The 57,671-nt window shown below is 28.2% G+C and carries 63 protein-coding genes, 1 tRNA gene, 2 riboswitches and 1 other annotated feature (2 of these 67 cut by a window edge); of the genes, 10 read left to right on the forward strand and 54 right to left on the reverse strand.

All coding sequences use genetic code 11. From position 1 onward, the window contains the following. Together pflA and J2Z25_RS10485 are read right to left on the reverse strand one after the other, a co-directional pair. A protein-coding gene (pflA, locus tag J2Z25_RS10480; protein ID WP_008677401.1) for a pyruvate formate-lyase-activating protein crosses the window boundary here: on the reverse strand, positions 1–662 show its 5' portion. Its footprint begins 52 nt before the window's first position; 662 of the gene's 714 nt are visible here — the first part of the coding sequence; it begins with the start codon at positions 660–662; its stop codon lies off the left edge, out of view. Positions 663–974: 312 nt separating this feature from the next. Next, a complete protein-coding gene (locus tag J2Z25_RS10485; RefSeq protein WP_209740353.1) occupies positions 975–2,045 on the reverse strand; it encodes a GNAT family N-acetyltransferase in 1,071 nt (356 codons plus the stop codon). Between the two features lie 454 nt (positions 2,046–2,499). Here J2Z25_RS10485 and J2Z25_RS10490 point away from each other — a divergent pair, with 454 nt between their 5' ends. The 5 genes from J2Z25_RS10490 to J2Z25_RS10510 are packed head-to-tail and all read left to right on the forward strand — an operon-like array spanning position 2,500 to position 6,819. Next, the gene (locus tag J2Z25_RS10490; RefSeq protein ID WP_008677398.1) at positions 2,500–3,039 is read left to right on the forward strand and encodes a helix-turn-helix domain-containing protein; all 540 of its coding nucleotides are present in this window, start codon (positions 2,500–2,502) and stop codon (positions 3,037–3,039) included. A 14-nt stretch (positions 3,040–3,053) separates the two neighbouring features. Further along, positions 3,054–4,112 (forward strand): spermidine/putrescine ABC transporter ATP-binding protein, encoded by a 1,059-nt coding sequence (potA, locus tag J2Z25_RS10495; RefSeq protein ID WP_271834114.1) that lies wholly within the window; start codon positions 3,054–3,056, stop codon positions 4,110–4,112. Further along, a complete protein-coding gene (locus J2Z25_RS10500) occupies positions 4,105–4,959 on the forward strand; it encodes an ABC transporter permease (protein ID WP_209740354.1) in 855 nt (284 codons plus the stop codon). Before potA ends, J2Z25_RS10500 begins: the two co-directional genes overlap by 8 nt. Further along, positions 4,953–5,765 carry an ABC transporter permease gene (locus J2Z25_RS10505; protein WP_035285020.1) on the forward strand — a complete coding sequence of 271 codons (813 nt, stop codon included), beginning with the start codon at positions 4,953–4,955 and terminating at the stop codon, positions 5,763–5,765. Before J2Z25_RS10500 ends, J2Z25_RS10505 begins: the two co-directional genes overlap by 7 nt. Next, positions 5,752–6,819 carry an ABC transporter substrate-binding protein gene (locus J2Z25_RS10510; RefSeq protein ID WP_209740356.1) on the forward strand — a complete coding sequence of 356 codons (1,068 nt, stop codon included), beginning with the start codon at positions 5,752–5,754 and terminating at the stop codon, positions 6,817–6,819. The genes J2Z25_RS10505 and J2Z25_RS10510 overlap by 14 nt, the downstream gene beginning before the upstream one ends. Positions 6,820–6,931: 112 nt before the next feature. Here J2Z25_RS10510 and ndk read toward each other — a convergent pair whose 3' ends face one another. Continuing rightward, positions 6,932–7,342: a nucleoside-diphosphate kinase gene (ndk, locus tag J2Z25_RS10515; protein ID WP_008677394.1), complete on the reverse strand. Its 411-nt coding sequence runs from the start codon at positions 7,340–7,342 to the stop codon at positions 6,932–6,934. Between the two features lie 130 nt (positions 7,343–7,472). On the opposite strand from ndk, the gene J2Z25_RS10520 reads away from it, so the two are divergent. Further along, positions 7,473–7,742 (forward strand): acylphosphatase, encoded by a 270-nt coding sequence (locus tag J2Z25_RS10520; RefSeq protein ID WP_209740358.1) that lies wholly within the window; start codon positions 7,473–7,475, stop codon positions 7,740–7,742. A 173-nt stretch (positions 7,743–7,915) separates the two neighbouring features. Here the strand turns inward: J2Z25_RS10520 and J2Z25_RS10525 are convergent, their stop codons facing one another. Then, positions 7,916–8,881, reverse strand: coding sequence for a glycoside hydrolase family 73 protein (locus J2Z25_RS10525; RefSeq protein ID WP_142691278.1), 966 nt, complete (start codon positions 8,879–8,881; stop codon positions 7,916–7,918). Between the two features lie 271 nt (positions 8,882–9,152). Then, the gene (locus J2Z25_RS10530) at positions 9,153–10,547 is read right to left on the reverse strand and encodes an alanine/glycine:cation symporter family protein (protein WP_008677391.1); all 1,395 of its coding nucleotides are present in this window, start codon (positions 10,545–10,547) and stop codon (positions 9,153–9,155) included. 91 nt (positions 10,548–10,638) lie between these two features. Continuing rightward, a riboswitch (glycine riboswitch) is annotated at positions 10,639–10,725 on the reverse strand. Positions 10,726–10,727: 2 nt separating this feature from the next. Next, a riboswitch (glycine riboswitch) is annotated at positions 10,728–10,807 on the reverse strand. Positions 10,808–11,097: 290 nt separating this feature from the next. Between J2Z25_RS10530 and aspD the strand changes: the two genes are divergently transcribed. Then, the gene (gene aspD, locus J2Z25_RS10535; RefSeq protein WP_209740360.1) at positions 11,098–12,750 is read left to right on the forward strand and encodes an aspartate 4-decarboxylase; all 1,653 of its coding nucleotides are present in this window, start codon (positions 11,098–11,100) and stop codon (positions 12,748–12,750) included. Between the two features lie 662 nt (positions 12,751–13,412). On the opposite strand, the gene leuA is transcribed toward aspD, so the two are convergent. From leuA to J2Z25_RS10605, 14 genes are all read right to left on the reverse strand, one after another. Further along, entirely contained in the window at positions 13,413–15,083 is a 1,671-nt protein-coding gene (gene leuA / locus J2Z25_RS10540; protein ID WP_209740362.1) for a 2-isopropylmalate synthase, read from the reverse strand. Between the two features lie 53 nt (positions 15,084–15,136). Next, positions 15,137–15,334 (reverse strand) — a binding site (T-box leader). A 70-nt stretch (positions 15,335–15,404) separates the two neighbouring features. Next, the gene (locus J2Z25_RS10545) at positions 15,405–16,364 is read right to left on the reverse strand and encodes a D-2-hydroxyacid dehydrogenase (protein ID WP_209740365.1); all 960 of its coding nucleotides are present in this window, start codon (positions 16,362–16,364) and stop codon (positions 15,405–15,407) included. Positions 16,365–16,377: 13 nt separating this feature from the next. After that, on the reverse strand, positions 16,378–17,010 hold the full coding sequence (ppaX, locus tag J2Z25_RS10550; RefSeq protein ID WP_209740368.1) for a pyrophosphatase PpaX: 633 nt from the start codon (positions 17,008–17,010) through the stop codon (positions 16,378–16,380). Between the two features lie 271 nt (positions 17,011–17,281). Then, the gene (locus tag J2Z25_RS10555; RefSeq protein WP_209740370.1) at positions 17,282–18,172 is read right to left on the reverse strand and encodes an SPL family radical SAM protein; all 891 of its coding nucleotides are present in this window, start codon (positions 18,170–18,172) and stop codon (positions 17,282–17,284) included. 11 nt (positions 18,173–18,183) lie between these two features. Continuing rightward, entirely contained in the window at positions 18,184–18,948 is a 765-nt protein-coding gene (locus J2Z25_RS10560) for an N-acetyltransferase (protein WP_209740372.1), read from the reverse strand. Beyond that, on the reverse strand, positions 18,948–19,601 hold the full coding sequence (locus J2Z25_RS10565) for a GyrI-like domain-containing protein (protein WP_209740374.1): 654 nt from the start codon (positions 19,599–19,601) through the stop codon (positions 18,948–18,950). Before J2Z25_RS10565 ends, J2Z25_RS10560 begins: the two co-directional genes overlap by 1 nt. Before the next feature lie 56 nt (positions 19,602–19,657). Continuing rightward, the gene (locus J2Z25_RS10570) at positions 19,658–19,795 is read right to left on the reverse strand and encodes a hypothetical protein (RefSeq protein WP_209740375.1); all 138 of its coding nucleotides are present in this window, start codon (positions 19,793–19,795) and stop codon (positions 19,658–19,660) included. Positions 19,796–19,908: 113 nt separating this feature from the next. Then, a complete protein-coding gene (locus tag J2Z25_RS10575; protein WP_209740377.1) occupies positions 19,909–20,805 on the reverse strand; it encodes a helix-turn-helix transcriptional regulator in 897 nt (298 codons plus the stop codon). A 173-nt stretch (positions 20,806–20,978) separates the two neighbouring features. Further along, complete coding sequence (locus tag J2Z25_RS10580) at positions 20,979–21,860, reverse strand: AraC family transcriptional regulator (RefSeq protein WP_209740379.1); 882 nt, start codon at positions 21,858–21,860, stop codon at positions 20,979–20,981. Between the two features lie 99 nt (positions 21,861–21,959). Beyond that, positions 21,960–22,045, reverse strand: a tRNA-Leu gene (locus tag J2Z25_RS10585). A gap of 211 nt (positions 22,046–22,256) precedes the next feature. Further along, a complete protein-coding gene (locus J2Z25_RS10590) occupies positions 22,257–24,410 on the reverse strand; it encodes a YhgE/Pip domain-containing protein (RefSeq protein WP_209740381.1) in 2,154 nt (717 codons plus the stop codon). Between the two features lie 202 nt (positions 24,411–24,612). Beyond that, on the reverse strand, positions 24,613–25,752 hold the full coding sequence (locus tag J2Z25_RS10595; RefSeq protein ID WP_209740383.1) for a glycosyl hydrolase family 8: 1,140 nt from the start codon (positions 25,750–25,752) through the stop codon (positions 24,613–24,615). A 32-nt stretch (positions 25,753–25,784) separates the two neighbouring features. After that, the gene (locus J2Z25_RS10600) at positions 25,785–26,567 is read right to left on the reverse strand and encodes a potassium channel family protein (RefSeq protein ID WP_209740384.1); all 783 of its coding nucleotides are present in this window, start codon (positions 26,565–26,567) and stop codon (positions 25,785–25,787) included. Positions 26,568–26,756: 189 nt separating this feature from the next. Next, positions 26,757–27,800, reverse strand: coding sequence for an aldose epimerase family protein (locus J2Z25_RS10605; RefSeq protein WP_142418475.1), 1,044 nt, complete (start codon positions 27,798–27,800; stop codon positions 26,757–26,759). A gap of 594 nt (positions 27,801–28,394) precedes the next feature. On the opposite strand from J2Z25_RS10605, the gene J2Z25_RS10610 reads away from it, so the two are divergent. Further along, complete coding sequence (locus J2Z25_RS10610) at positions 28,395–28,796, forward strand: bacteriohemerythrin (protein ID WP_008677371.1); 402 nt, start codon at positions 28,395–28,397, stop codon at positions 28,794–28,796. Between the two features lie 47 nt (positions 28,797–28,843). Here the strand turns inward: J2Z25_RS10610 and J2Z25_RS10615 are convergent, their stop codons facing one another. The 7 genes from J2Z25_RS10615 to J2Z25_RS10645 all read right to left on the reverse strand — a co-directional run bounded on the left by J2Z25_RS10615 (position 28,844) and on the right by J2Z25_RS10645 (position 33,236). Beyond that, complete coding sequence (locus J2Z25_RS10615; RefSeq protein ID WP_111928024.1) at positions 28,844–29,182, reverse strand: DUF1653 domain-containing protein; 339 nt, start codon at positions 29,180–29,182, stop codon at positions 28,844–28,846. A 10-nt stretch (positions 29,183–29,192) separates the two neighbouring features. Beyond that, on the reverse strand, positions 29,193–30,236 hold the full coding sequence (locus J2Z25_RS10620) for an NADH:flavin oxidoreductase/NADH oxidase (protein WP_097033843.1): 1,044 nt from the start codon (positions 30,234–30,236) through the stop codon (positions 29,193–29,195). A gap of 155 nt (positions 30,237–30,391) precedes the next feature. Next, positions 30,392–30,760 (reverse strand): phage holin family protein, encoded by a 369-nt coding sequence (locus tag J2Z25_RS10625; RefSeq protein ID WP_111928026.1) that lies wholly within the window; start codon positions 30,758–30,760, stop codon positions 30,392–30,394. A gap of 134 nt (positions 30,761–30,894) precedes the next feature. After that, the gene (locus tag J2Z25_RS10630; protein ID WP_111928027.1) at positions 30,895–31,185 is read right to left on the reverse strand and encodes a hypothetical protein; all 291 of its coding nucleotides are present in this window, start codon (positions 31,183–31,185) and stop codon (positions 30,895–30,897) included. 359 nt (positions 31,186–31,544) lie between these two features. Next, positions 31,545–31,751, reverse strand: coding sequence for a hypothetical protein (locus tag J2Z25_RS10635; RefSeq protein WP_111928028.1), 207 nt, complete (start codon positions 31,749–31,751; stop codon positions 31,545–31,547). 249 nt (positions 31,752–32,000) lie between these two features. Continuing rightward, positions 32,001–32,402, reverse strand: coding sequence for a DUF1259 domain-containing protein (locus J2Z25_RS10640; RefSeq protein WP_111928029.1), 402 nt, complete (start codon positions 32,400–32,402; stop codon positions 32,001–32,003). A gap of 579 nt (positions 32,403–32,981) precedes the next feature. After that, a complete protein-coding gene (locus tag J2Z25_RS10645) occupies positions 32,982–33,236 on the reverse strand; it encodes a MerR family transcriptional regulator (protein ID WP_209740385.1) in 255 nt (84 codons plus the stop codon). A 93-nt stretch (positions 33,237–33,329) separates the two neighbouring features. On the opposite strand from J2Z25_RS10645, the gene J2Z25_RS10650 reads away from it, so the two are divergent. Beyond that, on the forward strand, positions 33,330–33,650 hold the full coding sequence (locus tag J2Z25_RS10650; protein ID WP_209740386.1) for a helix-turn-helix domain-containing protein: 321 nt from the start codon (positions 33,330–33,332) through the stop codon (positions 33,648–33,650). Positions 33,651–33,817: 167 nt separating this feature from the next. Here the strand turns inward: J2Z25_RS10650 and J2Z25_RS10655 are convergent, their stop codons facing one another. From J2Z25_RS10655 to J2Z25_RS10790, 28 genes are all read right to left on the reverse strand, one after another. Then, complete coding sequence (locus J2Z25_RS10655) at positions 33,818–34,021, reverse strand: DUF6290 family protein (protein WP_209740387.1); 204 nt, start codon at positions 34,019–34,021, stop codon at positions 33,818–33,820. A gap of 80 nt (positions 34,022–34,101) precedes the next feature. After that, positions 34,102–34,278: a hypothetical protein gene (locus J2Z25_RS10660; RefSeq protein ID WP_209740388.1), complete on the reverse strand. Its 177-nt coding sequence runs from the start codon at positions 34,276–34,278 to the stop codon at positions 34,102–34,104. A 159-nt stretch (positions 34,279–34,437) separates the two neighbouring features. Continuing rightward, on the reverse strand, positions 34,438–35,445 hold the full coding sequence (locus J2Z25_RS10665) for a hypothetical protein (RefSeq protein WP_209740390.1): 1,008 nt from the start codon (positions 35,443–35,445) through the stop codon (positions 34,438–34,440). A 2-nt stretch (positions 35,446–35,447) separates the two neighbouring features. Beyond that, positions 35,448–35,930, reverse strand: a complete 483-nt coding sequence (locus J2Z25_RS10670; RefSeq protein ID WP_342451345.1) for a Panacea domain-containing protein — start codon at positions 35,928–35,930, stop codon at positions 35,448–35,450. 226 nt (positions 35,931–36,156) lie between these two features. Continuing rightward, the gene (locus tag J2Z25_RS10675; protein WP_245173239.1) at positions 36,157–36,984 is read right to left on the reverse strand and encodes an N-acetylmuramoyl-L-alanine amidase; all 828 of its coding nucleotides are present in this window, start codon (positions 36,982–36,984) and stop codon (positions 36,157–36,159) included. A 31-nt stretch (positions 36,985–37,015) separates the two neighbouring features. Continuing rightward, positions 37,016–37,222 (reverse strand): hypothetical protein, encoded by a 207-nt coding sequence (locus J2Z25_RS10680; protein ID WP_008679525.1) that lies wholly within the window; start codon positions 37,220–37,222, stop codon positions 37,016–37,018. Continuing rightward, the gene (locus J2Z25_RS10685) at positions 37,219–37,461 is read right to left on the reverse strand and encodes a hypothetical protein (protein ID WP_008679528.1); all 243 of its coding nucleotides are present in this window, start codon (positions 37,459–37,461) and stop codon (positions 37,219–37,221) included. Before J2Z25_RS10685 ends, J2Z25_RS10680 begins: the two co-directional genes overlap by 4 nt. A 36-nt stretch (positions 37,462–37,497) precedes the next feature. Next, entirely contained in the window at positions 37,498–41,322 is a 3,825-nt protein-coding gene (locus J2Z25_RS10690; RefSeq protein ID WP_209740392.1) for a hypothetical protein, read from the reverse strand. A 183-nt stretch (positions 41,323–41,505) separates the two neighbouring features. Continuing rightward, entirely contained in the window at positions 41,506–41,880 is a 375-nt protein-coding gene (locus J2Z25_RS10695) for a hypothetical protein (protein ID WP_209740393.1), read from the reverse strand. Positions 41,881–41,892: 12 nt separating this feature from the next. Next, complete coding sequence (locus J2Z25_RS10700) at positions 41,893–42,237, reverse strand: DUF6711 family protein (protein WP_209740395.1); 345 nt, start codon at positions 42,235–42,237, stop codon at positions 41,893–41,895. A gap of 15 nt (positions 42,238–42,252) precedes the next feature. Next, positions 42,253–44,937: a phage tail family protein gene (locus J2Z25_RS10705; RefSeq protein ID WP_209740397.1), complete on the reverse strand. Its 2,685-nt coding sequence runs from the start codon at positions 44,935–44,937 to the stop codon at positions 42,253–42,255. 3 nt (positions 44,938–44,940) lie between these two features. After that, a complete protein-coding gene (locus tag J2Z25_RS10710; RefSeq protein ID WP_195959960.1) occupies positions 44,941–45,276 on the reverse strand; it encodes a hypothetical protein in 336 nt (111 codons plus the stop codon). 53 nt (positions 45,277–45,329) lie between these two features. Next, positions 45,330–45,725 carry a DUF6096 family protein gene (locus J2Z25_RS10715; RefSeq protein ID WP_207748296.1) on the reverse strand — a complete coding sequence of 132 codons (396 nt, stop codon included), beginning with the start codon at positions 45,723–45,725 and terminating at the stop codon, positions 45,330–45,332. Between the two features lie 28 nt (positions 45,726–45,753). Beyond that, positions 45,754–46,398 (reverse strand): hypothetical protein, encoded by a 645-nt coding sequence (locus J2Z25_RS10720; RefSeq protein WP_209740401.1) that lies wholly within the window; start codon positions 46,396–46,398, stop codon positions 45,754–45,756. A 73-nt stretch (positions 46,399–46,471) separates the two neighbouring features. Next, positions 46,472–46,888 carry a phage tail tube protein gene (locus tag J2Z25_RS10725; RefSeq protein ID WP_209740403.1) on the reverse strand — a complete coding sequence of 139 codons (417 nt, stop codon included), beginning with the start codon at positions 46,886–46,888 and terminating at the stop codon, positions 46,472–46,474. Positions 46,889–46,901: 13 nt separating this feature from the next. Then, positions 46,902–47,255 carry a hypothetical protein gene (locus J2Z25_RS10730; protein ID WP_209740405.1) on the reverse strand — a complete coding sequence of 118 codons (354 nt, stop codon included), beginning with the start codon at positions 47,253–47,255 and terminating at the stop codon, positions 46,902–46,904. Beyond that, positions 47,252–47,725 carry an HK97-gp10 family putative phage morphogenesis protein gene (locus J2Z25_RS10735; protein WP_209740408.1) on the reverse strand — a complete coding sequence of 158 codons (474 nt, stop codon included), beginning with the start codon at positions 47,723–47,725 and terminating at the stop codon, positions 47,252–47,254. Before J2Z25_RS10735 ends, J2Z25_RS10730 begins: the two co-directional genes overlap by 4 nt. A gap of 2 nt (positions 47,726–47,727) precedes the next feature. Next, a complete protein-coding gene (locus J2Z25_RS10740; protein WP_142418492.1) occupies positions 47,728–48,042 on the reverse strand; it encodes a hypothetical protein in 315 nt (104 codons plus the stop codon). Further along, positions 48,026–48,349, reverse strand: a complete 324-nt coding sequence (locus J2Z25_RS10745) for a phage head-tail connector protein (protein ID WP_099346048.1) — start codon at positions 48,347–48,349, stop codon at positions 48,026–48,028. Before J2Z25_RS10745 ends, J2Z25_RS10740 begins: the two co-directional genes overlap by 17 nt. Before the next feature lie 40 nt (positions 48,350–48,389). Then, positions 48,390–49,502 (reverse strand): major capsid protein, encoded by a 1,113-nt coding sequence (locus J2Z25_RS10750; protein ID WP_195954743.1) that lies wholly within the window; start codon positions 49,500–49,502, stop codon positions 48,390–48,392. A gap of 16 nt (positions 49,503–49,518) precedes the next feature. Beyond that, a complete protein-coding gene (locus J2Z25_RS10755; protein WP_245173241.1) occupies positions 49,519–50,187 on the reverse strand; it encodes a DUF4355 domain-containing protein in 669 nt (222 codons plus the stop codon). A gap of 172 nt (positions 50,188–50,359) precedes the next feature. Further along, complete coding sequence (locus J2Z25_RS10760) at positions 50,360–50,530, reverse strand: DUF4926 domain-containing protein (RefSeq protein WP_099346050.1); 171 nt, start codon at positions 50,528–50,530, stop codon at positions 50,360–50,362. Further along, a complete protein-coding gene (locus tag J2Z25_RS10765) occupies positions 50,523–52,130 on the reverse strand; it encodes a minor capsid protein (RefSeq protein ID WP_209740410.1) in 1,608 nt (535 codons plus the stop codon). The genes J2Z25_RS10760 and J2Z25_RS10765 overlap by 8 nt, the downstream gene beginning before the upstream one ends. Beyond that, complete coding sequence (locus J2Z25_RS10770; RefSeq protein WP_209740411.1) at positions 52,120–53,511, reverse strand: phage portal protein; 1,392 nt, start codon at positions 53,509–53,511, stop codon at positions 52,120–52,122. The genes J2Z25_RS10765 and J2Z25_RS10770 overlap by 11 nt, the downstream gene beginning before the upstream one ends. A 122-nt stretch (positions 53,512–53,633) precedes the next feature. Next, a complete protein-coding gene (gene terL, locus J2Z25_RS10775; RefSeq protein WP_209740455.1) occupies positions 53,634–55,061 on the reverse strand; it encodes a phage terminase large subunit in 1,428 nt (475 codons plus the stop codon). Further along, positions 55,054–55,515 carry a transposase gene (locus tag J2Z25_RS10780; RefSeq protein ID WP_209740413.1) on the reverse strand — a complete coding sequence of 154 codons (462 nt, stop codon included), beginning with the start codon at positions 55,513–55,515 and terminating at the stop codon, positions 55,054–55,056. Before J2Z25_RS10780 ends, terL begins: the two co-directional genes overlap by 8 nt. Before the next feature lie 172 nt (positions 55,516–55,687). Then, positions 55,688–56,497 carry a hypothetical protein gene (locus J2Z25_RS10785; RefSeq protein ID WP_209740415.1) on the reverse strand — a complete coding sequence of 270 codons (810 nt, stop codon included), beginning with the start codon at positions 56,495–56,497 and terminating at the stop codon, positions 55,688–55,690. Between the two features lie 379 nt (positions 56,498–56,876). Further along, positions 56,877–57,413, reverse strand: coding sequence for an RNA polymerase sigma factor sigma-70 region 4 domain-containing protein (locus J2Z25_RS10790; protein WP_209740417.1), 537 nt, complete (start codon positions 57,411–57,413; stop codon positions 56,877–56,879). A gap of 78 nt (positions 57,414–57,491) precedes the next feature. Here J2Z25_RS10790 and J2Z25_RS10795 point away from each other — a divergent pair, with 78 nt between their 5' ends. Continuing rightward, on the forward strand, positions 57,492–57,671 hold the 5' portion of the coding sequence (locus J2Z25_RS10795) for a hypothetical protein (protein WP_209740420.1). Its footprint extends 135 nt past the window's final position; only the first 180 of its 315 coding nucleotides appear in the window; the start codon lies at positions 57,492–57,494; its stop codon lies beyond the right edge, outside the window.

Raw genomic sequence — 57,671 nt, forward strand, 5'->3', positions numbered from 1 at the left:
ATAGCTGGAGTTCCATCTAACCTATATTTTAATCCTAATGTTTCATATTTATTTACACCTAATAAATGATATGGCAATAATTCTACCTTTTCAACATTTTCTAAAGAATTAATAAACTCTTTAAGTTCTTGCATGTACTCTTCACTATCTGTCTTTCCTGGTACAACTACTTGTCTTATCCAAAGCTTAGTACCTGACTTTTTGCATGCATCTAAAAATTTATTTGTTTCATCTATTTTAAAACCTGTCATATCCTTATATCCAGCTTCTGATAAATGCTTGACATCATATAATACTAAATCAGTATATTTTAAAATTTCATCATATTCTCCAAATCCAACACCTGATGTATCTAAACACGTATGTATTCCTTCAGCTTTACATTCCTTAAGAACTTCCAATAAAAACTCTGGTTGTCTTAATGGATCTCCACCTGAAAAAGTAACTCCACCACCTGAAGTAGCAAAATAACTTTTATATCTTTTTATTTTTTTAACCAATTCTTCTGAAGTATATTCATTACCTTCATTTTCACTCCATGTATCTGGGTTATGACAATAAAGACATCTTAATTTGCAACCTTGAAAAAATACTACTACTCTAATACCTGGTCCATCAACTAGTCCCATACTTTCAATTGAATGAATTCTACCTTTTAGCATATCTATCTTCTCCTCTTTTGGGAAATTAACAATAAAATTATATTCTCTTATTCATTATAAGTTCTATATAAGAAATTGTCTATTATTTAAAGAGCTGTATAAGACACCCCCTTAGTTAGAATATAAAATATTAGGTTTCAGTAGTGTTCTATAATGAAATGCATAAATTTATATTTTTTTAGCCTATTTTTATTACTCTATACCTCACTCTTTAATTCTCAAACATCTACTAGCAAAAAGATATACCTACATAAATAGGTATATCTCATATGATTCTATATATTTTTTAGATTTCATAAATAACGCTATATATTATATAAACCCAAGTTCCTTATATAACTCTTTGCTTATATCTTCACCAACTAATTTCTTAATAATTTCTACACAAAGCTCTATAATCCCAATCATATTTGAAGCAAACATTAATTTCCCGTTATCAACAAATGACCTCTTAATTTCAATTGCCCCCTCTATTTTCCATTTAGATTCAGGAATTGCAACTCCGTTTATATCATTAAACTTATCGAGAAAATAAATTCCATTAGAAAATGTAGTTATATAATCACACTCATTATATCTTTTTCTTATATAATTCATCAGAATATTATCATTGGTAGCTATAGCTGCCCCTACTCCTCCTGGGATTATAACTATGTTTGGATTAAATATATCAGTACCTACTATTTTATCAACTGTTATGTCTATATTATTTGATTTAATTTTTGCCTTACTTGATACCGAATGTATTTTAAAGTAATCATCTTCCAAAAGTTCATTTATCTTTGCGAATATATTAAATACAATCGAATATTCCATTATATCCATATCATCATACGCTAAAACAGCAATTTTTTTCTTATTACTTATTTTACAATTTAAAAAGTTATTCTTAGTTAATTTATATGTGTATTGCTTTCTAAAATTATTTATTTCTTCAAATCCGACTTTCTTTAATAAAGATTTAGCCTCTTTTGTTCTTACAGTATCTATTATAGCTTCTCCCCCGAAGTCTAAAAAATAATACTCTAAAAGTAATCTTAAGGCCTCTTCTCCATATCCCATTCTTCTATATTCATGATGTATTTTTATATTTATTCTCGCTACCTTAGTTGCAGAATTGTATCCATGAAAACTCACTTCTCCAATAGCCTTATCATCAGTTGTATATACCAAGCAATAAAAGTTTTTCCCATCAGTAGGTTGTATCATTTTCTTATAAAACATTTCCCATTTTTCTCTTGGAAATGAATATGCCTCCCCAACCTCACCCATATTCTCCTTATTTCCCCATAAATCTTTAACAAAAGATAGCTCTTCAAAGCTAGGTTTCCTTATATAAGCTATCTTTCCATTTCTTCTATATAAACTTAACTTTTCATTCATTATCTCACCTATAAATATTACTTTATTCTTCCAGTCAACATATAGTTTACTATCTCATAAAATCGATGTTTTATCAAGCTATATAGACTTAATATAAGAAATAAGCAATTTAAATTTAATATTTTTTTAATAATACTAATTAATCTTATTATAGGTAATAAATTGAAAATGTAGATTTCTTCTATATTTTAAAGCTATAATAATTTTCAGTAATTTCAGACAGTCTTTTTTTACTTAGTATTTCTAAACTTTTAGTGTTGTTTTATTAAACTAATTTTTAAAGAAATCCAATGCACTTTAATAGAATCAACACTTTCAGAAAAAATTTTTTATATGTTTTTTCACAAAAAATATTGATTTATATATAATTAAAATATATAATATCTATTGTTTGTTTAGTAATTTTAAACCTAAGGTTTAGTATTATAAAATTTATTGAAGTAGAGGTGTAGTTGTGGAAATCGGAGAAAAGATACGTAGATTACGTATCGAAAAGCAATTAACTCAAGAAGAACTTGCTAATAGATGCGAACTGTCTAAAGGATTCATATCTCAAGTAGAAAATGATTTAACTTCTCCATCAATAGCAACGTTAATAGATATCCTGGAGATACTTGGAACTAATCTTACAGAGTTCTTTAGTGAGGCTAGTGAGGAAAAGGTTACATATACATATGAAGATATGTTTGAAACTGAAAATGAAGATTTAAAATATAAGCTAATGTGGCTTATACCAAATGCTCAAAAAAATGAAATGGAACCAATTATGATAACTTTAGAACCAGGTGGGCAATATATAGAAGAAGAACCTCATGAAGGTGAAGAATTTGGTTTTGTTTTATCTGGAACTATACTATTACATTTAGGAAAAAAGAAGTTCAAAGTTAAAAAGGGCGAAAGCTTCTATTTTAAGCCTAGATCTAATCACTATATTTCAAACGGAGGAAAAACACAAGCCAAAGTTATTTGGATAAGTACTCCACCATCATTTTAAATCAACAGAAAGAGGTGTTTATTTTGAAACAAAATATAATTGAAATAAAAGGTGTTTCTAAAACCTTTAAAGATAATTGTGTTTTAGACAACCTTTCATTAAATATTAAAAAGAATGAATTTTTAACATTACTTGGCCCTAGTGGATGTGGAAAAACAACAACATTAAAAATAATTGCTGGATTTGAAGATGCAGATAAAGGTGAAGTTTTATTTAATGGAACTGATATCTCAACTTTACCTCCCTATAAAAGGCAAGTAAACACCGTATTCCAAAAATATGCTTTGTTTCCTCATATGAATGTATATGAAAATGTTGCATTTGGATTAAAAATTAAAAAGACTCCTAAAAATGAAATAGATTCAAAGGTTAAAGAAATGCTTAAATTAGTTTCTTTAGAAGGATTTGAAAAAAGAAGTGTTGATTCCTTAAGTGGTGGACAACAGCAAAGAGTTGCAATTGCAAGAGCTTTAATTAATGAACCTGAAGTTCTTCTTTTAGATGAACCTCTTGGGGCACTTGATTTAAAACTTAGAAAAGAAATGCAAATTGAACTTAAAAGAATACAACAAAGACTTGGAATTACATTTATATTTGTAACTCATGACCAAGAAGAAGCTTTAACTATGTCTGATACTATCATAGTTATGAACAAAGGTAAAATTCAGCAAATGGGTTCTCCCGAAGACATATATAATGAACCAGCTAATGCTTTTGTTGCTGACTTTATAGGTGAAAGCAACATTTTAGATGGTACTATGTTAGAAGATTTTAAAGTAGAATTCTGTAATAAAACTTTCGAATGTGTTGACAAGGGATTTAAGCAAAACGAATTAATTGATGTAGTTATAAGACCAGAAGATATAAAAATTGTATCTCCTGATAAAGGAATGATAAAAGGAACTGTTAAATCAATAATTTTTAAAGGTGTTCATTATGAAATAGAAGTTGAAGAAGGAAGTAATACATGGATAATCCATAATACTAAATTTGCAGAAGTAAATTCTGTTATAGGATTAGATATTTATCCAGAAGATATTCATATTATGAGAAAGGTTTCAAATAATGAGTAAGGCAAATAAAGCTAATAGAAACATTGCTGCATCTCCTTTCATAATCTGGAGTGCCCTATTTATTGTAATTCCTTTATTAATAGTTCTATTCTTCGGCTTTACTGTAACAACACCTGAAGGAGACTATGTATTCTCCTTAGAAAACTTTACAAGACTGCTTCAACCTCAATATATAAAGGTTTTTGGACGAAGCTTATGGCTTGCTTTATTATCTACAATATGGTGCTTAGTTTTAGGATATCCTGTTGCATATATTATATCCAAAATGAAACCTTCTAAAGGTAACATTTTAATAATGCTTTTTATAGTACCTATGTGGATGAACTTCTTGCTTAGAACCTATGCTTGGTTACCTATATTAGGTAAAAACGGATTTATAAATAATATTCTTGGATATTTCGGAGTTGGTCCTTTTACTTTCTTATATAATGATGGTGCTGTAATACTTGGTATGATTTATAACTTTTTACCATTCATGGTACTGCCAATCTATACTGTATTAACAAAAATGGATAAAGACTTATTAAATGCCGCTGCTGATTTAGGTGCAAATAGAAGTGAAATATTTAGAAAAATAGTACTTCCATTAAGTATGCCAGGAGTAGTTTCAGGAATAACTATGGTATTTATGCCTGCTGTTTCTACATTTGTAATATCTAGATTACTTGGTGGCGGACAATATATGCTTTTAGGTAACTTAATTGAACAACAATTTACTATGATGGGTGATTGGAACTTTGGTTCATCTATCTCAATATTTATGATGATAATAATATTAATTTCTATGGCTATAATGAGTAAATTTGATAATTCTGATGCTAAAGAAGGAGGTGGTCAATTATGGTAAAGAAACTAGAAAATTTTATTAAAAAGTTTTATTTATTATTAGTATTTATCTTTTTATATACACCTATAGTTGCCTTAATAGTATTCTCCTTCAATGATTCTAAGACTATGGGAAAATGGTCAGGCTTCACATTTAAATGGTATGGTGAGCTTTTTAAGAACGAAAGAATTATGCAAGCTTTATTCTTTACAGTTGTTATAGCTGTTATTTCTTCTATAGTAGCTACAATAATTGGTACTTTAGCAGCAATTGGAATAAATAAAATGAAAGGTCCTAAAAAAGCCCTTTTATTAAATATAAATTATCTGCCTGTATTAAATCCTGATATAGTAACTGGTATTGCCTTAATGAGTTTATTTATATTCATTAGACCACTTACAAAATTAGATTTTGGATTTACTACAATGTTACTAGCTCATATTACATTTAATATTCCTTATGTGATATTAGCAGTTTTACCAAAGCTTAGACAATTACCTGAAAATATTGAAGAAGCTGCATTAGATTTAGGAGCTACACCGTCTTATACATTAAGAAAAATAATATTGCCTCAAATTAAACCTGGTATCTTTGCTGGTATGCTAATGGCATTTACAATGTCTATTGATGATTTTGTTATTAGTTTCTTCACAGCTGGCCCAGGAGTTACAAACCTTTCTATAGAAATTTTTGCTATGGCAAGAAGAGGTATTAAACCTGAAATTAATGCCCTTTCTACTTTAATGTTTGTAACTGTTCTAACTCTTCTATTAATTGCTAATAGAAAAGAATTTACATCAAGAGGTGATAAAATTGAAGAAGCTTAAGAAGTCTATTGCTATTTTATCTTCATTATTTTTAATATCCTCATCTTTTGTAGGATGTTCTAAAAATGAAGATAGCTCTAAAAGTACAAGGACCCTCAATGTATTTAACTATGGGGATTATATAAATGAGGATTTAATTTCAAAGTTCGAAGAAGAAACAGGTATAGATGTAATCTATGATACCTATGAATCTAATGAAATTATGTATCAAAAAGTTAAAAATAGTCCCGGTACATATGATTTAATTTTTCCTTCTGATTATATGGTGGAAAAAATGATTAACGAAGATATGTTAGAAAAAATAGATTTTAATAACATCCCAAATTATAAGAATATTGGTGAAGACTTCAAAAATCTTCCTTATGATCCTAATAATGAATATTCTGTTCCTTATATGTGGGGAACAATAGGTATAATATATGATGCTGATAAAGTTGATGATCCTGTTGACAGCTGGGATATTTTATGGAATTCTAAATATAAAGGTGAAATATTTATGTTTGATTCAATAAGAGATACCCTTGCAATTTCCTTAGTTAAACTTGGCTATTCATTAAATTCAGTTGACAAAAATGAATTAGATGAAGCTGCTAAAGAATTAATAAGACAAAAACCATTAGTTCAATCATACGTTATGGACGAAGTTAAAGATAAGATGATTAATGGTGAAGCTACATTTGCTACTGTTTATTCTGGAGATGCTATATTTATTCAAGAAGAAGCTCCTGATTTAAACCTTCAATATGTAGTTCCAAAGGAAGGTTCTAATAAATGGTTTGACGTTATGGTTATACCAAAGGGTGCTAAACATAAATCTGAAGCTGAAGAATTTATAAACTTCTTATCAGAACCTGAAAATGCTAAAGAAAATGTTGAATATATAGGCTATGCAACACCTAATACAGCAGCTTATGAATTATTAGATGAAGAAACTCAAGAAAATGAAACTGTTTATCCTCCTGAAGAAGTTCTTGATAAATGCGATATATTTAAAGATCTAGGGAACAAGATAAAATTATATGATGATGCATGGTTAAAAGTAAAAATAGACTAAAAAATATTCCATAATACAATTAGAAATATGGTAGCCTTTCGGTATGAAATGCTACCATATTTTTTTAATTTTATATACTAAATTAAGTGTTCTTTACAATATATTTTTTAGTTTATAAGTTTGAATCTCCAAACCATAATTTAATTTCTCTTTTAGCACTTTCTATGCTATCAGATGCATGAACACAGTTTTCCCTATTATTTGTTGCATATAATTTTCTTATAGTTCCTTCTTTAGCTTCTTCTGGATTTGTACTACCATTAATTTCTCTTATCTTCTCAATTGCATTTTCTCCTTCTAAAATTAATGCACATAAGGGACCTTTAGTTATAAAAATTATTAATGGTTCAAAAAAACTTTTCCCAATATGTTCTTCATAATGCCTACATGCAAATTCCTTAGATATCGTTTCCATTTTTAGTGCAACTACTTTAAGCCCATTTTCTTCATATTTATTAATTATCTTTCCTATTAAATTTTTTTCTACAGCATCTGGCTTTATAAGTACTAATGACTTTTCCATAATATTCCCCCTCCTTTAAAATCCTCATCTAAATTATACCATTTTTTATATAAAATATTAATCCTTTCTTCATAATAATCTTGTACTTATGATATAATTTTTATAATTATTCTATTAAAGGAGTGATATTATGGTAAGATATTATATTATTGTTGAAGGCAGAGTTCAAGATGTTGGTTTCAGATATTTTTGTCAAATGAATGCAACTAACCTAAACTTAACAGGATGGGTTCGTAATATGGATAATAGTATGGTTGAAATGGAAGTTCAAGGTGATGAGAAAATATTATTAAAATTTATTAGTATAATAAGTAAAGGAAATTATTTTATAAGAATAGATTCCGTATCAAAAAAAGAAATTAATTTAGTTCCATCAGAAACTAAATTTAAAATAAAATAGAGGCTGTCGTACAATTAAAAATGTAAAATTTAGAATGTAGAATGAAGGTAAAAACTACTGAAAGTAGTTTTTTAATAATATAAATTTAAGTATTTCAGTATGAAATATCACCTCAATTTTAAGTTTTACATTCTACATTTTACCTTAAATAGCTTTATGCGATAGTCTCTATTTTATTTTCTTTGTACCTTAGTATCATATAACATTAAATTATTTTCTTGAATAACTCTTATTAACTTATCTCCATAAATTAGATTTCCTTCTTCATCTTTTGCAGTGCTATAACCTGCATTTTCTAAAGCTTGTGCTTGCTCTTTATAACTTTTAGCTTCAAATAATCCATTTGCAGAATACCTTTCATTTTCCCATAGAAATTTACCATGATCTTTTATTGATGATTTTAAATCTTTATATGATCTAAACGCTCCAACAATAACATCATCATAATTTTCTTTAGTTTGAAGATCAACACTATCTCCACTCCATCTTTCATCAGCCTTTATACCAAAAAGATTATTATATTGTGATGACAATGTAGACTCACCCCATCCCGACTCCAAAATAGCTTGAGCAATAGTTATTGAAGGTAATATCCCATAACTTTTATAATTATCAAAAGCAATCTCCGATATATTATCTATAAACTCAAGCTTAGAGCTATCTTTTGCTAACTCTCTATGAATATAATTATTTTTTAATCCTTCAAGATATTTATTAGCTGTTTCTTCTTCTTCATTATTTAATTTTAAAGATTTAACTGCTGATTTAAAGCTATTTAATTCAATAATATTTCCACTACTATCTTTTTTGTAAAATGAATTTACTATTTTATTTATAACATTATTATCTATCTCAAAATTTCCATTATTTATAGTTCCACTTATTGCAGCAATTTCTTGCCAATTTAATTGAAATCCTCCACTACTTGCATCATCACATGTATTTATATATTTATTTATATCATCATTTGAAAGTAAAGTTTCTTCACTAACACTCTTAATAAATTTAGAAGTCATAAATACTAATGTGCTTATAAATGTAATAATAAAAATTATTGTTAATAGTATCTTCTTTATGCCACCCTTAATATAATTTTCTTTATAATCACTGATACCTTTGTACGTACCTTTATACTCCAAAAACTCACCTCCAAAATTGTTTTCTTTATAAATATATATATTCATTATAAATAATATTTTATTTATATAAAGTTTATTATGAAAATTTAATTAATATTTAAGAAATAAATATTATACATTCTTTGATTTGTAATATTTTACTTAACTAAGTATATTAACTTTTTAAAATACTACTAATTTTATTTATGTAGATTATTAATTTAAAAATATATATTTAACTATATACAGTACTAATTCTTTTATTTATATAAAAAAGGTGGACTTCTCCACCTTAAACTGTCATTTTCTCTTCAACTGCTGAATCACCTTTTACTCTTAAATCATTAAAGAATATTTCTGTCTCTGAAACTATCACATGTCTCAGCCCTATCAATCCAATTAGATTTGGAAATGCCATAAGTCCATTAACTATATCTGCTATAATAAATATCATCTCTAATGGTAAGAAAGGCCCTATTGCTACTAAGACTATAAATATAATTTTATAAGGTTTTATTCCTCTTACTCCAAATAAGTATGCTATACATCTTTCACCATAATAATTCCATCCTAATATAGTTGTAAATGCAAAGAATATTAATCCCATATTAACTATATACTTCCCTAATATGGCTATTGGTAAACCATTTTCAAAGGCTGCTGTAGTTAAAGCAGCACCTTCTAAATTACCACTAAAACTTCCCGTAACAACTATAACTATCCCAGTCATTGTACAAATTATAATGGTATCAATAAATGTCCCTGTCATAGAAATTAATCCTTGTTTAACAGGAGAATTTGTTTTTGCTGCTGCAGCTGCTATAGGAGCACTACCAAGTCCTGCTTCATTTGAAAATACTCCTCTTCCAATCCCTCTTTGCATAGCAATAGAAATTGTTATTCCTACTGCTCCACCTAAAGCAGCTTCAGGATTAAATGCACTTCTTATTATTAAACTAATAGCTGAAGGTATTTTCGTAAAGTTAAATATTAGTACCAATATAACTCCTACTATATATAGTATAGCCATAAAAGGAACAACTTTTTCTGATACACTTGAAATTCTTTTTATTCCTCCTAATGTAACTAAAGCAACTAGTATTGTTACTACTACAGCTGTAGCTACTAATGGAATATTAAACCCTATTTGTGCAGCATCTGCAATAGACTTCACTTGCCCAAATGTCCCTATTCCAAGTAGAGCAACACCTACTCCGAATATTGCAAATAATTTAGCTAACCAATTTAGTCCCAGTCCATTTTTTATATAATACATCGGTCCACCAGACATTTGACCATTTTCATCTACTTCTCTATATTTTATAGCAAGTAATCCTTCAGCATATTTAGTAGCCATACCAAAAAAAGCTGCTATCCACATCCAAAATAGCGCCCCTGGCCCTCCTGCTTTAATTGCAGTGGCTACTCCCACTATATTACCTGTTCCTATAGTTGCAGACAAAGCGGTACATAATGCTCCATAACTAGTAACATCACCCTTTGCATCTTCATCATTGTCTTCATCTTTTGAAAATATATATTTTAGTGCTAATGGTAATTTAAATATTTGCAGAAGTTTTAGCCTCCATGTCAAATATATTCCTGTCCCTACTAATAGTATTAACAATGGTGGTCCCCATATTATACTATCAATAGTGCTTAAAATTGATTGAATTTGATTTAACATAAAAAAATCCCCCTTAAATTTAAATTTACGGAGGAGAATAGATAGGTAAACAAGCCTAATAAAATAATAAAACTTTACAGACCTATCTTATCCCCTGTCCTTTTACCTGAGAGTTTCAATAATTTAAAATTTAAATTATCTTGCTCCTTCGGTGCTCATCTCTGAGTCTCTCCAGAGGTTCGTCCAATAGCGGTCCTAATACCTGAAAGATTTACTTCTTCGGTGGATTTATCTAAAAATCTCTCTCCCACTATCTTCAACCGAACATTATTAACTTATGCTATAATTATATACGTTTATATTAAAAACTTCAACCATTCATTATATTAATTATAAAATATCTACTTAATAATTTTTAATTTTATAATTATAAACATTTAACATATTAATAATTTTATATCTTTTATGACTTATATATTTTAATGAATTAACATTTTTTGAATCTTTTATTTCACTAATTATATTTTTTGCAAGAATTCCTTGATTTTTTGTAGTGGGGTTATATACTATTAATAGGAATTAATAGTATATTTGAAAAGGAGTACCCATAATGGATATAACATTAACAAAGGAACACTTATCAAACCTTTATGGTAAAATAAGTCCTTTCGAATTTAAAGATAAATTAATAGAATTAGCTAATCTTAATAAGGAAAAATTTAATGGAAATATTTTAGATGCTGGCAGAGGTAACCCTAACTGGACTTCCTCAACTCCTAGACAAGCATTTTTCACTCTTGGACAATTTGCAGTTTTAGAATGCCAAAGAAATTTATGCATAGATGATTTAGCTGGTATGGTAAGCAAAAGTAGAATTTATGAAAGATTTTTAGAGTATTATAATAAAAATACTAATTTGCTTGGAATTAATTTATTGAAAGAAATAATAGATTATTGTATAAAAGAATTTAATTTTAATCCAGATGATTTTCTATTTGAAATTACTGATGGAATTATTGGTGATAACTATCCAGTTCCAGATAGAATGCTTATACATATAGAAAAGATAGTTAATAAATATTTACTAAAAGAATTATGTTGCGATACTAAATTTAATAACAAATTTGACGTTTTTGCTGTAGAAGGCGGAACTGCTGCAATGTGTTATATATTTGATTCTTTAACATCAAACAAGCTATTAAATAAAGGTGATAAAATTGCTTTAATGACACCTATTTTTACACCTTATCTAGAAATTCCTCACTTACCTAACTATGATTTTGAAGTTGTAAGAATTCATGCCAATGAATTAGATGAAAATAATAATCCAACTTGGCAATATCCAATTGAGGAACTAGAAAAACTTAAAGATACTGACATAAAAGCACTATTTATTGTTAATCCAAACAATCCTGCTTCAATAGCATTAAGTGATAAATGTAAAAATGATTTAATTAATATAGTTAAAAACTACAATCCGAATTTAATGATAATAACTGATGATGTTTATTGTACATTTGTAGATAATTTTAAATCTATAATTGCTCACTTACCATATAACACTATAGGTGTATACTCTTTATCAAAATACTTTGGTGTTACAGGCTGGAGACTTGGTGCAATCTTTCTAAACGAAAATAATATATTTAATAATCTTTTATTAAATCTTTCACCTGATGATAAAGTTGAGATAAATAAAAGATATAAACATATGTCATCTAACCCTAGTGATATAAAATTTATTGATAGATTGGTAGCAGATAGTAGACAAGTTGCTCTTAATCATACTGCTGGTTTATCAACTCCACAGCAAGTTCAAATGGCTTTATTCTGTGGATTTGCTCTTGTTGATAGTAGTAATAAATATAAAAATCTTACTATTGAAATATGTAAAAGACGTAAAGCTCTATTATTCGAAGGCATGCAATTAGATATTATAGAAAACCATAATGATGCTTCTTATTATACTGAATTAAATATAATTGATTGGGCAAGAAATAAATTTAACGAAGACTTTTCTAACTATATACTTTCAAATTATACTCCTTTTGACATATTGTATGATTTAGCTAAAAATTACTCTGTAATTTTGCTGAATGGAGATGGATTTGCTTCTTCTGAATGGTCTTTAAGAGTTTCACTAGCTAATCTTAATGATAATTGCTACTACATCATTGGTAAAGTTTTAAGAAAAATTCTTGATGATTTACTTAGAGAATGGCAAGAAAATAAATGGTCAGAAGTAAAGGCTGAGAATCTATAAAGCTATTTAATACTTTCATATTCAAAAACCACACAAAAAAAGGTCGAGTTTATGCTCGATCTTTTCTAGTTTGTAATATATTAAAGTTGTTTATTATCATAGCTTTCGATAAAAATATTATCTTAATCTTACTTTTATGATACATATTTTATTGGAAATCAAAAAAAAATATTTATAGACAGTTGTAGTAGCTAATAAAATTGATGAGATAGTTAAGAACACATTAGAAATAACAGTTATTTCTCTATATGTGCAAAGAATTATTATTTGTATTACAAAAAAATTATCGCTAACTTATATCCTAATTTTTCTATTTTCTTTTTAGTTACCATATAACTCCTCCCATTTAAATATAAATAGAGAATAATTTAATACTCTTGAGAAATGCTTATTTAATATTATAACAACACAATTTTCAAATATATTCAATTTGATTTTTCTGATTTATTCACATAAAAAATCACATTAAAGTTCACAACATTAATAAATTTATTAACGCTGCGAACTTGTTTTTAATTTACATGTGTTTCTTATAAAAAATAGCATTAAAACTAGTTAAATATTTGCTTTAGAACTATTTGAATTTTAATGCTAAATTTAATGTGATTTTAAGTTTTCAACCCAAAATTTGAGCTCGCTAAAATACTCTAATATCTAATTTTCTAATTTCTATAAAGTCTATTTATAGCACTAAATACTGCTTTTATTGATGCTATAGTTATATTGCTATCTACCCCTACTCCAAAAGTAACCTTTGAATTATCTAACCTTTTCATCTCAACATAAGCAGCTGCTTTAGCCTCTGATCCTTCTCCTAAAGAATGTTCTCCATAGTCCAATATTGTAGTTTCTACTAAATTACTTTTAATTAATGCTTTCTTTAATGAATCTATTGGTCCATTTCCTTCTGCTATAAGGCTTTTTTCTTCTCCATTAAATAAGAAAGTAACACTTATTTTAGTATTTTGACATTCAATGTTTATACTATCACTATCTTCTATCTTAAGCTTTAATAATTTAAATGGTCCTACAACATCTAAATACTCTTCTTTAAATTTCTCCATAATCACCATTGGTGATATTTCTCCACACTTTTCTGTTAACTTTTGTATTATAGCTCCAAACTCTTTATGCATATTCTTAGGCATCTTATACCCAAAATGGCTTTCTAAAACGAAGGCTACCCCACCTTTTCCTGATTGACTATTTATTCTTACTAAGGCTTCATATTCTCTTCCTAAATCACTAGGATCTATAGGTAAATATGGAACTTCCCAAATATCATTATTTCTCTCTAGATACTTTTTCATGCCTTTATTTATTGCATCTTGATGAGAACCTGAAAACGCAGTAAATACTAGTTCTCCTGCATAAGGATGCCTTATATGAACAGGTATTTTGCAACACTTCTCATATACATCTATTATTTTATTTATATTATCCAATTGAAGCTTAGGATCTATTCCATGAGAAAACATATTATATGCTAAATTTAATATATCTACATTTCCTGTTCTTTCTCCATTTCCAAACAAAGTTCCTTCAATTCTATCTGCTCCTGCTAACATTGCAAGCTCTGCAGTAGCAACGCCAGTCCCCCTATCATTATGTGGGTGCACACTCAAAATTATTCTATTTCTATTTCTAAAATTTTTAACCATCCATTCTATTTGATCTGCAAATACATTAGGTGTATCTATTTCTACTGTAGATGGTAAATTTATTATTACTTTATTTTCATTAGTAGCTTCCCATGCATCTAATACAGCTTCACATACTTCAAGAGCATAATCAACTTCTGTACCTGTAAAGCTCTCTGGTGAATATTCCAAATATAATTTCCCATTAAAAAACTTAGCGTGCTCCTTAACTAATTTTGTTCCATCTACTGCTATAGATTTTATTTCATCCTTACTCATATTAAATACAACATCTCTTTGTAATATAGATGTTGAATTATATATATGAACTATGGCCTCTTTTACTCCTTCTAACGCTTCAAATGTCTTTTGTATTAAATGTGGCCTAGCTTGTGTTAAAACTTGAATCTTTACCCCTACAGGAATCAAGTTATTTTCTACTAATGTTCTTAAAAAGTCAAACTCTATTTGAGATGCTGATGGAAAACCAACTTCTATTTCTTTAAATCCTAATTCTATTAAAAGATTAAACATCTTTAGTTTTTCTTCTACTGTCATTGGATTAATCAATGCTTGGTTTCCATCTCTTAAATCAACACTACACCATATCGGTGCTTTTTTAATTTCATTATCTGGCCATGTTCTTTCCTTTAGCTTAATTGTTTGAAATCTTTTATACTTCTTATAATTCATTTAAATGCCCCCTTATATATATGGAAAGTTAAAAACCGCATAAACCTACTCCTAATTGGAGCGATTTACGCGGTACCATCCAAGTTTTAACTTAATTGAAATAACGGCATAACTTTACCGACAAAACCTACTTCCCCATTCAGTTTTGTAGCTCCTGAGCGAGTTCAAAAGCGATAATATGCGGGCTCTCACCATATCCCTACTCTCTTTAACATCTCTTACTTTCTACTACTCTCATTCTAAGCTTTTCAATATTGAGTTAATTAGTAATATACTATAACCAAAACCTTTTGTCAAATATTTCTAAATAATTTATTAATCTTATAATTCAACTCTTCCTCTTATTTCACCATTATAAAAGGCTTTAATATTATTAATTACTTCTTCAAATAATCTCACTCTTGCTTCTACACTTGCCCAAGCAATATGTGGTGTTACAACTAAATTTTCTTTATTTCTTATAGATATTAATGGGTTATCTTCTTTAATAGGCTCTACTTCAAATACATCTAAAGCAGCACCAGCAATAAGTTCTTCATCTAATGCTTTTGCTAAATCTGCTTCAACTACTATTGGCCCTCTCCCCATATTAACTAATATAGATGACTTTTTCATATTCTTAAGTGCATCATAGTTAATTAAACCTTGCGTATCTTTGTTTAAAGGAGCATGAATAGAAATTATATCTGATTGATCTAATAATGCCTTAAAATCTACTCTCTTATATTCACTATTTGAATTTTTTCCTGAAGTAGAATAATAAATTACATTAACTCCAAATACTTCTGCTATTTTAGCCACTTTTTTTCCTATTGCTCCAAAGCCTATAATTCCCCATGTTTTACCCTCGAGTTCATAAAAAGGCTTACTTACATTAGTGAAAAGACCTGACTTAGCATAATCTCCAGATTTAACATAATTATCATAATAAGATAATTTATCATATAAAGATAATACTGTTGCAAATGTATGTTGAGCTACTGTATTTGTTGAATATCCTGCAACATTTGTAACTGCAATATTATTGTTCTTTGCATATACTATATCAATATTATTAAAACCTGTAGCAGTTTCACATATAAGTTCTAAATTTTTAGCTTCTTTTAAATTATTTTCATTTAATACTACTTTATTAGTTAAAACTATATTAGCATCTTTTATTCTTTCTACTACCTCTTCTGGTTTTGTAGTATCATAATAAGCTAATTCCCCAAATTCTCTTAATTTAGTAAAATCTAGTTCCCCTAATGTTTTTCCGTCTAAAATTACTATTTTTTTCATTTTACCCTCCTAGTTATAATAAATTTAAAATATCCATTGGCTTATCTATAAAATAATCTGGCTCAGATTCTTTTAATTTATCCATTCCTATAAAAGTATAACTCACTGCACAAGTCTTACATCCTGCTGATTTTCCACAATATATATCATAATGACTATCTCCAACCATAATAGCTTCATTTGGTTCTATTCCTAATTCACTACATGCTTTAAGTGCTGGATCTGGATTTGGCTTATGAAGTTCTGTTGATTCTGGAGTTATAATTATATCCATAAAATCATATATTCCTGCTATCTTCATTCCTCTTATAGCAAGCTCAGCTCTTTTTGATGTTACTATACCTATCTTAATTTTCTTATCTTTAAGGCTAGTTAAAAGCTCTTTAACTCCATCAAAAGCAAAGCACATAGTATCATGTATTGCCTCATTATATTCTCTATAATAGGCTACTAAATCTGCAACATCTTCTTCTTTAGCATGCTTTTTAAATGGATCTCCTAATGGTCTTCCAAAAAAGTCTACTATTTCTTCTCTTTTTAATTTCATTCCTAGTTTATCTTTAAAAGTTTTATCAAATGAATTATAAATTAATTCGTTTGTATCTAATAATGTTCCATCTAAATCAAATAATACTGCCTTAATCATATTTCTCCTCCTGAAAGTGAAGTTTTTCATCATATGCTAATAAACTTTATACTAATAATAACATATAAAAGATGCTTGTACAAAATTAACTCCATGAAATTAAACACAAATAGATAATATGTAAATTCTCTTATTTTCCCATTTCTATACACATTTATATAAGCCTTCATATTCCCAGTTGAAATAGAAAACTATAAAAGACTAACCTTTTTACAGTTTACTAAGAAATAAATAAAAGATACCCAAATTAAGGTATCTCTATACTTTATAATTATATATTAAATAATCTTAGTTGCTCATTACTATATCCATTTTTGTAACCATCAATTATATCATTCATTTTATAAAGCAACCCAAATCTTTCACATTCATTCTTAAATATTTTATATAAAGTTCTAGCATTAGGACTATTACACATATAATCATTACCAAAACTTTTCATATATTTTTCTTTTATCTTAGGAAAAGATTTGTCTATCATATCAAAAAAGTGGTCTCTTTGATTAGATCTTAAAGTAACACCAAATGCAGGATATATAAATTTAGCCCCATTTTCTTTTGCTAGTCTTATAATACTAACTATATTTTCTTCTGTATCATTAATAAATGGCAAAATAGGCATTAGTAAAATTCCCGTATAAATATCATTCTCCGATAATCTTTTTACTGCTTCAAACCTCTTAGATGTAACTACAACATTTGGTTCAATCTTTCTACACAAATCATCTTCTGCTGTTGTAATTGTAATTTTACAAAGTACTGGTGAATGTTTTTTAATTCTTGTTAATATATCAATATCTCTTATAATTAAATCACTTTTTGTTGCAATTGCTACTCCAAATCCAGTGTTATCAATAATTTCTAATGCACTGCGTGTTAAAGAAAGCCTCTTCTCAAAGGGATTATAAGGATCACTCATGGCACCAGTTCCAACAACCCCATTTTTTCTTTTAGATTTTAATTCTCTTCTTATTATTTCTAAAGAATTTTCTTTAGCCCTAACACTTTCAAAATTATTTATACCATAGCACTTACTTCTACTATCACAATATATACATCCATGATTACAACCCTTATAAATATTCATATTATAATTAATTCCAAACCAATTATTACTTTCTCTATATCCAGATATAATACTTTTTGCGACTATATAATCCATATATAACTCTCCTAAATAATCCCCTTTTCAATAATAAATTTATTAAACTTGCTTTCTGATAATATTTCATTTGTTATAAATTCTCCATTATAAAATAAACTATAAGTCGTAAAAGGACATGGAGAATTTTGTGCTTGCTCTTTAGTTTGAAACTTAATTACCTTTATATCTATTCCTTTTTCGTTCGAAATCTTCCTTATTAAATTAACATATTTGCTTGTATGAGGACATTGATCAGAATAATATATTATTAGTCCATTTTCATCACTTCTTCCACGCTTTGCATAGTTTTTAAATTTAGGCACGTTATATTCATCTGAAAATGGTAAATATAATAACTCATAGTAAGGATCAGCAGTATCACATACTTTAAAACCTTTGTATTTTAGATATTCTGGATCTGATAAAAATGGCATTTTCCTTTTTGATGAAAGAGCTATAATCCCTTTCTTTCCTTTATTCTTTGAATTATCAATACATTCATTTAATAATCTATTAGCATACCCTTTTCCCTTAAACTTTCCAGATATCCAAAAACAATTTATAAACATATAATCATTTCCTTCTATAGGTACCCATGCATTTTCTATAGGAATATATTCAATGAATGCTTTACCTCTTACATTTATTTTGTTAAATATCAACCCATCATTTAATCTTTCCTTTAACCATTCCTTTTTTAAATAAACTCCACATTCACCTTTTTTATCTGATAGAGAGCAACAAATATGTTCACAATCAATATTATTATAATTTAATGTTATAACTTCCTCCATTACTCCCTCCTAACCGGGTGTCTTATAACAGTTTTCATCTTTGCTTTATTAACCCTTCTAGGATCTGACAAATATATTTCATGGTGCCCCCTTACACTTCCCTTTTCATAAACACTTCCTATATCATTAATCAAGTTATTTTCTAATATAAATTTGTCGATTTTTTCAATAGTTACGTGTTCTTGATCAAATGGTCCTATATGCATACATTGAACACATAATCCTTCATCAAATACTTCTAATCTTGCTTTAGACACATCAATATGAGGCTTTTTCTTTTTAAGTTCATCACAAGCAAAATCGAATATTTTCTTTGTTACAAATTCAGGTTGGCGTATCATAGAAGTCCAAATATATTTATTCTTTTTGTTAAAATCCATATCATCATCTTCTAACCACCATAGACCTTCAAGAGGTGGTACAACATAATCAAAATAGTCCTCTATTTCATTTCTTATCTTTTTATTCATCTTTATTGTATAAGACAAAGCATATAATAACTCAACAGCAGCCTGATATTCTCCATCTTTATCATTTGGATTTCCTTTTCCATCTACCATTATAAATGTCATTGCAGGTACTGTTATTTCCATAGGTTGTGTTTTGGGTAAATATAAGTCTTTAAACTCTTTTTTATAATCTAATTTATTCATTATAACTCTCCCTTTATTTTCATCGTAAACTTAAATAAACAATTTTCTCAAAAATTTTATAATATACGTTCTAAGTATTCTTTAAAGCTAATTGATAGGCTAATTTTGTTTTCTAAACCACTTTCCCCTTTGCTTAATAAATTTTCAACAATTATGTCACCTATTTGTCCTGTTGCCCCTAAAATTATATTCATGATTTATCTCCAATTATATAAATAATCTATAGATTAGAAGTTAGAAATAAACTTCTATAATTAATAACTATAGCTATATTATATAAATATTAATATGACACCACTATGTCATATTAATATTTTTTTAGAGCATACATCAGTTTCTTTTTTATTTCATCTCTTATATTCAAAGGTTCAAGAACTTCTATATATTCTCCAAAAGACATTAGATATCCAAATAGCCAATCCCCTGATGGAAAATCTAAATCGACTATAAAATCACCATTATCATCTAAAGAATAATTATGGAACTCATCATATATTCTAAATGCTAGCTTCTTATCTATCCTTAATTTAAGGTGTATTAATTCATTATAATATCCCGTATCTTCTTCTGAAAATATTTTATTAGGAACCGTTCTATTAAAATTTTCTAAAATTATATTTATATTACTCATTCTTGTAAGCTTAAAAAATCTATTATCCTCTCTTTCTCTACAGTAAGCATACAAGTACCATCCCTGCCCCTTAAAAACTAGTTTTAATGGTTCAACAATTCTCTCTAATAATTTTCCATTTGAATTAAAATACTCAAAGGATATTAAATTTTTATTTATTATAGAATTCTTTATAGTTGTAAATTTTTCTCCTAAAGTATTATTTTTATCCCAATTTGAAAAATCAACTTCAATCCAGTTTTCATTATCTCCTCCTAAAAATGAACTTAGTTTAGATAATACTCCATTAAATTCACTTTTATTAACAGCATTAAGACCTTGCATAGCTGCTAGTATTTCCTTCTTTTCTTCTTGTGATAAAATTGCTTTATTTAATATAAAATCTGATAAAAGGCTTATCCCGCCACCTTTTCCTTTAGTCATATAAATTGGAACTCCAGACTGCGATAAATCTTCTATATCTCTATAAATAGTTCTTTGGGACACTTCAAAATGTTCAGCTAATTCCTTTGCTGTGACATTCTTTTTATCTAGTAAAATATATATTATTTCAAATAGCCTATTTCCTTTCATATTCTTCACCTAAACTTAATTTATTAATAATAAAAAAGACTACACTCTATAATCACTTAGTAGAAATGTAGTCTAGAAACGTCACTTTTTATTTCTCTTATATTAAATATTGTCCTATATAACAAATAATATAATCAAATTTATATAGTAAACTCTTTACTTTTATATAATACTTATGAATTACTCTTAGATTTTACAACAGGTATCCAAATTTCGCTTTTGAAATCCTTTTTACTTGTGTCTGGTCCTTCATTCCAAAGTATTTCAGGACCACCTGTTGATTCATATCCTGAAGTTGGAAACCATTCAGAATATACTCTAGCCCAAGTATCTTGAAGTGAATTTGGAAAATTACCTACTACCGTAAAAACTGCCCAAGTAGCAGCTTCTACATTTAAAACACTCCACCTATTATCTATATGATTATTTGTTGCTACTCCTATATATTGATCTAATTCTGTTCCCTCTAGTCTTTCATCATCAAAATTAGCAGATACACATATTATTCCACTTGGTTCTACATTTGATAAATTCTTTAGCTCTTTAAAATCTTCAACAGATAAACTCCCCCACATTGAATCCATTTGAGAATTTACGCCTTCATAAATAAGGGTAATCCTTTTCTTTATACCAACAATTTTAAAAGCTTCTTTTTCAACAATACGATAATTCATTTCTATTCCTCCTTGAATTTTCAATTGGAAAGTCATAGGTGGAAATGCTTTTAATGATGAATTGCTTTTTCTTGCTTGTGATGGAGTAATTCCATGAAAGCTTTTAAAAGCTTTAGTAAAAGAATCTGGTGACTCATAACCTAAATTTAATGAAATATCTATAACCTTATTATCTTTATCTTGCAATAAAGTAGCTGCTACAGTTAATCTTCTTAAACGTACATATTCATTTAATGACATCCCAGACAAAAATGAAAACATACGCCTAAAATGATATTCTGAACATCCCACTATTTGTGATAATTTATTAAACTCTATAGCTTCCATTAAATTATCTTCAATATATTTCATTGCCCAATTCATTTCTCTTAGCGAATCCATAAATATGACCTCCTTTCATAAAAAAGTATATCAAGAAAGGAATCTCTATACCCGTTAATTCCTGTACGGGTTTAATCGGATTTAAATATTTATTTTGTTTGGTGCAGATGGCGGGACTTGAACCCGCACGAGGAATTCCCCGTCACCCCCTCAAGATGATGCGTCTGCCATTCCGCCACATCTGCACAATATATATTATATTGTAATTTATATAATATAACTTTTCAATAATTTATTAAAATTATAAAATTATAAAATCATTATATAATTATAGAAGCCTATATAAATATAAAACCATGTATAACAAAATATTAACTACCTTTTTATACATGGTTGTTTATTTATAAAGTACTGTAAATAAGTTTAAAGTAATAATTATTTATTTTTTAGCTCCTGTTAATGACCTACTAATCCACTTTCATTTAGTTTATCAATAAACTTTTTGCTAATCTTATTTATAGGCCCTTTAAGAAATAATCCTATTATTATAGATATTACTCCATAAATAACTATCATAGTTATATCTCTAGTTAAATTTGATTTTACAATTCCTGCTACAGCTTCTCTCATTGCTGAAATAGAATATGTAAATGGTAAAAATGGATTTACTTTTTTAAAGAAACTAGGCATCACTTCAACAGGAAAAGTTCCTCCTGCTCCAGCAACTTGTATTACTAATAATATAACTGCAATCGCCTTTCCTACATTTCCAAATATAGAAACTAAAGTATAAACTATTAATATAAATACTAAGCTACTTAAAATACTTATTCCTATAAATAACCATTTATTCAATACGTAACATTTTAATAAATATATATCACCTAAACTTAGTATTAAAGATTGACATATTCCTATAAATGCAAAGGTTAAAAACTTTCCAAAATATTTTTCATAAGGCTTAAAATTTACTTCTTCATTAAATCCATATGGATTTGTTGTTAATAAAGAAACTAAAATTAACGCTCCTACCCATAAAGCAAGTGTTGAATAAAATGGAGACATTGCTGAACCATAATTAGGAATAGAAAATAAAATTTCTTCTTTTATTTCTACTGGGCTACCTAAAAAGTCACTTATTGCCTGCCAATCATTCTTCAGTAAACTTAATATTTTATTTATTTCTTCTTCATTATTTATAGAAGACAATTTTGAAGATATATTAGCTAAACTTGATTTTATAGTTGGCATTTCTTCTTTAAGCTTTCCTATATCTTCTCTTCCTACTTTAAGCCCTTTATCTAATTTTTCTAATAAACTTGCTATATCAGGAATAGAACTTGTGGCTTCTCCAACTAGTTTAATACTATTATCAGCAATTATATTCATTTGATCAATTGCCTTATTGATTGCAGGAATATATTGTGAATCATAATTATTTAAAATATTAGTAATTATATTTTTATTACTTGTTACTAAATCCTTAATTTGTTGAAGCCTATTTTTATCAATTGGCTTATTATTAGATACTAAATTTTGAATGTCTTTTATAATACTATTAATTGATTGTAATTTTGAACTTGCTAAATTTAAATCATTTATTACAGCTTTTAAGTTATCATTAAACTTTGATAGTGGATCTAAAACTTTTATTATATTACTAATCTTATCGTTAACTTCAGTAATATGTAAGCTTACATTATCAAGGCCCTTTATTATTGCATCCTTATCAATATTAATATTCATCAATCCATCAATAGCATCTTCTACTCCACTAAGAGCATTGTTTATAAATTCCAAATCATCCCTTATTACTGGAGCAACTTCTTTTAAACCTTCTTTAGACTTTTCTAAGGCATTTTTAGTGTCTGCTAATAAATCATTGCTAGTATTTAATGTATCTTGCAATAAAGGTAAATTATCTTTTACTTTATTAACTAAATCATCAGCCTTAGCACTACCATCATATGCTTGATTTATTATATTTTCTATTTCTGGCATTCTACTATTAATGCTTATTACACCATTAATTAATCTTAATATTTTATCTCTTGAGCCTTCAAGGCTAACTCCAGCTTCATTTAATATTTTAAAGATAGTTCCGTCTACAGTTTCAATTATATTAGTATCAACTTGAGATTTTATTGTAGTTACACCTTTATCAGTTATCTTAGGTGCAATAGCATTGCTTTTTTGATTTACCTTATACATTAAAGTAGGTCTTTTTATTTCCTTACCCATTATAGATAATGTTTCTTCCGTAAAGTTTTCAGGTATTACTATAGTTGCATAATACCTTCCTTTTTCTACGCCTTGATTGCCCTCTTCTTCGCTAACAAAATTCCATCCGAGGCTACTATTTTCCTTAAGTTTATTTACTAATTCATCCCCTACATTTAAGGGTTTATCCTTAAGGCTACCACCTCTATCTTTATTTACTATAGCTACTTTTATTCCTCCTGTATTTCCGTACGGATCCCAGCTAGCTCTAATATTAAACCATGCATATAAAGATGGTAATATCATAAGTCCAACAATAATTACTAATGCAACCCAGTTAGTTGTTATGCTTTTTATATCTCTTGAAAATATTCTAAATATATTCTTCATTTGTAACCCTCCAATAATATTCTCTGCAACTAGTTCTATTTTTCTCATATTACATTTAAATTATTATATAAGTGTAAATAAAGATTTTCTTATTTAGTTAAAATATCATCAAACATTAATACCTAAATAAAGTTATAATCTTATTCCTAATATAAAAATAAAATAATATTATGGATTTATACTTAAGAATATACTGCAAAGTTTATCTATTAACCCCTCTTCTAAAGGCTAATAAAGCATTTAAATTATCATAAGAATACACATCCTCTGTCTGTTCATTACCAAAAGATCCATATATATTACTTTTTTCATTTATTACTTGAAAGTTTTTCATTTTATTAATTGCCATATTATAAAGTTCCTCATCATTTATAACCTTTGCTATTTGAGCTATATTTGCATAAATTGATGTAGATTCAATTTTACTTTCATCCAAAGTATTTGTATTGTAAGATGTCGATATGTATCCAATATACTTCAATCTTTCTTTAATCCAATCTACACTTTTACTTATATCTTCATTGACTTCAGCCTTATTAAGAATAACTAAAATAGATAGTAGAGTATCGATATTTTCTTCATTATCAAAGATTTCTATATTTCCATCATAATACTTTCTATATAAAGGTAATTCATCACTAATATATCCATTATTAATAATTTCAAGTGATTTAGTATATACATCATTCCATTTATCATCGAATAAAGAGAATAATTTTAATGCATATAAATCCAAATAACATAATGTAGTTACATTACTTTTGCCATACCCATCATGAAAATCTATTAATCTATTTTCTTGAATTAAATTTTTATAAATTCCATTTGATATTTTTATTCCATAATACCTATATTTCAAATTATCGAATTCTTCTGCTCCTATTATTAAAGCTCTTGCTATTCTTAAATCATCTATAGTTGCAGAAACATCTGAGCTTTTATTATTTTCTATTCTCCAGCTTATAAGCCCATTTTTTAAAAACATATTTTCCTTTATGTATTTAAATGAATTATTAAATTTCTCTTGATCATTTTTATATAAACAATAATTTAACATCATTCCTTGAGATTCTGATAAAATATCATGTCCTTTTGTTAAATCCCCTTCTGTAGATATATTATTGTAATTGGTATATATCCCACCATATTCATCCATTAATTTTTCATGTATAAACTTATTTAATATTTCTTCTTCTTTAGTTACTTCTTCCATTGAAACAACTGAATTTATTTCAATATTTTTTATATATTTAAACAAAAATATATAACTTAAATAAATACAGCTTATTACAAATAATAATAGTACTATTATAGTAATAATTTGTTTATTAGTTTTTTTCATATCTTTTTTCTCCTTATAAATGTTTTTTAATACTATTTCTTTTTTTCTGATTTTAAAGTCTTTAATGTTTTATATATATTATCCAATTCAGAATCGGATAAAGAATCTAAATTATCTATTTTGTACTTAATGAAATCTATAGTTTCAGTCTTAAAATCTTTTTTTCTTTTCTTTTTTCCATCATTATTTATTATATAAGCAGCTATAGTACTTGTGGTTACCCCTATAAACCCTATACCAAAAACCATTAAGAAAATTGCAACCACTCTACCTAAGTTAGTAGTAAGTAAAACATCACCATATCCAACTGTAGTAAATGTGACAAAACTCCACCAAATTGCATCAGCAAAGCTCATATTTTCTAGTAAAGAAATAATTACAGCTCCTATTATTATTATAATAGTTGTTAAAATCAACATGTAATTAAACTTATTTAATCTTACTGCTTCTTTTATTTTATTTTTAAACTTAATTACTAAAATTATCAATAATGTAACTTTAAATAATTTTAATAATAACTTTATATCTATAGTAACTCCTATATTTAAAGCATAAACTAATTTTCCCATACCAATAATGGGTATTATGGAGATTAAATCTATAATATTTTTAAATAAAAATTTAATTTTATTTATAGATAAAACTAATCTTAATATATAGTCTATAAGAAATATACAACAAATTATTAAATTTATATAGTAAAAGCTTTCTATTACACTAATTGGAAGTTTATACATAAGATCTAATATTATCATTATTGCACTCATTAGCGATAATAAACCAATAAATATATCATAAGCTAATCTCTTTTGCATATAAATACCTCTCCCACAGTTATCTACTTATATTTTATATAGTAACTTTAGAAAAAATGATATTTAAGAAAAATATAACTAAAAAAGTTAAATAAGCTACTTATGTCCTAAATTGTTTTTTGCATATTACCAAAACAAAACATATATAATAAGCAAAAAGGCAATACATTAATAGCATTGCCTTTTTGCTTATATAATAGAAAATTTATATATTGTTTCTTTATCGTATTCTTCACCTTTTCTTAAAATAGAGTATTTAACAAAAATATTATCTTCTCCTATAGGTGGACATTGTGTTTCTATAGCTAATGCATCTCTTCTTGCCGGCTTTTTACCACACTCTAAAAGTTCATCATCTGGGAAATTAAGTGAGTATAGTACTACACTATTTTGATTTGTATAAACGTCCATTTGTCTACCAGATGCTTTATGATACAATTTAAGCTTTATATCATTTCCTCCATTTAGAATCCATGGATGATCGTATCCTTGTCCAATTTTAAGCTGATAGTCATCCTCTTCTATATCTCTTCCTATTGTCTTAGGATTTGTAAAATCAAATGGAGTTCCTTCTATATTTATAATTTCTCCAGTTGGAACTGAGTTTTCATTAAGCTCAATTAAAAAATCGCTATCTATATATAGGTAATGGCTCAGTATATCTTCCTTACAATTTCCACTCAAATTGAAATAACTGTGATTTGTTAAATTAACCAAAGTATCTTCATCACTTATTGCTTTATATGATATTTTAAATTCATTATCTTCTGTAATGGTATACCTTACAGTTAAATTTAAGTTACCAGGATATCCTTCTTCCCCTGATGGACTTAAGTAATAAAATTCAACAAATGCTTCATTTTCATTAGCATTTGTTTTTACCTCTAATAATTTCTTATTAAATCCAATATCTCCTCCATGTCCTTGATTCAACCCGTAATTTTTGTTAAATGATAAAACGTTACCATTTAATAAAACTTTACCATCTGCTATTCTACCAGACGTTCTCCCTATTAAAGCTCCATAATAAGAAGGATTTTCCTCATATACATTTAAATCTTTGTATTTCATAATTACATTTTCGATTATTCCATCTTTATCTGGTACTAATAAATCAGTTAATATAGCTCCATAATTTAATACATTTATTCCAAATCCTTTTGAATTCCTTAAATTATAGCTTTCAATAGTTTTTCCCTTAAACTCACCAACTAACACTTTTAAAATTTCCATAGTTTCACTCCTAAAACTTATTTAAATATTTTATTATGCTATATTTCATTTGTTATTTTATATATTTATTGCTTAATTTAAAATATTAATAATTTATTTCTATACCTATTTTTATTACCATATTGATAATATATACCCATAAAATAGAAGAGTCAATTAGTTAATTAAATTTTTAGTAAAATTTCTATATAATATTTAGCAATAATATAACATGTTACTATAAATGTATTTTTTATATAGTAAATTATTACTATATTTTATATTATGTATATTAAATTTGTATTTTTAATTAAATTATATAAAAACTATTACATAACATTAATTCACCCTACTTCATAACTTCTTTGTCATGTTTTTCTTTTATTATTGTACATTTAATTTCCACATATTATAATAAAATTATATATTATTCAAGTCATACTAAAATTATAAACTTCCACTAAATATTTAACATAAACTTGAATGATTAACATAAAAAATTAAAATATATGTTTCAATTTTATACATTATTTAAATGACATAATCTTTTATAACTAAAATCATACTTTATATCATTTTTAAATTGAATCATATATATTATACTGGGGGTATAATATGGGATCTTGGTCTGAAAACTTTTCTGTAAACATAGAAGTTATCGATAATCAACATAAAGAATTATTCGATATCCTTGATAGTTGCTATGAGCTATTACTTAAAAACCATGATGATGATAAATATGATAAGATAATAGCAATTTTAGAGCAACTAAAAGATTATACTATCTATCACTTTAAAACTGAGGAAGAATTTATGCGTAAAAATGGATATTCTAAATTCTTATCTCATAAATTTGCTCATGATTCATTTATAGATCAAATTAATTGTTTTGATATCTATTCAATAGATATCGATCAAAAGCAGTATATCAACAATATACTGGATGTTGTTTCTAACTGGATTAAAATGCATATACTAGAAACAGATAAAAATATACATAAATATCTAAACTTGTAACAAAAAAATAACTGATAATAATTTTATTATTATCAGTTATTTTTTAATTAATATTTAAGTAATTCAAATCTGTATTCTTGCTTTACTTCTGGATATTTCCGTCTATCTACTTCACTTAAAAACATTTCAATGGGCCTTGCATATATTCCCTTATCATCATAAAGTGCCTTATATAATACCAATTCCCTTGAGTAATTTTCTAAGTGAAAATATAAATTTTCCTTTTTATAAATATCTATTGTTGAATTTAATTCGGTATGAAAAGCTTGTAGTACCTCGCTATCATTAAGTATATTTTTATCTTCTTGAATATTACTAACTCCCATAACGGCATAATAATTATTTTTAAAATGCTTATAAATAGCTGGATATTTTAAATCTCTCATGTCATTCCCCTTATTTATTTTGAATATTTCTTGGAAAGCCCAACTTATATTGTTTAGGTAAATCAGTTTTCTTATTCAATTTTACAGCGGCTTGTAATGCCCAGTATGGATTTCTAAACATAGCTCTTCCAATTGCTACAAGATCAGCTTCTTCATTACCTATTACAGCATTTGCAAGCTCTGGTTCATCTAACTTTCCAACTGCAATTACCTCTGTGTTTAATGCTTCTTTTATAGCTTTTGCATATGGAACTTGATAAGCTGCATGAGTACCTGGTCTTCCTGCGGCTGCTATTGGACCTTCTCCACCTGCACTTATATGGAACATATCTGCACCTGCTTTTTGATATGCCTTAGCAAGTTCTATTCCTTTTTCTATTCCATATCCACCTTCAACATACTCTCTTCCCGAAATACGCATTATTAGAGGCATATCTTCTGGCATTTCATTTTTAGCTGCTTTTATAACTTCTGATCCAAACTTTGTTAAATCTTTTCCATACTCATCACTTCTTTTATTTGTTAATGGAGAATGGAATTGATGTATTAAGTACCCATGTGCTCCATGAATTTCTATAGCGTCAAATCCAGCTTTAACGGCACGTCTAACAGCTAATCTAAACTTTTCTATCATTTTCTTTACTTCTTCTGTAGATAATTCTCTAGGAGTTTTACTTGAATCATCAAATGGTATTGCTGAAGGAGCAACAGGAATTTCAGCATCTTCTGCTTTCCTACCAGCATGAGCAATTTGAACCGCAACCTTTGCTCCATATTTATGACATTCATCTATAATTCTTTTTAATGGTTCTATTTGATCATCACACCATAATCCTAAATCATAATCAGTAATACGTCCATCTGGTTCAACATCTGTCATTTCTACTATTATTAAACCTGTTCCACCTATTGCTCTACTTACATAATGCATATAATGCCACTCTGTTGCTATTCCATCTTTATTTTCAACTGAGTATTGGCACATTGGTGGCATAACTATTCTATTTTTTAATTCTAAGCCCTTTATTTTATAGGGCGTAAATAAATCTTTCATATCTAATCACCTTTCTTTTTAACTTCAATCTATATTTAGTATAAAAAATATACTTTTATAAATCAAGTACGCACTTTTAAGTTAGTGTAATTATAAAGTAATAGAACTCCCATTAAGAGAGTTCTATTACTTTATAATTATGAAATTAATTTAATCTACATAACCCTTGATGGGAATATAGCATCTAATACTCCTATTACTAATGCAGCTATTAGTGCTCCAAATATTGAAACTCTCATATTAGGAACTAAGAATTGTGCTAAATATAAAATTACAGCTGCAATAACAAATCCCTTTACTCCCTTTCCAAATGGGGAAGCATCTACACCCATAAACGTTTCTACTAAATAATCTAACACAGTTATAACAACTGCTGCTAATAAATAAGACCATAACCCATTAATACTGAATCCTGGAGTCAAAAATGATGTTATCCCTAAAATAACAGCTACTAATATTAATCTTCCAATCCATCCTAAGATGCTTCCATTTTTATTTTCATTTACATTATTACTTTGTCCCATAATAATTCCTCCTTCGTAAGATTGTATTAGTTATTTATAGTATTAACTAAATTTAAAAAAATTATTTTCTAAATAAAAAAATTATGAATTTAAATTTAAATTTTCAACTTAACTTTGCTATTATTTTTATAAAACTAACTTCCGTTTTTGTTTACTGTACCTATCTTAACTAAAAGATCGTGTATAAAATTTGATCCTCTGCTTATTAATATTCCCGTCAACATTATTCCTAAGTATGGTATATTGGACTTTATACTCAAAAGTTCTAACAAATCTAGTTTAGTTGAAAAAGTTATTATTAAAGCTATACAAAGCGCCCCAATTTTATCAATAGATAATTTTCCATTTTGCCATACCATTTTTAAAGTTTCCCAAACACTTTCTGCTAGTAAAGAAACAAAAATCAATATTATCAAGTTTTCCATGCCATAATCCACCTCTTTTTATATCATTTAACTTATTTTATATTGCCGTGCTATATTCTAATATTAAGTACCTCATCTTTATAATTTTTATATATTATTTAATACTATTTAAATGCACTTTTTATAACCACAATTTATTATTAAAATTAAAATTTCTTAATTTTATAAATTTCTAATTGACATAAAACTTGTCTTTGATTTATTATCTATATCAAGTAGTTAATTATTTTCCAGGTAGATGTTTTCATACTGCTTTCTATCTGGTACTATAAAACATTAAAAATAGCACTTAGGACATACCTCCTAAGTGCTATTTATTTCAATATCAAATTAAAGTTATATATATATTTGCTAAATATTTATTTTTGTAACTGCTTATTTAGAAGAAATATGTTTTCTATCTCATTTCCATTCTCATCATAATATTTAACATTTGCTCCTGATATGTATCCTATTGTATCTCTGTCAAGTACACTCCCTTGAATTTTTAATAATATATCCTCATTCATAGGCAATTCTACTTCCTTTGTTTCATTATCCCTATCACATACTATCTTTACTTTCATAAATATCATTCTCCTTTATAATTTTAGTATGCTTCAATAAAAACTAAAATATTTCTAATAAATATAAATATTAATGCTAGTAAGAATAACGAGTTAATACTATTTCAAATATTAATACTTCCTATAACATAAAGTGTTTAATTTAATATCTTTTAAATACTAAAAAACATTATTTTTCTATAATCTTTTTATCAAAAATAGGATATCTAAAAATATAGATATCCTACTAAAATTATTTAAACTATACTACTATCTTTTTAACACCTTTAAAGCCTCGGCAACCTTTCTCGCAAAATCTAATGGCCTATCAATTGATTCAAAATGAATATACATAAGCCTTGGGTTATCAAATAACCAATGATTATGCAATGCAGTTACTAATATTCCTCTCGTTCTTAATGCAGATATAAAATCATTTATTTCACTTTGAAGTATAACTGTTTCTCCTAAGTTAAGAGTTCTACCATTATTATCTGGAGACTCAAAAGAAAATAATGCTGATAAAGCTAATGGTGATTGTGTTCTTCTTCCTAATATTTCTGCCCTTATATTTCTCATAAATGTTACTGTACAGACATTATTATCTTCACTTAAAATATTAGCACCAAGTATTCTGGCAAATTCATTACAAGTTCTACAAAAGTTTATCATAAGTTTCCCTCCAAAATTAGATAAATCCTTTAACAAATAAAAAGAATTTATCTATATAGACATAATATGTTTTTATGTTTATATTTGTTAAACATTATGGTGCATAATTATTTATTTTCTTCTTTCCTTATTGGATACAATTTTTTCATCCTAGAGATATTTAATTTTTAATATAAAGAGTAAAATAATATTCTTAAATATAACTAAATAATCTCAACATCCATATAAACTTTATTACTTTTTAAATGTTATTCTAAAAATAGACTTAATACTAATAACCTTAAACTAAAAATTAATATTTTCATGTATATTAGTTTATTTAACAACTATGTTGGTACTAAATTTGTTTTATTTATATAAAACAAAAAACACTAGACGTTAACCTAGTGTTTTTCATATTGCGAGATAAGCCGTAAGCGGAGTTCTGTATTCTAATAAGCTTGTACCCAAGTGCATTTATTTATATTTAATTTTACTTAAATGCCCATTCTTTAAGGCCTATTTCCAAACTCCTTATTTTATCAACGTTTATGACTTGGGCAAATACTTGGGCAAATACTAGATCTATATTATATTTATTTATAAGTCTGCTATTTTTATTATTTGTCTTAATCTTTCCTTAAGCATTTCATTTTCCCTTAATATTGCTTCGAATCTTTCTTTTGATATATAATCAGCACTAGAACTATTAAACTTTTCAAATTCTGTTTTATATATCTTATAGTGTCCTCCATCTGTCCTTTCACATCTTATACTACCTTTTTTACATAAATCTAAGATTAACTCATAGTTTTCTCCTGTTAATTCTGAAAATTTTTTAGGTGTTATAAACATACTATTCTCCTTTCATTACTATAAAATAATATTTACATTCTATATATATAAATATATAATACATTTAAATTTATTGGTATATGGGGGATTATAATGTTAGGATTGAAAATAAATAGAATTAGAGTTTTAAAAGGTATTACTCTAGGACAACTTTCTCGTACTACTGGAATAAGCAAAGGGTATCTAAGCAACTTAGAAAAAGGGATTAGAGCTAACCCAAGTTTTGAAGTATTAGAAAAAATATCACTTGCATTAGATGTTGATGTATTAGAGTTACTTAAAGAAGGTGATACTAATGAGCTTAAATTTATCACCCTAAGCAAAGATATAGAATTGATTATTGCTAAAGTTATGAAGCTCTCTAAAGAAGATAGAAAAAAGATTATAAAAATTATAGAAGTATTTGAAAACTAAAATAATAATTACATAAAAAAATAGAGCAAAGATAAAACTTTACTCTATAGCATCTAATAATATATAATTAAATCAGTCAGTATATTAATGTAAGAATTTATTAGGGTGTCCAATCCATACTTCTTATTTTTATACTGGCTCTTTTTATTTTTAAACATACACATTACCTACCTATTCATTTGAATAAAATTATCTATTTCTTTCATAGCTAATGATCTAAAGAATTCAGATGCAGAAATATGTTTTAAATCACAATACTTTTTAATTAACTGTTTTTCTTTAGAATTAAGTCTAAATTCAAACCTATCATCAAGAATTATTTCTTCTTCCTTTTTAAATATAGAATTTATTAACTCTATTATCTTACTCAATACTACTCTCCCCCACTTCTATTATCACTCCTCTTAATACTTTTAAAAGGCTTGTCCGTACATATCCGTACTGTACATTATTATTCTTCCTTTAAGGTTACATTGGTATCCCTTATATCTGGCAAGGGTATTAAACCTAATAGCATATCTTTTACTGCTACAGATGGGACAGAGTACTCTAATAATTTACTATAAAGTCTTAATTCCCTCTCCTTATTCTTAGAAAACTCTATTATTATTCTTAATCTTTCTGCCATACTTGCACCTCCTAAATATTTCTTAGTAGTACATTGTATGCCGAAGGAATATAATATAGGCCTTTTATGTTTAAAATTTTTAAAGAAAAGTAGAGTTTACTAAACGTAATCATTATTAAAAATAATTATATGAAATAAAAAACCAAACCTAAATATTTTTTAGGTTTGGTTTATTTTATTCTCAGTTTTTAATTTTTTGAATATAAAGATTAATGAAGCAATTAACAAAATAATTAACATTACAAAATAAATCATAGAATAATTATTAGCTAGATTAAATATTATGTTATCTATTTTATTCTTTCTGCAATAATATCCCCATGAACTAAATAGGAAAATAAACACTAAAATATAATTGGAAATAATAATCATTGGATATCTTTTTAAATATTTAGGTTGTCCATTTTTTACTTTTCTATGTATCACTATATTTTCAATAAAAAACATAAAAGCATAAATTAAATTTGAGATACATAAACTCCAAACACTCCCAATCATTATTAATTTTAAAATTGGTACGTCCTCTATTTTAGAAAATATTCCGCCTAAAAACTCTAATCCTCCAAAAACAAGAAAAGACATTGCTGTAAACATTCCTATTAATCCTATGAATTCATTTTTTAAGTTTCCAGCTTCTGTCTTTATAGCAGAATCTATTTGGGTGAGTTTTTTATCAATCTTTTTGTTATTACTATTATTTATAGGACTTATAACTTGTCCTACCCTCTTCTTGAAATTTTCATCATCAGTATTTAATTTCTTTAATTGATAAATTGCTAAATTAAAATGATCATATATTTTTATTATTATTTTTTCAATACATTTATATTCTGGATAATTTTCGAATTTATTCAAAATAATTTCATCTTTTATTCTTTCTAAATTTATATTTATGTTCTCTAAATCACAATCATTAATTATTTTATAAATATTATTACTAATTTCCGAGTATAAAATTCTTACCTCTTTATTAGAATCAATTAACTTAAGAAATTTATTAAAGTTTTTTTCAAAATCATTTTTTTCCTTGCACATAAAACTAATAATATCTCTAGTATATTGCAAATAATTTATTTCTTCTTTTATATATTCAAAATGTTCTATTCTCTCTTCCATCATTAAATCAAGTGGATTTCTTATTTCATACCCTTTTGTTTTATTATCCATAGCTATTTTCCTTTAAAATATTTTTGTAAAGTTGATTTGTCTATTACGTTATTAATTCCGCCCACATAACTTTCTACCCAAGGAGTTTGCTTATGTGTAATATCTACAAGTTGACTAGCTGTATATTTATTACATTGTTCAATTAACTGATTAATTATCATCTTGTCACCATCATCTATAATATCATCTTTATACTTTACATTTTTACAATTAAATATTCCCCCTGAAAAGTCTAGATACTCATCAATATAAGGGATATTAGTACTTCCATATTGTTTGAATTCATGATAAACCTCAGGAATAACTGGACCATACTTCCAAGCTTCTATATCTTCTCTAAAACATTCATGTCCTGTATTTAGATAGAAACCTGCTTGTATGAAGTATAATATTTTCTGTAATTTTAAATTAGATATATGGAAATTATTATCATTACAATAATTAATTACATATCTTGCAATGTCTAACACACTATAAATTCTCACTGTATACACCCCCTAAGAATAATATTATTCTTTAGATTTATATTAGCACACTTCGGGAAATATTCAAGAAAAATATGTAAAAATTTATATTAAATTATTGATTTTCTATAATTTTAATATAAATCTATCAATAATTAAGTATATTTTTATCGCTTAATATTCGGGAAATATTAAGCAATAAAAAAGCTAGTAAGCAAGGTTAATTTCCTACCTACTAGCCTTAAAATTACAACTTACCTATAAACTTTAATACTTCTTTTAATGTTTCATATCTATCTTTACCAGCTATATATTTAGTAGTATATCCACTAAACCCAACTGGAGTAGCATTTCCACCTACTGCAATTATGTTTTCTGCTACATTTACATAATTAAATGGTAATGTTGCATCTATACAAGGACATTGTAAATAATCTGCTAGATACTCTGCTGCTCTCTTATCTACTTGATTACAATAACATACTAAATTCTTCATATCATATTCCACCTTTTCAACTTTACTATTATTTATTTTTTTATTACTTATAGCTTCTGCAATTACTTGTCCTATTTTATCCGCTCCTAAGCTTTTATATAAAGCAACATCTTCTGTAGCTTCAACAAAACAAACTTCTACAATTACACTTGGCATTGTTGTATGCTTTAACTCATATAAATCTATTGATGTTTTTACACCTCTGTTTTTAAATCCTAAAGCTCCTATACTATCTACTATTCTTTGTGCATATTCTTCATCATTATAATTATCTGATTCAGAATAAACCCACGTTTCAGTTCCTATTGCTCCATTGTAACTGTTATAAGCTTTATTGAAGTGAATAGATATAAACAAATCTGCTCCCCAGTTATTAGCTCTACTTACTCCATAAACTAAATCACTATTGGTATCCATATTACCTGGAGTAACATCTAATACAGTATGCCCTAATTGGTTTAAGTATTTAATAACGCTATCTTTTACTTTTCTATCTTCTGTAGTTTCATCTATAAGGCCACTACATCCAGTTGCTAGAAAATTATGTCCTCCTCTAACTGCTATTTTCATTAATATCATTCCTTTCTTTTATAAAATAAAAGAAGCAAGATTATTCCTGCTCCTTAGTAGATTTTACTGTACCTTTTACTGTAGATTGTCCAAAGTAAAAGCTGACTATCATTATTGCGACTGTAGTAAATTGCTCTGTACTTACTACTTCTCTAGCACTTAGAATACAAAATACTGTTATAACTAATAATGCTATAATCTTTTTAACCTCTATAAGACTAGTTATTTTAGTTACTAATTTGCTCATGCTATTTCTCCTTTCTCTTTCAATACTTTATCAAGCTTATTATCCATATTGTCTACTTTTTCTACTAAGTTTTCTGTTAAAATCCTATTACTGGTACTTAGTTCCTCATTCGTTTTAGTAACCCTATCTAATGTTGTTTCTATCCTTGGCCATATCTTTTTATACATGAACCATATTAATAAAATACATAAAGCTACAGGAAATACAAATGTATTAAATAGTGTTGTTATATCATTCATCTTGCACCTTCTTTCTCATAAATTAAAAAGAACCTACTATTGTAAGTTCTCTAATGCTTCTATTCTTTTTTGCTGTTCTTGTACTATTCCCCAAAGCATACTACACATACTATAGGAATCAATTCCGGGAGTGTTTCGTGGATTTAATAATAATTTAGCTTCTTCTGTTAGTTCTTCTAATATAAATCCTAATTTTTCATCTGCATATATTTCCATTCCTTTTCCGTCTTTATCTATTGCGGTAGGGAATGATTCTAATCTTTCTATATCTGCTTTTAATTTATATTTCTTTATGTGATTATTCTTAAGTATATTTATAAAGTCAATATCGGTAGGCTCTGTTATATCTGTCTTAAACTCTCTACTAGAAGCATTATTAAAAGCACTAGCAATAAAGCTTCCATAACCATTATCGGAACTATTTCTACTTTCTACTGCGTATATATCTCTTCTAAATTTAAGAGTTCCTCCACTTCGGTTCCCCCATATTCTTAATGCTGTATTTGCTCCTGGTTCAAATGCCATTGCCATTTTATTATTTCCTGTTGTATAAAAGGCTAATTCACTGTTATCTATAGAAATATATGTTTCTCTATTTTTTTGAATTCTTAATATATTTTGATCCGCATCTATTCTACACTCTTCACCGAACAATTTTATAATGTGGTCATATGGTTGTAATCTACCTTCAAAAATTAAATTTCCAGCAGAATCTCCTTGTAACATTACTTGTCCGGAATTATTTAAAACTGTTAATGCTCCATTTCTTATTTTTACACCAGAGCCATCTATAATAGTGTTTCCTGAGTAAACCTCATTCGGATTCGGTGTCCAAGGTAACAATAACTTACCTTCTGTTAGTAATAAATCTTTTATCCAACAAACATATCCACCAGTGTTGTTTTTAGAACCTAAGTGTTTAACAGCTATTTTCATTTCTGTTGAATTTTGTGTTGTTATTGTAATACTTTCTCTTCTACTACTTCCAGCTTCTACTATATTTGATGTTATTCCCCTACCATTTTCCTGAGGGAGTTCAATTATTAAGACTGCTCCAGATGTAGATACTTCTGGAGTTAATACTGCTGATAACGTGTATGTTGTGTATGGCTTTACTTGAATAGTTTGATATATTGCAGTAGCTTCATTTACTCTTGTATAAATTCCAACTTGTCCTGAATTTCTGTGCCAATAAAAACTTCCTACATAAGGATGCCACCAATAAAATTTATCGTTATTAATTAAATTACTATCTTTTATTAAGTTGTATCCGCCACTACTACTAAAATCTAATTTTAATTGATTTGCTGTTAACTCCATACTTGCTTTAGTAGCATAAGTGTTAGTAGCATCTCCTTTGCTTAAATAAGTATTAGAAACCTCTGTTTTTACGCTATTCGCACTTTGAGTAATTGCTGTATTCATAGCTATTGTTGTAGAATAATTTTTTAATTTATTGTCCGTAGAGTTATTCGCACTATTTATTGCATCTATCTTTGCAGTATTTAGTTCTGTTTTAGTGCTATAAGTATTACTTACAGTAGTCTTAAATCCATTTAAGTTTTGTTCTAAAGAAGCTTGCTTATTTTCTACTGTTGCAACTTTTCCAGATACTCCACTTAAATCTGTTGTTAGGTTTCCTATGCTGCTTGTATGACTTGCTACTGTAGTATTAATTTCATCTACTGTAGCTTTTAATGAAGTATATTTATTACTTATAGTTGTTATATCACCTTTTATAATTGTATTTTCACTTATAAGTCCACTTATTTGTCCTTGTGCTATACTTATTGCTGTTGTATTTGCTTCAATTTTTTCATCTGTATCTTCTGGCGCTACTGTAAAATCTGTTGCTTTATTTCCTCTTTCTAGCTTTGGTTTAGAAATATACACCTCACAATTTTTATCAAATCCAATAACAAAAGCCACTGATTTAGTGTCAACATCCTTTGCCTTTCCAGTAACTACAACTTTAATCCATTTACCTTTAACAATCTCATTTTCTAAATTTTTTCTTGTACTTCCAGCACCAGCATTTCTGTCTTTATAGAACCATACCCCAGCTTGGAAAATTCCATCTATTTCTTGTGAAACATCCTCTGGAATATAGTACATAAAAGACATTGTAAATTCTTCTCCATATTTTGCTGGAATAACTCCTCCACCTGTATAAAGATACCTTGTACTTGTTGTAGTTGCATTTGTTCTTAATATTTTTACAGTTTTATAACCATCACACAATATTTCTTCATTTATACTCATAAATTGTGCATCATATCTCCATGTACCACTTAATGGTTTGTTAAAGTCAGCATTTCCTTGTAGATTCCTTCCCCCTATCTCCATATTATCTACATTGCTCTTAAGACTATTAAAAGCTACCTCTAAACTTTGTCCAGTAAGATCTATTGCTACTTTACTAGCTTGTATTAGGCTATTATTAGTATCTTTATTTAATCCAGTAACTAAAGAACTATAATTAATCTGCTTTTCACCTATAGCATTTTCTGCTACCATATTAGACTTGATCAATTCATCTGAAATAGCTTTTTCTTTAATTCCAGTATGGTCTATAAGTGTTGTAGTGCCATCTTCACCACGTAAAATAAAGTTAAAATTTCCTTGGGTATCTTGCCCCATTTGAATCCTAACTTTATTATTCTTATCTTTAAATTGTTGTGTAGCTCCTACAATTTCTATTCCTCCATTATCCGATGCAATCTTAAACTTATTAGTAGATATTGTACTCGCTTTTAAATCTTCTACGCTTATACTCTTTGCTATAACATCCTTTATTAATGCATTAGAAATAGTAACATTATCTGTTGTAAGGTTTAAAAACTGTCCGTTTTCTCCTGCTACAAATTTACTTAAGAGTGTTTGTAGATCCATTATAGTACCAGAAGCTGTATCAAATTTTATATTTCCTGCTGTTAAATCTCCTATATAAGCTACATCTATTAAAGCTTTATTTATGAGAGCAAGTTCCATAACAACTCTTTCTACTTTCTTTGCAGATGGTCCACTTCCAGAAAACTCATTCTTATTTTTATTCTCACCCTTTGCAGATATTTCAGAAGTTAATCCACCAGTATAAGTAAACTTTTGACTTAATATAGGATGTTTTCTTACTACTCCCTTTTTATCAGTTATAGTTACTATATCCCCTACATCTAAAGATATATCTCCTTGCCATTTCATAGAATAACCTAGATATTCAAATCCATTTAACTTATTATAAATATCTTGTAAAATAGAATTATTAACCCAAGGGTTTTCAAATTCCAATTCCATAGAGTCAGCTCCTAAGCTACCCTTACTTAATACTTCTTCTCCCGCTTGGCATAATATCTTCCCTATTTTATATTTAGTTTCTTCTCTTTTATAATCAAAATAATTGGATGTTCCTATGCTATAGGAGTTATCTTTAGGAGTTACTATAGTAAACTTACCATCCCTAGTTATTATTGCATTTCCTCCACATAAACTAGCTACATATCCAAGGATTTCTCTACAAGAAAAACCCTCCAACTTTTTTACTGTATAAGCTGGAAGGTTTCCTGTAAATTGTACTCCTGTTATTCTGACTAACTCGTTTACCACTTGTTGAAGTGTTAAAGTATCACCTAAGTTACTTATAAAGTTTTTCTCAAACTTCATCATATTATCAAATGCTGTAATTTTAATTGTATAGTCAGTTTTCTCTATATCATCTATATTGTAGATACCCATAAGAATATACTCTATTGTAGAGCCTATTTTTAAGCCTATTTCTACTTTTATAGTGCTAGTACCATAAACCATATCACCTTTATTTAATAGCGTTAAATCAAGTGATTGGCTAGTTGTAGCACCTATCATAAATCCATCAGAAGGTTGTATATTCCCATCTATAATAATATCTACAATATCCTCATTCTTATAGACCTTATCTAATATTGTAACCCTACATTCAAAAGCTCTTGAACCTTCTTTTATTGCTGTTTTATATGCTGTACTTGTTGTATAAATAATTCTCCCTCCTTTCTTAGATTTTAGAAGGATCTATTTAAACATATAGTCTACTAACATAATCTCTCCTGGAGTAATGTTTATATCTACATCAACTTTTTCTAAATCTATAAGATGTATATCTACTTCTGTTTCTATTTCTAGAATTTCTTTTAAATCTTTATTAAAACTATCAATATCTAAGATGTTAATAGTTCCATCTTCCTTAGTTTTTAATTTACTTTCTTCATCCTTCTCTCCATACTTTTCAATTAGCTTTTGCCTTTCCTTATTGTAAACAACTAACTCTCTATCTATCTTAGTAATATTTTTAGATATTGCATAACTCAACTTAATAGGTAGCTCCATATTAGTTAGCTTACTTAATACTCCTATACTGTTTACTAACTTTTCATTACTTAATTTCATTAATATATCCTCCTACTTTTCTATAAAATTCATTTTTAGACCTTGCCATTTAACTTCTCCATTAATAAAAGAATATGCAGGAGCTGTTCTATCTCCTACATACATTGTTTTAGTTACCATACCACTCATTGGATCTGGAAAAGTAACCGTAAAAAAAACACTACTTACAGCACTAAGTAATGTTGATATTTCACTTTGGGTTAATGGACCCCATTCTAAATTTAATTTTCTTTTAACTGCTATTCTATCCCTTATAAGGTCTCCGTTAGCATTTCTATTTGTCTCTCCATCTAAATCAGTTACTGTTGCTTCATAAGCTTTAGGAGTAGCAATAGCCACTCCATTTATACTAATCATATCGCTACTCCTCCTTTATACTGGAATTAAAGTTATATTCCCTTGTCTTTGCATTCTTCTTAATTGCTTAAGAGCTACTTTACCTATTACAGTTCCATCTATTTGTAAGATTAAATCTCCATCACCAAAGTTATCATTATTAGAGCTCCTTGGTCTCATTTCTGCTAATAATAAACTAGCTAACTCTCTTAAGCCTCCTTTATTATTTTCTAATGGAACTACTGCTTCTTTACCAGCTTCACCTACCATTGCAAGTGTAGGACTATCTATAATACCTCCACGTGCTAAGTAAGGGATTTGTGGTATATTAATACCTTGTCCTCCACCTAACCAAGAAGGTACCCAATCAGGAACTTTAATTTTGTTCAATCCACTGATTGCTTGGTTTATTAGCCATATAACTCCATTTAGTGGTGCTTTTATTACAGCACCTAACCCGTCCATAATACCTCCGAAGATATTAACTACACCTTGCCATGCTCTAGACCAGTTTCCAGTAAATACACCTGCAATAAAGTCTATTATTCCACTAAAGATTCTAGTTACACTATTCCAAATTGAAGAAACAAATCCTAGGAAACCATTCATTATTTCACCGAGCTTACCAAACTTTCGTGACCAATCTGTAAGGAATATATTGCCTAGCCATTCTTTGAATGAATTAAATTTTTCTTTAACCCAATCCCATAGTTCTTTAGCTTTATCTTTTATAACATCCCAATTCTTATATAGTAGTACTCCTATCGCAATTAATGCTGTTATAGCAACAATGACTAATCCTATAGGACTTGTTAAGAATGCAAGTGCTGCTCCTAATGCTGTTGTTACAGTTGTAGCTATACCCGCAACTACATTCCACGCAGTTGTTGCTACATTCATTGCTATTGTAGCTGTTGTATCAGCTATTTTTAATCCAGTGTTAATAACAAACTGGGCTGCTTGTTTAATTAATGCTGTTGTTCCATTAATTAAAGACATAATAAAATCTTTCGCATATAAAGCTGTTAAATAAATAGTTTCTAATTTATCTGCCAATTTAGCAATTGTACAAGCTTTTATTGCGTTTGTTATAGTTGCGAATGCCCCTGCTATTCCCCCACTCATCTGTATAAATGCGAACAACTCTGTTAATTTCCATGCTGCAAAAAATGCTGTTAAAGAAAATGTTATTGCATCTACAACTCCTTGATGATCTTTCATCCAATCTCCTATAATGTTTAAAGCTTTAGCTAACCCAGTAAGTACACTTACTATAATTCCTCCTGTCCAACTTGCTATTGGCTGTAAAAAACTATCCCATAGCCATGCCCCTAACCTCATAAAAGATTCTAGTATAGGATTCAATATCTTAAATGCTCCTGCTAGTATATTAAAGAACTGTGGCATTACCTCACTTATGGTCCACGTTCCAAAAGGTACTAATATATTATCCCAGAACCATAATAATATAATTCCTATATTATCTATTAAAGGTTTAATTGCGGTCTTAAGATTTTTAAAACTTTCTATAACTGGCTCAAATATAACTTTTAATTTATTTGCAACAGATTCTATCCCACTGATATCTGGTTCAGTACTTAAACCTAAATCAATCGCTGGTATGTCAGCTCCACCTACCCCACCTGTAGTTGGAAGTCCTCCACCACTAGAGCCACTATTACTCAATGAATTAATTTCATCAAATCCACCTAGTAATCTATTCATTTCCTTAGCAGTTTTTTTAGCTGTATCTCCGGTATTACTTAAAGCATCATTATAAGCATTTTGAGCATTTGCACCACCTATTGCAGCACTTGTCGCAGATTGCATTGTTTGCGTTACTGTGCTAGTTGCTTTTTTACCAAATAAAGTTTGCATAAATGTTGCAATATATGCTGTTACTTCTCTTAACTTAAGAGCAAATCCAGTTAATATAGGTAAAACTACATTTAGTATAGGCAGGAATGCATTCCCTATATTTAAAGCCACATCTTTTAATACTGCTACTAATTGTTGTAGGCTAGAATTAGTATTATTGAATACTTCACCGCCAAATTTATTTTGTGTTTGCTCTAATATAGCCATAAGTCTAATTTGCTGTTGAGTTTGGAAAGATAACTGATCCCACGACTTGCCATTAGCAAATTTATTAAATGCTTCTGTACTTTTCAACATAGCAACATTAACATTTACTCCTAAATCCTCAATTGCTTCTGTATTACCAAGTAAACCAGATCTAATACGTTCCATTACATCTTCCATAGTTCTACCTGTACCAGATGCAATTATTGAAGATGCTTTTAACAAGTCTGTAGTGTATTGTAATGTTTCTTTAGTACCACTACTAAAAGTACTTACTAAATTAGAAAATACAGCTCCATAGTTCATAGCATCACTTTGTGACATATTAAATGCTAATGCATTATTCTTTGCCCATTTTAAGAACTGATTTGTACTTTCACCCATTGTACGAGTTATCTGTTGAATGGCTGCTTCAACTTTCATGGCTTGCCTTGTACTATCTACAAAGAATTTTCCTATCCCTACAGCTGCTACAAATCTACCTAAACTCTTAAATATGCTCTTAACTTTATTAACTTCATTATTAACACTATTGGTCATTTTCTTAACTTCATTTTGAACTTTTGCGACTTCATCCCTAAAACCTTTAGTTTGTGCTTCAATAAGAACTTGCAATTTCTCCAAGGTCATACCATCCATGAGCTATTCCCCCTTTCTTTTTAATCTCTCGTTATGTCTAAATGCGAACTCCTCCATCCTAGCCTTATATAAAGCCATATCATTATCAACTTCTTCTTCATCTTCTTCAAAAAGACTTGGAAAAAAATTATTTAATGGAGTTAATTGAACTTCTTTATTAAATAGACTCGCTACATATTCCCCTATTTGCCTTGCTAATACTGCATTAAGGGATATTTCTGCCTTTAACTTTTCCTCTAGCTCTTTCATTTCATTTTTCTTTCTTCTGTTATAACTCTCCATTAAATCATATATTTCTAATAAAGAACTATCCCAAAATAAAGAAGGAGTATATCCCATATCTAAAAATTTAGGATACAATTCCTCTATATACTCTGCTATATTTTCTATCCTTAAAGCATCTCCTCTGCTTTCTCCTGCTTCTCCTCTATCATTTCCGCTTGTGCTTCCGTAAAAAAACCACTCACCTTATAAACATCCATAAGTACTTTCGTAAAAAATTCTAATTGGCTTCCCCCATCATCAATGTATTTATCAAATAGATCTTGAACATCCTTAAATTTAATATTTGCATTGTAATCTTTGATTGCATAATGAGTTATTGTAAGCATTATCTTTAATGCAGGCATATTACCATTACCTAATACATTCATTAAGCTAGTTCCTAATTTCTCTTCTAAATCACATAAAGTAGAAGTTTTAAGCTTTAACTTATACTCTTCATCTCCTACTTGCCATATAGCAAATTGTTTTCTTGCCATATCTATATCATCCTTTCTTTTTTGCATAAATAAAAGCACCTACAATAAGTAAGTGCTATTTGCCTGGTTTAAACTGTTTACCACAATTTAAGCAAGTTATTATTATTTTATTTTTACCTATTCCTCCAGCAACTAACCCATACGGGCCTGCAACAAACGCTCCTATTGCAGCTTTCCCTAGACCAACACCCTTTTTATTAGCTGTTAATTGAGTAGATCCACATTTAGGACAGCATACTGTTTTTTCTTTAACTGGTATATAACTCGGAGTTCGTTGTGGACTTTGAGATACTTCTGGATTAGAAGCCATTATTTTCTCAAAAAGCTCTTTTTTTCTCTGGTTTTCAGCTTCCTTATGCTCTTTTTCTTCATTTTTAATATCCTCTGATGTTAGTGTATCAAAATGATTATACTTTGCATATTCATTATATAACTCTATAACATGCTTTTGCTTCTTACAAACAAAACTAATTTTATAATCTTCTTCGTAAACTATATGAATATTAAGGCCATTAACATCAAAACTTTTAATTGATTCAAAACTTATAAAATGCTTATCTTTAAAAGCTTGTTCAAAAAATATACCATAGTTATTAACACATAAATTACCACTTCCAAAATTAGAATCTACGATAATTATACATCTTAATCTTCCGCCTTCTTTTTTTAATCTTTTGAATTCAACTTTATCAATAATCATCAAATACCCTCCATATATCTCCTGATAATGTAATTATAGACTAAATATGTGGAGAATAAAAGATACTAAATACTTAACTTGGGTCAACTACTGCTATTTCGCTTTGAAGTGCCATCTTTAGAGTAAAATCTATAACTCCATTTACTCCACCGCCACCTAATTTAACACTTACTTGTGCATCCCAATTAAACTTTGTTCCATCTGGAAATGTTTCTTCAAATCTTAATACTTCTTTACTCTCTGCAGCTGCTCTCAAAACTCTATATGGACTAGTTGCACTAGAATTTTCATACTTAAATTTAAATTCTAAATCTCCTGGATCTCCTATACCATATTCATATTGCTTTACCTTATCACTTAAACAAGTATTATCTACCTTCTCTGGTTCATCTCCCATTTCTGGAACTTCTTTTAACCCAGCTAAATCTGTATAAGTATCTGGTTCAGCACCTTTTTTCTTATATCCTAACTTAATTCCATTAGCTAACATCTATATTCCTCCTTTACTGATAAACTAATTGGGTATTATTATCTATAATCCCTTCATATCTCATTACTTTATGTTTTAACCCGCTAGGGTCAGCTACATCTTGACATAAGGTTCTTCTTAACCCTAAAGCAGATACTCTTTTGTCTACTTCTAAAGCAGATTCTGAAGTACTCCTATTATGCCAAATATCAATTTTATATCTTATATAAGACTTATCTTCCTTGCCATCTGTGAACTCATAAACCCTATTATCTTCTTCTACATACTGTATAGCAGGTAAATTCGCCCATTCAGAAGGATAACTATCGCTTACATTAGTACAGATATCTTTGATAGCCTTATAAACTTGATCCTTAACATTAATCACTTTTTAGCCACCTCTCTTATAGCTTGTTTAACATCTTCTTTTATATTCTCTATTATTCTTTCTTCGTTATTTTTTAAGGCTGGGTAAAGATAAGGTTGAGCAGGTTGTCCTTCAACCCACCTTACCCCTACATCAGGTATATTAACTTTCCATTTATCCTGCTTATAACTAACATTTACATTAGTATTGGTATTAGTTCTTTCTCCAACCTTCCCTGTACCAAATTCAACATATGCTGCATGGTCTGAGTTAGTATAAATAGTACTTACTATTCTTCCTTTGGCTCTTTTAGTTTTTTTATAAATGCTTTTCCTTAAATCACCAGTGTCTACTGGGCATAATTCTTTCGCATCACCCTTAACTAATTCCCCTTGCTGCTGCATACTCTTATAAAGTACTTCTTCAACATTCCCACCTAACTTATCTAACTTTTTAAGAAGGCTATCTAAACCAATAATACTATTGCTCATTTTTATATCTTCTCCAATTCAATTGCTAAGTGAGAATATCTTTTTATACTAATAACCTTATAATCTGGTTCATTATCTTTAGGAACATATACACACATTCCGTCACCTTCATTTAAGTTTTCTTGCCCATCATAGAGCATATTTAAGATGTAATTAAGCTTTTCTCCATATATTTCAGCTTGCAATTTCCCACTAGCAGGATATATATTTGCTTGTATTTCTATAGATTCTGAATATCCTGGATATTTACCACCTTCATTATCTTCAATTACTGTTTTCCTCTTAAGATAGTAAGTCTTTTTATTCTTTATTCGCATTAGCAACACCTACTAACTTAAGCCTTCTAAAAGCTATTAGCCTATTTTTAATACTTTCTGGTATCTCTGTAGAATAAGAAACAGATACTCCTCCTTCACTTCTAGAAGTTTCTCCCTCACTTCCTAGCCTATTGTAGTAAATAATGGCTAGTTCTCTTTGTAGAGATTCAGCCTTTATTGGAAGTATATCTCTATTACAGAAATCTAATATTTCACTTTCTGCATCTTCTAAAATCATATTTAATAGTTCATCTTGGTTTGTATCTTTTATCTCTAGCCTTATTTTTAATTTTTCTAATTGTGTCATTTAAAACACCCCCAAAAGAAAAGAGGGTTAATACCCTCTATTATCCTAATACTCTTGTTGCTAACTCTGGATACATTGTCTTATATCCATAAAGCACATCCATAGAAAGCATTTCTTTCTTATACTTCATGTCATACCCTCTTACTACTCTTAAAGTAATTCCATTGTAAGATGTAACATAAGATTCAACTCCTGCTGGTGCAATTAATGGTCTAGTAACAAAAGCAAATGCCATTGGATTAAATGCTAAATTAGCAGTGTGTCCAGAAACTAATGTTACTACTGTATCATCTGCGATTTCTGGTAAAGCTGGATATACTTTAACTGAAGCAATTGCATTTGTTGATGCATCTGCAGTATCCTCTACAACTACATAATTATTCTTTTTAATTGTTAATATATCACCTTTTACAAGCTTACCTGTTAAAGCAGTTCCATCTATAGCAATGCTTGTTGCTCCTGCAGTGACTTTACCATTTACCTTAACATCAGTAGCTTTAGTGATTCCTGTAGTATGTTGCTTAACACCTTGTGCCATGTAGTTATCTAATCCAAATACACGACCTATAGAACCTTCTCTTAATGCAGCAGTTGAACCACTCTTTTCAGCATTAACAATTGCATCTATAGTTGTAAAATTAGCATCTGCTTCTGGATCCCACACAGCAACACGACCTGCAACTGGAACTTTATTTGTATTTAACATCTTTCTAACATTAGCTAAATCAGTAAGCTTACTTGGAGTTGTTCCTGCAGTTCCTACTGCATAAGGTATATCTTTGTATAAGAATAATCCATCACTATTAATCTTTTCTGCTAAAGCAACTGCTGCTGGCTCTAAGAATAATCTATTTAAATCATCAACATTAGTTGCTCTTTGAATTGCTCCAAACTCAACATCAACTGTTGCAAGCTTATCTAATGTCACATCTACTGATTCTTCTTTAACATCTTGTGTAGAAGTTCCTTCTGATTCATTAAAATCTTTAGCAGTTAAAATAACTGGCTTCTTTACTTGAATAGTAGCACCTTTACCAGTTACATATTCGTCACTAAAATCCTTATGGATTAAGTTAGGAAAAACTAAGTTTTCAATTAATCTTGGTAGTATTTGTCTTGCTATTTCCTTTACTGTAATAAATTCATTTGCCATTTAATATTCCTTCTTTCTATTTTTTATTTTTATAAGTAGCTGCATAATATTCAGCATCACTCATTTTGCTATAATCTGTTTTACTTCCTTGTCCACTCTTAGGAGGATTTCCACCTCTTAACTTATCATTTACAGCTTTCTCTACTGCAGATTGGAAAGCTTTTTCTACTGCTTCAATACTTTTATTGCATTGTTCAGCATCTGAATAGTTAAGAATATCTACTAATTCCTTTGGCAGATTCTTTTCTGCTAGAGTTTCATAAGCTGTTGCTCTTAATTCTCTAGTAGTAATATCCTTTTCCCTTTTTGCTAGATCATCTAACTTCTTTTTTGCTTCATACTCTGCCTTTTGGTCAGCGTTCATCTTTGCTAACTTTTCAGCTTCTGTCTTAGCTTCTTGGATTTTAGCTTGGTAATCTGTCTCCCACTTTGACTTAGCAGTTTCAAGAGCCTTGGCAACTCTTTTATCAAATTCAGATTGATACTTTTTATCTTTTAATACATCATCAAAAGATTTTTCTCCACCTTCGTTTCCTTTGGTTCCTTCTCCAGTTCCTTCACCATTGCCACCTTCTGCCCCAGTTCCAGAACCTCCATTACCTACTCCACTATCTGCTTCTAGTAAAGGCCTAGATATTCCACCTAAACTGAATAATTGCAGATTCATTATTAATTTTCTTTTCATTTCTTCCTCCTTGCCCCTAATGTTCAATGCCCATTAGATTCAAATATTATTTACTAACCTGTTCTTTAACGCCTTACAGTAAGTAATAAAAGGCATAATAAAAAGCCTTAGTTTCCCAAGACTTAATTTTAGGTATAATAAAAGCACCTACCATTTACTTAGTAAGTGCTAATTAAGCTTTATATATTATTTTTTCTATTTCTTCTTTTTTTATGGTTTCTAACTCTGGAGGATCTAATTCTATTTCATAAGCTTCTCCATCTGCCCATATCCCTAATACTGTTCCTTCTCTTCCGTCTTTTAACCTTACAATATCACATTCTTCTATTTGAAGCTTACTCATGATTTAAATCACTCTCCTTTAATTTATCTATATATAATGTAGTTAACTTAGGAACTCCATCATCCATAACACCTACCAGTATTTTGGCTTGCTTCCCTTTAAGTCCTTTTACAACCATATTAACTTCATATTTTTCCCCATGTGGTGTACTAGCTTTATGTCTTGCTGGATATTTACCTATATTGCTTTTAATTAATTTATCAAATTCTTTGTAATTATCTATATTATATCCTAATCTACTTTCTATTGCTCTTCCTTTAGCTAATCCATCTTTGTTTTCTCCACCAAAAATATACTTTAAATATTTATTCTCATTAACTTCAAATTTATTAGCATTATTTAAAACAACATTAGGATTATCAATTACTTCTTTTTTTAATTTATAATTATATTTTGTTAGCTTCCATTCTTCAATATCATTATACTTCAACTCTTGAAAGTCTTTCAATGTCTTTGGTGATTCTTTTCCTAAAACTTCCTTAAATTCATTAAGTTGCTTTCTATCAGAAGATTTATTCTTAATCATCTTCTCAAATACTTCTGTTTTATCTTTGCCATACTTATTAACTACAAACTTATCATACCATTGTTTGTAACTCATATCTCCTGGTACTAAGTAAGACTTTCCTGTCTCTGGATCTCTTGCCCTTCTTTTAATATCCTTTAAAGTACTTTCTCCTAAATAAGCCCTTGTTGTACTTCTGCAATGTGGATGTAACGGAGGAAGGTTTACTCCAGCTTCTGCATCTTTTACATTGAATATCTTCTTGTCATGTTCTCTGCACTGGCTACTTGTCCTTAAATCTAATGTAGCAATAAAAACATATTTATCTATTCCACATTCCTTATAAGATTCTATTCCTGCTGCATTAGATATATAAGTTGTTTCAGTTCTTACAATTCTTTCTGCTGCAAACTTACCATAGTTAGTTAATTCCTCTAACTCTATGGCCATCTTTTTAGAACTCTTACCAGTCATTAATCCATTTGTTATTACTTCTTCTAATTTCTCTGCTAACACATCTGTATTATGCCATATACGCTTACTGTAGTGTTTACCGCTCCAGTTATTCTTAAGTATCTCTTGTACAGTTTCTAGTGGCATTTCTGCAACATTAAAGCCTATCCCTAATCCTTTTTGAATATCAAATAGGTTAGTATAATAGGCTTTCTTTATATTATCTGTATATAGTCTTGTACTTTGCTTTATTTCAACATCTGCTGCTAACTTGGTATTAATATATATGCTCTCTTTTAAAGCTTCTAATCTAGTTATTCTAGTCTTATAAGCTTCTGCATTTAATTGAGCCATCATATATCTTTTTAATTCTTCATCTTGTATTCCATGTATCTTAGCTCTTATATCGTCTAATTCTTCCTTAGGTATTTTAGAGTTTAATAATTGCCTAACTTCACTAACACTAATATTACTATCTTTCATGTATTTAAAGAATATATTATTTATATCCCCATTAATATCCTTAATAGCTTTATCATAAGCACTAGTAATTTTCCTTATAGTTTCATCACTATCTTTATGATAAGTAGCCATTCTTTCATTGACTCTATTCTTCCAATAACCATTACTTCTATTCTTCATCTACCTCACCATCTTCTTTGGTGATATTTTTAAAATCATATGATCCAAAGGCTTTTTGTTGGTCCTCTATATTCTTTTTCTTTTCTTCATCTAGCCTTTTTCTTTCTTCATCAATGTCTATTTCTTCATCAAATCTCTTAACTCTAGTTTCCCAACTAATAAACCCATCTGTTTCTTGTGCTATTCTTGCAGCAAGTTCATCATCTACTGGAAGTGATCTCTTCATAGTAATATCTATGTCACTAGGATTTATATTCTTAGCTCGTATATTTTCTATGTTAGCCATTAACTTCAACCTTTGTCTTAAGCCCTGTTTAAAGTATCTCTCTTTAGTTTTTCCTAATTGCTCAAAGCCTAATAGCTTGTACTTCATAGCTACTCCAGAAGCATTACCTACAAAGTTTTCATCTGTTAAACATGGAACTTTACTAAATTCATGTATATCATCTTTAAGGGATTTCTTTAGAACTTCTATTTCTGTTTCATTAAGACTTTTAACTAACCATTTAGCATCTCCACCTTGGTCTAGTTCAATAATCTTTAATTCCTTCAATAGTTTAGCTGTTTCTATCTTCTCTTCTCCATCATCACCTAATGAAGCACCTATAACAGCAAGTAAAGCATCTACCATTTGTTCTTTATCATTTATTCTATCTGATTGAAGTAAGTTATAAGCATCTATTAAAGTTATTACTCCTTCAAAATCACCTTTGAACTTCTTATTGTTTTTATATTCAATTAATGGAACACCTTTAAAATAATGTTCTTCTGGTTCATCAACACTTGGGGATATACTAGTTAAGTCTGTAAAGAAATAATGTGTTATATCCTTATCTGTATAGACATTAACATCATATCCTTTTAATGAATTATCAATATCATACTTAGGATAATGAGTCACTCCAAACATAGGCTTATGTTTAACTGTGCTATCAACCACAATAAAGCTATTTAAAGGACTTACTACTGCCAGTTCTGGGTAAGGAACTTCTTCGTTATTCATATAGATTAATTCATACCCTACGCCAAATATGGATAAATCCAAAGCTAACTCATTGTTATGACTATCTTCATCTATTTCTATAAATATCTTATTTAATTCTTCTGCTCCCTTACCTCCATAGCTTACTGGAGTTCCAAATACGTATCCTGTTGCCATATCTGTTATATACTCTGCATGATTAGCAACCACCTTATTATTAGGTAAAGATGTACTTGATAATGTTCTATTTAATATCTTATGTTCTCCATCATAATATTTATTTAACTTCTCGTACTTATTCCTTACTATAGCTTTATGTTCATCAATACATTTAACTAATAGTTTTATAGGAATACTTCCATCTTCATTTAGTAAATCTCTATCCTTAATTATTGGCATTTTATCACCTCTTTTTATATTAAATGTTTAGTTTTATTAAACATATTTTCTTATTTTTATATCTCACAAATGGCTTAAATAGGTAATTTAACTAATATTTATTAAACCAAAATTTAGCGAAATTATCTTAATCCTAATTTAGATTTACTTCCTACCCTAACCTTTTTCTTATTATTAAATTGTTCTGCTATACCTGTAGTTGCATCTGGAGCATCATCATGCTTATTCTTACCTTCTCTTTGATACTTAACCATAGCCTTGTAATATTCTGGCCACTTATCTCTCCAATTAGCAGGATAATATATATGATCCATTACCCATGTACTATTGGATAATATTCTAGCTATCTTATTTTCTCCTTGATGAAACCACTCTATCTTAGTTTTATTACTATTAAATACTTCCTTAAGTATTCTTTCTACACTTCTTGCAAATCCTCTACCACCATTATTGCTTTCTATTAATGCTCTATTTACCTGATGTTCTAAGTATCTTTTAGCCGTTTCCTTTTCAGTTACTTCCATAGATTCTTTAGTATAGTAAATATCTAATACATAAGCTTCTTTATTATATTCACCATAAATTATGTTACATAAGTAATCTTCTCCAGTATCTGCTGTATCGCAATAAGCCTTAATAGATGTGAATAAACAATTACCCTTTTCATCTTTTGGTACCTCTGTGTATGTCTTAAGAGTTTTATATAAACATCCTTTTAAGTCTATAGGTTCTTGTTGATAGTTAGCTGATGCTATATCTTCCCCCATGGCTTTTCTTTTAGCTTCATAAGACTTTCTACTTAACACTTCTTCACAAAGCATTGTTCCATTATCTTGTAATGCCTTCATGCTTATATGTCTTACCTTTGCTCCTTGTTCTTTATAATGCTCTAATGCCTTTCCAGCTAAATCATCACTGGCCCATCTAGTCATTATAATTATTATCTTTCCACCTTCTTCAAGTCTTGAAAGCATTGTATTAGTAAACCAATCCCAATGTTTTTCTTTAACACTTTCATTATAGGCTTCTTCTGCATTTTTAATTAAGTCATCTATAATTAATAGTGATGCTCCAAACCCTGTAGCTGTTCCAGTAGGAGAAGTAGCAAGATAGTTATTATATCCACCTTCTAAACTCCATAGATTCATAGCTCCATCACCTTGTTTTATTCTCACATTAGGAAATACATCACTAAATACAGGCTTATATTTATCTGCTTTTTCTTCTTGTATTGCATTTCTAACATTCTTAGAAAACATAGTAGATAATGTTTCGTTATATGATCCTGTCATTATCTTTTCATTTTTATTTTTACCTAGTACCCATTCAACAAATAATGATGCTGTTCTTGATTTACCATGTCTAGGAGGTTCATTTATAATTAATACTTCATCATCACTCTCATAGAACTCTTGGAATTCATTACACAACTCAATTAGATATTTTCTATTCTTCTTATAAAAATCTGGTGCCATTAAATTACAATAAAAAAAGAACTCACGTCTTGCAAGTTCACATTTAGCACCTAATTTTATTAACTTTCTATCCATCATCTTCACTAGCTATTTTTAATAACTCTTCCTTTGTTAATCCTTCATATGGGTTATTTACATTCCCACTATGCTCTATATCCTTTTTATCTCTCCAATCTTCTGGCTTTCTATTCTTTAACCAGAAGATTTGAGCTGTTGTATCTGGTTGTACTTCTTTGGTTACTATCTTAGTGACTTGTAACCCCTCATCTGTTAACTCTTTAGTTACCTCATTATATTTATATCCTAATGCTCTTTTTAATAAAGCATTTTCTACTTCTATATCAATAACTTCCTTCCCCTTTTTAAGGCGTTCAGAAAGTTCATTATGCTCATTCATATATTTATAGAAAGTAACTTTACTAATACCTAAATTCTTAGATATCTGTTCTATTGTGAGCCCATTTCTTGCCCAACCTTCAATAACTATCAATTTAGGTTTTACTATTAATTCATATTTTGATTTAGCCATAAGCTCACATCCTTTCCTTATATATTAAAAGCTAGTAAGAAACAATTGATAGATAACTAAGGGAGTGTTACCTCCTTTTATTTTTTTATTTTTAAAGTTCCTTACTAGCTCCTGCAGGCATAATAAAAGGACTAGTAATCTTTTAACTACTACCCCTTAGCAATATCTTAATTTAATTATCCTTATTATCTAATGATTCATATTTGCATCTATATAAATATTTTTTATATTCACCTATCTCATAAATAACTCCACCAGTTAATGGTACAATATTATATATATCATTTTTATATTTTATTGTTGTATTACTTATATCAAGTATATTATCCGTCATTTTTTTATAATCTTTATCTTCACTGTACTGAAAAAAATTTGAGTATTTAACAAAGTTCTTAACTATTTTCTCATAATATTGATCACATTTACTAAATGCTTTTTCTATTTCATTTATTCCATCTATTACTTTCTGTTCGTTTAAGCCAATTGCTATTATTTCAGTATTTCCTATTAATAATTTCAAATCTAAATATACATCCCCTATTTCAGCTATATTTATATTCCCATTATAGCATCTACCTATCAAATCATTGACTTCAGTAATTCTGTATTTTCTTATATCCTCTCTAAAATAGTCAACATTATCTCTAAAATCATACAAGCTTTCTTCATATATCTCTAACGAATTGTATAATTTATTTACTAAATCTTTTATGTTTATAATATTTTTATACATAATATTTAAATCATTAATTTTCTCATTAGAAATTTGGATTTTAACTTGTTTATCTAAATCTTTTCTTTGCTCTGAAATTGTAATATTTAAAATCTCAAAAGATACCATTGCTCCAATAATCGTTCCTATTATTGAACTAATAAGTTGAAAGTAATCACTACCTTCAATATTATAGCAGTTACTTATTATAGCTAGAGAAATTACTAATACAACAAAAATAATAACCCATAGTAACTTTTTATTTTTCATCTTATATCACCCCACTTACAATTTTATACTCTTCTGTAAATTAAGTAAAGCACCTAACATTTATTATGCTAAGTGCTTTTCTATAAAAGGGTATTGAGAATTTATGAGAGAGATTTTAATGTATTCTGGATCACCAACGGTTACAACACTCAGCACCTATCAATTAAATTAATTCCATAATCTCGAAGGTAATTAACTTAACCTCTTTGGAGATAGTAGGTATCGAACCTACCCTAGATTAAACTAGTACAAAGTCTTTTATCCCCATGTTACACCTAGCTTTTATACTAGGTGCTATAATTATAGGAGGTCAATCCACAATGAAAAACCCTGTCCAAGCTTTCCACAATATTATTAAACCATACTTCCTATATATAAATTATTCTAGTTTTATTCCAAAATTATTCCACCTATTCCACTCATTTATACTTTGTATAGCTTGTCTAATCTTTTTATTAACTTGACTTTGGCTTAAATGTACTTCATGAGCTATTTTGTATTCATTATATTTCTTACCATACTTCATTTCTAAAATCATTTTATGTTCTGGACTTAATTGGAATATTACATCTTCTATTTCACTTATATCTCTTTCTATAGTATCTAGTAATTCCTCTTGCTTTTCCCTTTCAAGTTTCTTTTCAGTTACTCTTCTTATCTTCATTTCTGTAACTCTCATTATTTCTCTTTCTGCATAGCTTATTCCACTTCCAGATGTTTGTACTCTTTCTTCAAAGGATGATGACATACTTTCTTCCGGATCTATATTAAAGTTACAATCTCTTAAATCTTTTTCTATCTTATTTATTTGGTCATCTAATATTTTAATAGTCTTTTCTATGGACTTTATCTTCTTCTCTTTTTGATAATATCTTTTAACTTTTTCTTCTGTTTCTTTAAACTCCTTTTTATCCATTCAATCCCTCCTAATTCATACGTTTTTGTATATTTCATCCCCATCTAGATAAACTAATCTTGAAAGGTGGTTGTTATAATGAAAAAATTTATTTCTATGCTTTTAATTTCTTTATCTTTATCTTTCTGTATATTTACTCAATCAGCATATGCTGTAAATATATTTGATGAAGGAGTTTATCAAGTTTCTGACTTTAATTTATCACCAGAAAATAAATATATAGTTCAAAATATTTCTGATACTGAAAGTGTTTATTTA

It is taken from the genome of Clostridium tertium, from assembly GCF_017873245.1.
GTDB classification, from domain to species: Bacteria; Bacillota; Clostridia; order Clostridiales; family Clostridiaceae; genus Clostridium; species Clostridium tertium.

Excerpts from the sequence above, each read along its gene's own strand:
- J2Z25_RS10485 (WP_209740353.1), bottom strand. The coding sequence starts at position 2,045 with ATGAATGAAAAGTTAAGTTTATATAGAAGAAATGGAAAGATAGCTTAT.
- J2Z25_RS10500 (WP_209740354.1), top strand. The coding sequence starts at position 4,105 with ATGAGTAAGGCAAATAAAGCTAATAGAAACATTGCTGCATCTCCTTTC.
- J2Z25_RS10505 (WP_035285020.1), top strand. The coding sequence starts at position 4,953 with ATGGTAAAGAAACTAGAAAATTTTATTAAAAAGTTTTATTTATTATTA.
- ndk (WP_008677394.1), bottom strand. The coding sequence starts at position 7,342 with ATGGAAAAGTCATTAGTACTTATAAAGCCAGATGCTGTAGAAAAAAAT.
- J2Z25_RS10520 (WP_209740358.1), top strand. The coding sequence starts at position 7,473 with ATGGTAAGATATTATATTATTGTTGAAGGCAGAGTTCAAGATGTTGGT.
- J2Z25_RS10530 (WP_008677391.1), bottom strand. The coding sequence starts at position 10,547 with ATGTTAAATCAAATTCAATCAATTTTAAGCACTATTGATAGTATAATA.
- aspD (WP_209740360.1), top strand. The coding sequence starts at position 11,098 with ATGGATATAACATTAACAAAGGAACACTTATCAAACCTTTATGGTAAA.
- leuA (WP_209740362.1), bottom strand. The coding sequence starts at position 15,083 with ATGAATTATAAGAAGTATAAAAGATTTCAAACAATTAAGCTAAAGGAA.
- J2Z25_RS10545 (WP_209740365.1), bottom strand. The coding sequence starts at position 16,364 with ATGAAAAAAATAGTAATTTTAGACGGAAAAACATTAGGGGAACTAGAT.
- ppaX (WP_209740368.1), bottom strand. The coding sequence starts at position 17,010 with ATGATTAAGGCAGTATTATTTGATTTAGATGGAACATTATTAGATACA.
- J2Z25_RS10555 (WP_209740370.1), bottom strand. The coding sequence starts at position 18,172 with ATGGATTATATAGTCGCAAAAAGTATTATATCTGGATATAGAGAAAGT.
- J2Z25_RS10560 (WP_209740372.1), bottom strand. The coding sequence starts at position 18,948 with ATGGAGGAAGTTATAACATTAAATTATAATAATATTGATTGTGAACAT.
- J2Z25_RS10565 (WP_209740374.1), bottom strand. The coding sequence starts at position 19,601 with ATGAATAAATTAGATTATAAAAAAGAGTTTAAAGACTTATATTTACCC.
- J2Z25_RS10570 (WP_209740375.1), bottom strand. The coding sequence starts at position 19,795 with ATGAATATAATTTTAGGGGCAACAGGACAAATAGGTGACATAATTGTT.
- J2Z25_RS10575 (WP_209740377.1), bottom strand. The coding sequence starts at position 20,805 with ATGAAAGGAAATAGGCTATTTGAAATAATATATATTTTACTAGATAAA.
- J2Z25_RS10580 (WP_209740379.1), bottom strand. The coding sequence starts at position 21,860 with ATGGATTCGCTAAGAGAAATGAATTGGGCAATGAAATATATTGAAGAT.
- J2Z25_RS10590 (WP_209740381.1), bottom strand. The coding sequence starts at position 24,410 with ATGAAGAATATATTTAGAATATTTTCAAGAGATATAAAAAGCATAACA.
- J2Z25_RS10595 (WP_209740383.1), bottom strand. The coding sequence starts at position 25,752 with ATGAAAAAAACTAATAAACAAATTATTACTATAATAGTACTATTATTA.
- J2Z25_RS10600 (WP_209740384.1), bottom strand. The coding sequence starts at position 26,567 with ATGCAAAAGAGATTAGCTTATGATATATTTATTGGTTTATTATCGCTA.
- J2Z25_RS10605 (WP_142418475.1), bottom strand. The coding sequence starts at position 27,800 with ATGGAAATTTTAAAAGTGTTAGTTGGTGAGTTTAAGGGAAAAACTATT.
- J2Z25_RS10610 (WP_008677371.1), top strand. The coding sequence starts at position 28,395 with ATGGGATCTTGGTCTGAAAACTTTTCTGTAAACATAGAAGTTATCGAT.
- J2Z25_RS10615 (WP_111928024.1), bottom strand. The coding sequence starts at position 29,182 with ATGAGAGATTTAAAATATCCAGCTATTTATAAGCATTTTAAAAATAAT.
- J2Z25_RS10620 (WP_097033843.1), bottom strand. The coding sequence starts at position 30,236 with ATGAAAGATTTATTTACGCCCTATAAAATAAAGGGCTTAGAATTAAAA.
- J2Z25_RS10625 (WP_111928026.1), bottom strand. The coding sequence starts at position 30,760 with ATGGGACAAAGTAATAATGTAAATGAAAATAAAAATGGAAGCATCTTA.
- J2Z25_RS10630 (WP_111928027.1), bottom strand. The coding sequence starts at position 31,185 with ATGGAAAACTTGATAATATTGATTTTTGTTTCTTTACTAGCAGAAAGT.
- J2Z25_RS10635 (WP_111928028.1), bottom strand. The coding sequence starts at position 31,751 with ATGAAAGTAAAGATAGTATGTGATAGGGATAATGAAACAAAGGAAGTA.
- J2Z25_RS10640 (WP_111928029.1), bottom strand. The coding sequence starts at position 32,402 with ATGATAAACTTTTGTAGAACTTGTAATGAATTTGCCAGAATACTTGGT.
- J2Z25_RS10645 (WP_209740385.1), bottom strand. The coding sequence starts at position 33,236 with ATGTTTATAACACCTAAAAAATTTTCAGAATTAACAGGAGAAAACTAT.
- J2Z25_RS10650 (WP_209740386.1), top strand. The coding sequence starts at position 33,330 with ATGTTAGGATTGAAAATAAATAGAATTAGAGTTTTAAAAGGTATTACT.
- J2Z25_RS10660 (WP_209740388.1), bottom strand. The coding sequence starts at position 34,278 with ATGGCAGAAAGATTAAGAATAATAATAGAGTTTTCTAAGAATAAGGAG.
- J2Z25_RS10665 (WP_209740390.1), bottom strand. The coding sequence starts at position 35,445 with ATGGATAATAAAACAAAAGGGTATGAAATAAGAAATCCACTTGATTTA.
- J2Z25_RS10675 (WP_245173239.1), bottom strand. The coding sequence starts at position 36,984 with ATGATATTAATGAAAATAGCAGTTAGAGGAGGACATAATTTTCTAGCA.
- J2Z25_RS10680 (WP_008679525.1), bottom strand. The coding sequence starts at position 37,222 with ATGAGCAAATTAGTAACTAAAATAACTAGTCTTATAGAGGTTAAAAAG.
- J2Z25_RS10685 (WP_008679528.1), bottom strand. The coding sequence starts at position 37,461 with ATGAATGATATAACAACACTATTTAATACATTTGTATTTCCTGTAGCT.
- J2Z25_RS10690 (WP_209740392.1), bottom strand. The coding sequence starts at position 41,322 with ATGATAGGTGCTACAACTAGCCAATCACTTGATTTAACGCTATTAAAT.
- J2Z25_RS10695 (WP_209740393.1), bottom strand. The coding sequence starts at position 41,880 with ATGAAATTAAGTAATGAAAAGTTAGTAAACAGTATAGGAGTATTAAGT.
- J2Z25_RS10700 (WP_209740395.1), bottom strand. The coding sequence starts at position 42,237 with ATGATTAGTATAAATGGAGTGGCTATTGCTACTCCTAAAGCTTATGAA.
- J2Z25_RS10705 (WP_209740397.1), bottom strand. The coding sequence starts at position 44,937 with ATGGATGGTATGACCTTGGAGAAATTGCAAGTTCTTATTGAAGCACAA.
- J2Z25_RS10710 (WP_195959960.1), bottom strand. The coding sequence starts at position 45,276 with ATGGGATATACTCCTTCTTTATTTTGGGATAGTTCTTTATTAGAAATA.
- J2Z25_RS10715 (WP_207748296.1), bottom strand. The coding sequence starts at position 45,725 with ATGCAAAAAAGAAAGGATGATATAGATATGGCAAGAAAACAATTTGCT.
- J2Z25_RS10720 (WP_209740401.1), bottom strand. The coding sequence starts at position 46,398 with ATGATTATTGATAAAGTTGAATTCAAAAGATTAAAAAAAGAAGGCGGA.
- J2Z25_RS10725 (WP_209740403.1), bottom strand. The coding sequence starts at position 46,888 with ATGTTAGCTAATGGAATTAAGTTAGGATATAAGAAAAAAGGTGCTGAA.
- J2Z25_RS10735 (WP_209740408.1), bottom strand. The coding sequence starts at position 47,725 with ATGAGCAATAGTATTATTGGTTTAGATAGCCTTCTTAAAAAGTTAGAT.
- J2Z25_RS10740 (WP_142418492.1), bottom strand. The coding sequence starts at position 48,042 with ATGCGAATAAAGAATAAAAAGACTTACTATCTTAAGAGGAAAACAGTA.
- J2Z25_RS10745 (WP_099346048.1), bottom strand. The coding sequence starts at position 48,349 with ATGACACAATTAGAAAAATTAAAAATAAGGCTAGAGATAAAAGATACA.
- J2Z25_RS10750 (WP_195954743.1), bottom strand. The coding sequence starts at position 49,502 with ATGGCAAATGAATTTATTACAGTAAAGGAAATAGCAAGACAAATACTA.
- J2Z25_RS10755 (WP_245173241.1), bottom strand. The coding sequence starts at position 50,187 with ATGAAAAGAAAATTAATAATGAATCTGCAATTATTCAGTTTAGGTGGA.
- J2Z25_RS10760 (WP_099346050.1), bottom strand. The coding sequence starts at position 50,530 with ATGAGTAAGCTTCAAATAGAAGAATGTGATATTGTAAGGTTAAAAGAC.
- J2Z25_RS10765 (WP_209740410.1), bottom strand. The coding sequence starts at position 52,130 with ATGAAGAATAGAAGTAATGGTTATTGGAAGAATAGAGTCAATGAAAGA.
- J2Z25_RS10770 (WP_209740411.1), bottom strand. The coding sequence starts at position 53,511 with ATGCCAATAATTAAGGATAGAGATTTACTAAATGAAGATGGAAGTATT.
- terL (WP_209740455.1), bottom strand. The coding sequence starts at position 55,061 with ATGGATAGAAAGTTAATAAAATTAGGTGCTAAATGTGAACTTGCAAGA.
- J2Z25_RS10780 (WP_209740413.1), bottom strand. The coding sequence starts at position 55,515 with ATGGCTAAATCAAAATATGAATTAATAGTAAAACCTAAATTGATAGTT.
- J2Z25_RS10785 (WP_209740415.1), bottom strand. The coding sequence starts at position 56,497 with ATGAAAAATAAAAAGTTACTATGGGTTATTATTTTTGTTGTATTAGTA.
- J2Z25_RS10790 (WP_209740417.1), bottom strand. The coding sequence starts at position 57,413 with ATGGATAAAAAGGAGTTTAAAGAAACAGAAGAAAAAGTTAAAAGATAT.